This window comes from Neobacillus sp. SuZ13 (assembly GCF_030123365.1).
GTDB lineage: Bacteria > Bacillota > Bacilli > Bacillales > Cytobacillaceae > Neobacillus.
The window spans coordinates 3,650,858-3,708,528 of sequence record NZ_CP126107.1; the positions used below are offsets into that span (position 1 = coordinate 3,650,858).

At 36.3% G+C, this 57,671-nt stretch carries 48 protein-coding genes and 1 pseudogene (2 of these 49 running past the window's edge); 11 read left to right on the plus strand and 38 right to left on the minus strand.

The features are described from left to right. Positions 1 to 1,332: the 5' portion of a sigma-54 interaction domain-containing protein gene (locus tag QNH17_RS17915; protein WP_283874008.1), read on the minus strand. 36 nt of this gene lie to the left of the window's left edge; the window shows 1,332 of its 1,368 coding nt (coding positions 1-1,332); its start codon is at positions 1,330 to 1,332; its stop codon lies beyond the left edge, outside the window. Positions 1,333 to 1,750: 418 nt separating this feature from the next. Here QNH17_RS17915 and QNH17_RS17920 point away from each other — a divergent pair, with 418 nt between their 5' ends. Next, positions 1,751 to 2,515, plus strand: a complete 765-nt coding sequence (locus QNH17_RS17920; RefSeq protein ID WP_283874010.1) for a DUF3891 family protein — start codon at positions 1,751 to 1,753, stop codon at positions 2,513 to 2,515. Between the two features lie 250 nt (positions 2,516 to 2,765). Here QNH17_RS17920 and QNH17_RS17925 read toward each other — a convergent pair whose 3' ends face one another. The 4 genes from QNH17_RS17925 to QNH17_RS17940 form a co-directional block, all read right to left on the minus strand. Next, entirely contained in the window at positions 2,766 to 3,890 is a 1,125-nt protein-coding gene (locus tag QNH17_RS17925) for an NADH-dependent flavin oxidoreductase (protein WP_283874011.1), read from the minus strand. A 56-nt stretch (positions 3,891 to 3,946) separates the two neighbouring features. Further along, positions 3,947 to 4,261 carry a thioredoxin gene (gene trxA / locus QNH17_RS17930; protein WP_283874013.1) on the minus strand — a complete coding sequence of 105 codons (315 nt, stop codon included), beginning with the start codon at positions 4,259 to 4,261 and terminating at the stop codon, positions 3,947 to 3,949. 264 nt (positions 4,262 to 4,525) lie between these two features. Then, positions 4,526 to 4,915 (minus strand): IDEAL domain-containing protein, encoded by a 390-nt coding sequence (locus tag QNH17_RS17935; protein ID WP_283874014.1) that lies wholly within the window; start codon positions 4,913 to 4,915, stop codon positions 4,526 to 4,528. A gap of 125 nt (positions 4,916 to 5,040) precedes the next feature. Then, entirely contained in the window at positions 5,041 to 5,460 is a 420-nt protein-coding gene (locus QNH17_RS17940) for an RrF2 family transcriptional regulator (protein ID WP_283874016.1), read from the minus strand. Between the two features lie 527 nt (positions 5,461 to 5,987). Between QNH17_RS17940 and QNH17_RS17945 the strand changes: the two genes are divergently transcribed. Continuing rightward, a complete protein-coding gene (locus tag QNH17_RS17945; protein ID WP_283874017.1) occupies positions 5,988 to 6,857 on the plus strand; it encodes an SDR family oxidoreductase in 870 nt (289 codons plus the stop codon). 216 nt (positions 6,858 to 7,073) lie between these two features. Here QNH17_RS17945 and QNH17_RS17950 read toward each other — a convergent pair whose 3' ends face one another. Next, positions 7,074 to 7,409 (minus strand): DUF1904 family protein, encoded by a 336-nt coding sequence (locus QNH17_RS17950; RefSeq protein WP_283874018.1) that lies wholly within the window; start codon positions 7,407 to 7,409, stop codon positions 7,074 to 7,076. 189 nt (positions 7,410 to 7,598) lie between these two features. Between QNH17_RS17950 and QNH17_RS17955 the strand changes: the two genes are divergently transcribed. Continuing rightward, positions 7,599 to 8,615 (plus strand): TDT family transporter, encoded by a 1,017-nt coding sequence (locus tag QNH17_RS17955; RefSeq protein ID WP_283874020.1) that lies wholly within the window; start codon positions 7,599 to 7,601, stop codon positions 8,613 to 8,615. Between the two features lie 65 nt (positions 8,616 to 8,680). Here the strand turns inward: QNH17_RS17955 and QNH17_RS17960 are convergent, their stop codons facing one another. Together QNH17_RS17960 and QNH17_RS17965 are read right to left on the minus strand one after the other, a co-directional pair. Continuing rightward, positions 8,681 to 10,282 carry a glucose PTS transporter subunit IIA gene (locus QNH17_RS17960; protein ID WP_283874022.1) on the minus strand — a complete coding sequence of 534 codons (1,602 nt, stop codon included), beginning with the start codon at positions 10,280 to 10,282 and terminating at the stop codon, positions 8,681 to 8,683. Positions 10,283 to 10,509: 227 nt separating this feature from the next. Beyond that, a complete protein-coding gene (locus QNH17_RS17965; protein ID WP_283874024.1) occupies positions 10,510 to 11,316 on the minus strand; it encodes an RQC domain-containing protein in 807 nt (268 codons plus the stop codon). Between the two features lie 326 nt (positions 11,317 to 11,642). Here QNH17_RS17965 and QNH17_RS17970 point away from each other — a divergent pair, with 326 nt between their 5' ends. Next, complete coding sequence (locus QNH17_RS17970; protein ID WP_283874026.1) at positions 11,643 to 12,272, plus strand: class I SAM-dependent methyltransferase; 630 nt, start codon at positions 11,643 to 11,645, stop codon at positions 12,270 to 12,272. Between the two features lie 140 nt (positions 12,273 to 12,412). Here the strand turns inward: QNH17_RS17970 and QNH17_RS17975 are convergent, their stop codons facing one another. From QNH17_RS17975 to QNH17_RS18005, 7 genes are all read right to left on the minus strand, one after another. Further along, positions 12,413 to 13,543 (minus strand): Ger(x)C family spore germination protein, encoded by a 1,131-nt coding sequence (locus tag QNH17_RS17975; RefSeq protein WP_283874028.1) that lies wholly within the window; start codon positions 13,541 to 13,543, stop codon positions 12,413 to 12,415. Between the two features lie 6 nt (positions 13,544 to 13,549). Beyond that, positions 13,550 to 15,004 (minus strand): spore germination protein, encoded by a 1,455-nt coding sequence (locus QNH17_RS17980; protein ID WP_283874030.1) that lies wholly within the window; start codon positions 15,002 to 15,004, stop codon positions 13,550 to 13,552. After that, positions 15,001 to 16,068 (minus strand): endospore germination permease, encoded by a 1,068-nt coding sequence (locus QNH17_RS17985; RefSeq protein WP_283874032.1) that lies wholly within the window; start codon positions 16,066 to 16,068, stop codon positions 15,001 to 15,003. The genes QNH17_RS17980 and QNH17_RS17985 overlap by 4 nt, the downstream gene beginning before the upstream one ends. Before the next feature lie 346 nt (positions 16,069 to 16,414). Further along, a complete protein-coding gene (locus QNH17_RS17990; protein WP_283874034.1) occupies positions 16,415 to 17,896 on the minus strand; it encodes an amino acid permease in 1,482 nt (493 codons plus the stop codon). Between the two features lie 49 nt (positions 17,897 to 17,945). Next, the gene (gene hutH / locus QNH17_RS17995) at positions 17,946 to 19,463 is read right to left on the minus strand and encodes a histidine ammonia-lyase (protein WP_283874036.1); all 1,518 of its coding nucleotides are present in this window, start codon (positions 19,461 to 19,463) and stop codon (positions 17,946 to 17,948) included. A gap of 545 nt (positions 19,464 to 20,008) precedes the next feature. Continuing rightward, positions 20,009 to 20,146 (minus strand): hypothetical protein, encoded by a 138-nt coding sequence (locus QNH17_RS18000; protein ID WP_283874038.1) that lies wholly within the window; start codon positions 20,144 to 20,146, stop codon positions 20,009 to 20,011. 276 nt (positions 20,147 to 20,422) lie between these two features. Then, entirely contained in the window at positions 20,423 to 21,391 is a 969-nt protein-coding gene (locus tag QNH17_RS18005) for an MBL fold metallo-hydrolase (protein ID WP_283874040.1), read from the minus strand. Between the two features lie 252 nt (positions 21,392 to 21,643). Here QNH17_RS18005 and QNH17_RS18010 point away from each other — a divergent pair, with 252 nt between their 5' ends. After that, complete coding sequence (locus QNH17_RS18010; RefSeq protein ID WP_283874041.1) at positions 21,644 to 22,024, plus strand: MazG nucleotide pyrophosphohydrolase domain-containing protein; 381 nt, start codon at positions 21,644 to 21,646, stop codon at positions 22,022 to 22,024. A 133-nt stretch (positions 22,025 to 22,157) separates the two neighbouring features. On the opposite strand, the gene QNH17_RS18015 is transcribed toward QNH17_RS18010, so the two are convergent. Together QNH17_RS18015 and QNH17_RS18020 are read right to left on the minus strand one after the other, a co-directional pair. After that, positions 22,158 to 22,703 (minus strand): HD domain-containing protein, encoded by a 546-nt coding sequence (locus QNH17_RS18015; protein WP_283874042.1) that lies wholly within the window; start codon positions 22,701 to 22,703, stop codon positions 22,158 to 22,160. 323 nt (positions 22,704 to 23,026) lie between these two features. Next, positions 23,027 to 24,151: an NADH:flavin oxidoreductase gene (locus QNH17_RS18020; protein WP_283874044.1), complete on the minus strand. Its 1,125-nt coding sequence runs from the start codon at positions 24,149 to 24,151 to the stop codon at positions 23,027 to 23,029. Positions 24,152 to 25,155: 1,004 nt separating this feature from the next. Here QNH17_RS18020 and QNH17_RS18025 point away from each other — a divergent pair. Further along, positions 25,156 to 25,563 carry a hypothetical protein gene (locus QNH17_RS18025; protein ID WP_283874046.1) on the plus strand — a complete coding sequence of 136 codons (408 nt, stop codon included), beginning with the start codon at positions 25,156 to 25,158 and terminating at the stop codon, positions 25,561 to 25,563. A 156-nt stretch (positions 25,564 to 25,719) separates the two neighbouring features. On the opposite strand, the gene QNH17_RS18030 is transcribed toward QNH17_RS18025, so the two are convergent. The 9 genes from QNH17_RS18030 to QNH17_RS18070 form a co-directional block, all read right to left on the minus strand. Further along, a complete protein-coding gene (locus QNH17_RS18030; protein ID WP_283874048.1) occupies positions 25,720 to 26,715 on the minus strand; it encodes a hypothetical protein in 996 nt (331 codons plus the stop codon). Between the two features lie 121 nt (positions 26,716 to 26,836). Further along, positions 26,837 to 28,555 carry an AAA family ATPase gene (locus QNH17_RS18035; RefSeq protein ID WP_283874049.1) on the minus strand — a complete coding sequence of 573 codons (1,719 nt, stop codon included), beginning with the start codon at positions 28,553 to 28,555 and terminating at the stop codon, positions 26,837 to 26,839. Between the two features lie 4 nt (positions 28,556 to 28,559). Then, positions 28,560 to 30,338 (minus strand): HsdM family class I SAM-dependent methyltransferase, encoded by a 1,779-nt coding sequence (locus QNH17_RS18040; RefSeq protein ID WP_283874052.1) that lies wholly within the window; start codon positions 30,336 to 30,338, stop codon positions 28,560 to 28,562. Between the two features lie 10 nt (positions 30,339 to 30,348). After that, positions 30,349 to 31,473, minus strand: a complete 1,125-nt coding sequence (locus tag QNH17_RS18045; RefSeq protein WP_283874054.1) for a restriction endonuclease subunit S — start codon at positions 31,471 to 31,473, stop codon at positions 30,349 to 30,351. 265 nt (positions 31,474 to 31,738) lie between these two features. Continuing rightward, the gene (locus tag QNH17_RS18050; protein WP_283874057.1) at positions 31,739 to 33,946 is read right to left on the minus strand and encodes an ATP-binding protein; all 2,208 of its coding nucleotides are present in this window, start codon (positions 33,944 to 33,946) and stop codon (positions 31,739 to 31,741) included. 1,645 nt (positions 33,947 to 35,591) lie between these two features. Then, complete coding sequence (locus tag QNH17_RS18055; protein ID WP_283874060.1) at positions 35,592 to 37,439, minus strand: DUF2075 domain-containing protein; 1,848 nt, start codon at positions 37,437 to 37,439, stop codon at positions 35,592 to 35,594. Continuing rightward, a complete protein-coding gene (locus tag QNH17_RS18060) occupies positions 37,436 to 37,750 on the minus strand; it encodes a nucleotide pyrophosphohydrolase (RefSeq protein ID WP_283874062.1) in 315 nt (104 codons plus the stop codon). The genes QNH17_RS18055 and QNH17_RS18060 overlap by 4 nt, the downstream gene beginning before the upstream one ends. Before the next feature lie 802 nt (positions 37,751 to 38,552). Further along, entirely contained in the window at positions 38,553 to 39,518 is a 966-nt protein-coding gene (locus QNH17_RS18065) for a hypothetical protein (protein WP_283874064.1), read from the minus strand. A 150-nt stretch (positions 39,519 to 39,668) separates the two neighbouring features. Continuing rightward, positions 39,669 to 39,992, minus strand: a complete 324-nt coding sequence (locus tag QNH17_RS18070) for a dynamin family protein (protein WP_283874067.1) — start codon at positions 39,990 to 39,992, stop codon at positions 39,669 to 39,671. 843 nt (positions 39,993 to 40,835) lie between these two features. Between QNH17_RS18070 and QNH17_RS18075 the strand changes: the two genes are divergently transcribed. Then, a complete protein-coding gene (locus QNH17_RS18075) occupies positions 40,836 to 41,399 on the plus strand; it encodes a hypothetical protein (RefSeq protein ID WP_283874070.1) in 564 nt (187 codons plus the stop codon). A gap of 150 nt (positions 41,400 to 41,549) precedes the next feature. Here QNH17_RS18075 and QNH17_RS18080 read toward each other — a convergent pair whose 3' ends face one another. Beyond that, positions 41,550 to 41,906: a hypothetical protein gene (locus QNH17_RS18080; protein WP_283874071.1), complete on the minus strand. Its 357-nt coding sequence runs from the start codon at positions 41,904 to 41,906 to the stop codon at positions 41,550 to 41,552. A 299-nt stretch (positions 41,907 to 42,205) separates the two neighbouring features. On the opposite strand from QNH17_RS18080, the pseudogene QNH17_RS18085 reads away from it, so the two are divergent. Beyond that, a pseudogene (locus QNH17_RS18085) lies at positions 42,206 to 42,472 on the plus strand (helix-turn-helix transcriptional regulator); the annotation flags it as partial. A gap of 155 nt (positions 42,473 to 42,627) precedes the next feature. Here the strand turns inward: QNH17_RS18085 and QNH17_RS18090 are convergent. The 10 genes from QNH17_RS18090 to QNH17_RS18135 form a co-directional block, all read right to left on the minus strand. Beyond that, entirely contained in the window at positions 42,628 to 42,855 is a 228-nt protein-coding gene (locus QNH17_RS18090; protein ID WP_283874073.1) for a P-loop NTPase family protein, read from the minus strand. A 337-nt stretch (positions 42,856 to 43,192) separates the two neighbouring features. Continuing rightward, entirely contained in the window at positions 43,193 to 44,659 is a 1,467-nt protein-coding gene (locus QNH17_RS18095) for an NCS1 family nucleobase:cation symporter-1 (protein WP_283874076.1), read from the minus strand. A gap of 106 nt (positions 44,660 to 44,765) precedes the next feature. Then, entirely contained in the window at positions 44,766 to 46,010 is a 1,245-nt protein-coding gene (locus tag QNH17_RS18100) for a hydantoinase/carbamoylase family amidase (RefSeq protein WP_283874078.1), read from the minus strand. A 22-nt stretch (positions 46,011 to 46,032) separates the two neighbouring features. Next, a complete protein-coding gene (locus tag QNH17_RS18105; protein ID WP_283874080.1) occupies positions 46,033 to 47,814 on the minus strand; it encodes a hydantoinase B/oxoprolinase family protein in 1,782 nt (593 codons plus the stop codon). A gap of 2 nt (positions 47,815 to 47,816) precedes the next feature. Next, complete coding sequence (locus QNH17_RS18110; RefSeq protein WP_283874082.1) at positions 47,817 to 49,889, minus strand: hydantoinase/oxoprolinase family protein; 2,073 nt, start codon at positions 49,887 to 49,889, stop codon at positions 47,817 to 47,819. Between the two features lie 260 nt (positions 49,890 to 50,149). Continuing rightward, complete coding sequence (locus QNH17_RS18115; RefSeq protein WP_283874083.1) at positions 50,150 to 51,847, minus strand: sigma-54 interaction domain-containing protein; 1,698 nt, start codon at positions 51,845 to 51,847, stop codon at positions 50,150 to 50,152. Between the two features lie 213 nt (positions 51,848 to 52,060). Then, positions 52,061 to 52,486, minus strand: a complete 426-nt coding sequence (locus QNH17_RS18120; protein WP_283874085.1) for a hypothetical protein — start codon at positions 52,484 to 52,486, stop codon at positions 52,061 to 52,063. A 42-nt stretch (positions 52,487 to 52,528) separates the two neighbouring features. Then, positions 52,529 to 53,761: a DnaB-like helicase C-terminal domain-containing protein gene (locus tag QNH17_RS18125; RefSeq protein WP_283874087.1), complete on the minus strand. Its 1,233-nt coding sequence runs from the start codon at positions 53,759 to 53,761 to the stop codon at positions 52,529 to 52,531. 2 nt (positions 53,762 to 53,763) lie between these two features. Next, entirely contained in the window at positions 53,764 to 54,771 is a 1,008-nt protein-coding gene (locus QNH17_RS18130; protein WP_283874089.1) for a DnaD domain protein, read from the minus strand. Positions 54,772 to 55,151: 380 nt separating this feature from the next. After that, positions 55,152 to 55,538, minus strand: coding sequence for a hypothetical protein (locus QNH17_RS18135; RefSeq protein ID WP_283874091.1), 387 nt, complete (start codon positions 55,536 to 55,538; stop codon positions 55,152 to 55,154). 195 nt (positions 55,539 to 55,733) lie between these two features. Here QNH17_RS18135 and QNH17_RS18140 point away from each other — a divergent pair, with 195 nt between their 5' ends. The 3 genes from QNH17_RS18140 to QNH17_RS18150 all read left to right on the plus strand — a co-directional run bounded on the left by QNH17_RS18140 (position 55,734) and on the right by QNH17_RS18150 (position 56,557). Then, positions 55,734 to 55,934: a hypothetical protein gene (locus QNH17_RS18140; RefSeq protein WP_283874093.1), complete on the plus strand. Its 201-nt coding sequence runs from the start codon at positions 55,734 to 55,736 to the stop codon at positions 55,932 to 55,934. 102 nt (positions 55,935 to 56,036) lie between these two features. Continuing rightward, on the plus strand, positions 56,037 to 56,255 hold the full coding sequence (locus QNH17_RS18145) for a hypothetical protein (protein ID WP_283874095.1): 219 nt from the start codon (positions 56,037 to 56,039) through the stop codon (positions 56,253 to 56,255). A gap of 146 nt (positions 56,256 to 56,401) precedes the next feature. Further along, entirely contained in the window at positions 56,402 to 56,557 is a 156-nt protein-coding gene (locus tag QNH17_RS18150) for a lmo0937 family membrane protein (protein ID WP_349632546.1), read from the plus strand. A gap of 151 nt (positions 56,558 to 56,708) precedes the next feature. On the opposite strand, the gene QNH17_RS18155 is transcribed toward QNH17_RS18150, so the two are convergent. Continuing rightward, positions 56,709 to 57,671 carry the 3' portion of a glucose-1-phosphate adenylyltransferase gene (locus QNH17_RS18155; protein ID WP_283874098.1) on the minus strand. It continues 207 nt past the right edge of the window, so only the last 963 of its 1,170 coding nucleotides appear in the window; the start codon falls outside the window, past its right edge — the gene reads right to left on this strand; the stop codon is at positions 56,709 to 56,711.

Consider the following 57,671-nt stretch of genomic DNA (forward strand, 5'->3'; position numbering starts at 1 on the left):
TGCAGTAGATTGGCTGATTCCCAATATTTCTGCAAGTTTAATGCTACTGGGATATTTCTGATACATTCGTACAATATACTCCTTTTCTAGTGTTTCTATATAATCGTTTAATGGAATTTCTTTTGTTGACTGGGTTAAGGAACCCCTTTTTGTTTCCTCTTCACGCCAATCAAGATCTATTTCGTTCCCACTAGATGTGATCATCTTCTTTTCAATATAGTTTCGTAATTCTCTGACATTTCCCGGCCAATTTTGCTGGCTAAGCCAAGCAGCCATTGTTGGGGTAAAATATGTATTCAATTGATATTTACGATTCAACTGTTCAGTAATCTCGTAAATTAGTGGAATGATTTCTTCCTTTCGTTCCCTTAGCGGTGGAATCTCTACTTTTACGACATTGATTCGATAATAAAGATCTTCTCTAAATTTCCTTTCTTTGATCATCTTTTCTAAGTTCTGATTGGTAGCACAAATAATTCTGCAATTCACTTCAATTTTTTTAGTTCCCCCAATTCTCATTAAGGTTTGATTTTGCAAAACCGATAATAGTTTTACTTGTAGATTCAAGGGCAGTTCACCAATTTCATCTAGAAAAAGAGTTCCCTTTCCTGCCACTTCAAAATACCCCTTCTTACCCCCTTTTTTGGACCCGGTAAATGCTCCATCCTCGTACCCGAAAAGCTCTGATTCAAATAAAGATTCAGGTATTGCACCACAATTTACTTCAATGAAGGGTTCAGCCTTCCTTGATGACAATTGATGAATTTTATATGCTATATGGTTTTTACCAACCCCCGATTCACCCTCGAGTAATACAGTAATGTTTATATCTGCTACCTTTGACACAACTTCAAAGACTTTTTCCATTTTTTCATTACCTATGAAGAATTGCTGAGTTGCCTGTTTTCGTAATTTTTCATTTTCTTCTTGAAATTTAAGTAATGCTCTTGCTACCTGCTCATTTTCTTTGCGTAAGGACTCAAATTCAGTAATATCCCTTGAAAAACTCGTAGCACCTATTATTATTCCCGATTGATCATAAATCGGATATCCGGAGATGATTAGTTTTCTATTATGATTTGTTTCTTGAATTAGCGTTACTTCCTTGTTAGTTCTTAGCACGCTTGCAATGACTGAAGGAGAAAAAAGTCCTTGCTGTTCAAGTTCGAAAATATTATGATTAACGATTTGCTCACACGGAATACCAAAGACTGTTTCAGTAGATTGACTTGCATATAAAACCATTCCCGTTGCATCCGCAATAAAGATTTCATCGAATGAATGTTCTAAAATATGGTTTAAAAGAATCGAATCATCCATGCTTTTATTCATTTTCATCACCTAGTCATTTTTGATTTAATCATAATCAAAAATGACTAACAATTCAAACTATTTTAAATATTATTCATCATTTAAGTGGATTTTAAAATGATTGAACATATGAAGTGCCTGACCCCGATTGGAGTAACGCTTTACTCTTCGGGGGCAGGCACATTCATTTAATGTCAAAGTTCTTTACAACTAAATCAGGCCACTATAATTATTTTGGTTGATAAAATGTAAAAAAGAACCAAAACAAACAGTCATCAAACTTGCGATGGCTGTTTGTTTTGCGATTGGTACACTATATTTTGTCGGGCTAATATCAGTCAATACTAAGATTAATTGATTAAATTTGCCGGAAGAGTGGTAAATATAAAACAAGAGAAATACAAACTGGTGAAGTTTTGCAAAGAAAGGATGATCGAAAATGATTATTATGGATAGAGAACAAAGCTATGTTATGGTAACTCAGAATGATCACGCCAAAATTGCAGGGGAAATCGCCCGAAACTGTAAAGATGATTATTATTTTGATCTTACACGAACCCAAGAAGTGCAACTGGCAATCCAAGAACATGACAGAGGCTGGATAGACCTGGACAAGTCTCCTGTATGGAATGATAAAACGGAAAAGCCGTACTCTTTTATCGACTACCCAATCATGCTTAAAATATCTTTTTATAAAAACGGGTTGAATGAAGTTGAAAAGATGAGCAAGTATGCTGGACTGTTATGCAGTTTACATTATTCATCATTCATTCAGGATGCAACAGAACCCACAGTCAGGGAATTTTGGAATGAAGAAAAGCAAAGACAGGAGCAACTATTAAAGGAATTGCAAATAGTGGGAGACGAGAAAAAGAATGAAACTTTAATGTACCATTTAGATCTATTAAAATTTTGCGATTATCTTTCCCTGTATATTTGTTTAAATGAACCTGGAAATAATAACAGGATACATCCCTTTTTCAGAAATGGATTTCCACAGTTATTTCCTTTTGTTACGGACAAACCCATTGTTGCTCATTGGAAAAACCAAGAAACGGTTTCGCTCTCCTTCTCCCCTCTAAAAAGTGAATTTGAAGTAAAACTGCCTTATCGGGCTGTAAAAAAAGACCAAATAGAGGAGCACGGCATCTTACAGGCTTACAAGGACACCCCTGTTACTATTAGGAGGATAGAGTTTAAATAGGAGAAAACTAAAAAGGAGAATCTATTTTCCTCCCCTATCAACACATCCTGCCTGTTCGGCCCCCCATTTTTGACCACTTCTATGTATTTTATATTACAAGACAATGTGAAAAGCCACTAAGATCAAGACCCCGTGGCTTCATATCGTTGTATTCATGGGATTCCTTTTTTAGTGAATTTTAATCAAAATAAGAAGGAAACCCCTTCTTTTAACTGAGGGAGTTTCCTTCTTGTTAAAGTATTTAACTAATCTATTCTACTCCCGGAAACCATCCTGGCGAATGAATAATTGCCTGCCACAGGGGATCTGGAACTTCCAGTTCGTGCTGATGATTCTTGTTTATTTTGGTGACAATTTCAGATTCTCTACCTTGTTCCACTTTTTGCACCCACTCAGGATCAATGATCAGTTCACGTCCCAATGCGATTAATGGGACTCCCGTTTCCAATGCGTTTAAGGCATCATCCGCTGTATATATCGAACCGACACCGATGACTGGAACTCGGTCACCTACACGTTCCTGAATGATTTCAATACGTGAACGTGTATCCTCCACTCCTCGTTTAGGGGTTGACCGGAAATCCAGCAATGAAACATGAAGATAATCTAGGTCTTTTTCTGCAAGTGAATCTATTAGTGCTAGTGTGTCAGCCATCGTGATTCCAGGTGTTTCAGGTTCCTCCGGGGAAAAACGATACCCAACCAAGAAAGGCTCCTTCGCATATTCAGCAACCACTCTCTTTACTTCATCCACAATCGCCAATGGAAAAGTTAACCGTTTTTCAAGCGTGCCGCCCCAACGGTCATCCCGACGGTTAGAATGAGGGGAAAAGAATTGCTGAATCAGGTATCCATTGGCACCATGTATTTCAACTCCATCATAACCTGCTTCAATGGCTCGTCGAGTGGTTTCTCCAAAATCGCGAATAATAGATTCGACCTCTGTTTCAGTTAATGCGCGGGGAACGGGTTTTCCTTCACCTTCTGAAGGAACTGCACTAGCACTTACCACGTCACCATTCACTAATTCAGGTGGAACCTGACGGCCGCCATGAAAAATTTGCAAAATTGCTTTCGCACCCTGCTCTTTAATAGCTGATGCTAGTCGACTCAAACTTGGGATCATTTCATCCCGGTCTCCACCAAATTCACCCTGAAATCCTTTACCATTCCTGGTCACATAGGTACATGCTGTAATGACCATTCCCACTCCTTTTGCACGTCGTTGATAATACTTGACTTCCGCATCTGAGACAGTGTCGTCAGGATTTGATGAGAAATTGGTCATCGGTGCCATGACAATTCGGTTTTTTAAGTGAATCCCCTTTCCTATCGTAAATGACTCAAATAATGGTGCATATTTTTCATTCTTCATGTCTTTACTCCTCCTGTGTGTTCATTTAAGTTATATAGGCAAAAAAGCTATATAAATTAAGAGTGTTTTAAAATTAATTCTGTTAAAGCTTCTTTTGGTTGGAAGCCGATAACCTTATCTACTTCAACACCGTCTTTGAAAAGAATCAACGTTGGAATGCTCATAACACCATATGATCTCGTTGTTTCTGGGTTCTCATCCACATTCAGTTTGAGAATCCCAACTTTATCACCAATTTCAAAATCGATTTCCTCCAACACAGGTGCAATCATTTTACAAGGCCCGCACCATGGAGCCCAAAAATCCACTAACACCAATCCCTCTTTCATTTCTGCAGCAAAAGTTTGATCTGTTACGTGTAAAATTGCCATTATTTTTTCCTCCATTTTAATTTTTTTATTTTAGGCTGTGTTAAACTTGTCTGTTGATTTCCGTTCCAGGCACTTCGCTTTCCGCGGGCGTGCCGGGGAGCCTCCTCGTCGCTTTGCTCCTGCGGGGTCTCCCCTGCCCCGTACTCCCGCAGGAGTCTTCGTGCCTGGAACGAAGGTCAACAAAGCGCCAAAATCAAAATTGTCCTTTAACACAGGCTTATTTTTAAAAAAACTTAATTGTTCACTCTGACATATATATGAAAATTACCTTTTCATATCAAAATTCCTCATTCTGTTTCCACTGATTAGAAATTCAGATTTTTTGGTAGGCGGCACTTCATGATTTTTTTTAGTAGATACTAATTTCGCCGATAATTCCCTAAACCACTGCTCATCTTTAAATAGTAAAGCCAAATCTATTAAAGCTAAAAGCTCACTTTCATTTCTACCAGTTGTCTCGGGCAGCTTTTCAGCCCGTTTATTTGCGATCCAAATTGATTTTCCGATCGCTTTTTTATTGTCACTATCAACCACATTTATTTGTAACATTCCTTTGGTAGTGTCTACGGTTTCAACATACCCGTGGATCAGTTCTCCATCTCTGGATATACCCTGTATCCAATCCCCATTTTCAAATCGATAATTGTCGGTCATTGTCATCTACACCCCTTAAATGTTATAAAAAAAGTTACAGTTTGGTTTTTAAAAAAAGTTTATATCCAACATCTTATTATACTGTAATAAAATAATATACAGTATGAATAAAAGAAAAAACTAAATCATGGACAATGTTTAATTTTTTCTAAAACAGTACTAAGTGTAATATTCTCTAAATATTTTTCAAAATACAATTCAGCATCATTGAAAATCTGGTCCATGACCACCTGGGTATTAGACGAGATAACACATTTTTGCTCAGGATCACCTGTGCACCAGTTTGGTTTTAGGCTTCCGCGTGAAACGGTACGATAAATATCTGCCAATGATACCTCTTTAGAATTACAGTCGAGAATATAGCCTCCACCAATACCTTCTTTTGTCTTAACAAATCCATGATTGCGCAAACAGCTCATGATCTTGCGAATCCGTGCCGCATTTGTACAAACATTAGTAGCGATTGACTCACTGCTAGCCATATGATCTGGTAAATATGCTAGATAGACTAAACTATGGACGGCTATCGTAAAATCACTATTCACTTTAATGCTTCCTCCTCAAGAAGATTAATGTAATTTTATTATTTACAGTTTATAATGTCAACATAAAATAACTCAAAATTAATAATTCCACTATAGTCCATATAAATAACCACATTACTGGCCTGCTAAGGAAGGTCTCCTATATTTCTTTTGCTACTCATTGTGATGAGTTTCTCCTCTGGTTTTCCAATATGGCTAAACGAATAAGTTTCACTTTTATTTCTTTACTTAATGAAAGCCATTCAGGTTTATGGATTTTCATTTTTCATTCCCCCATTAGAGTATTGTTTTGATTTAAGAAGTTTTTAAACAACTTTTTTTGTAACAATATTCATCTGAGATGCATTTGATTTTACTAATACTTTTATCATTCCCGTTCACTCGAGCATTTTAACATTTTTCGTTTTCCATTTTATTTGAATTTTCTACATTTTTTTCAAATACAACATGGTTGTAGATTTATAGTTTATTCTCTTTGTTGAATGGGTACTGCATTATTATCCCAAATTAATTGGAGGTAATATCAAATGAACAATGAACAGTACCCAAGCAAATTACCTGCACAAGAACAAAAACAGCAACCAGGAATTGAAAAGGATATGAAGCCACTTCCGGAAACACAAAATCCGAACTACAAAGGAAGTAACAAGCTACAGGGAAAGAATGCCATTATTACCGGTGGTGACAGTGGAATTGGGCGGTCTGTATCAATAGCTTTCGCGAAGGAAGGTGCAAATGTGGCGATTGTTTATTTAAACGAGGACAATGATGCCTTAGAAACCAAACAGCTGGTTGAGGAGGAAGGTGGTAGATGCCTATTAATTGCAGGAGACATCGGTGATGAACAATTCTGTCAAGAAGCTGTACAACAAACAGTTGATGAGCTAGGGGGAATTGATATCCTTGTGAATAATGCGGCTGAACAGCATCCTCAAGAAAGCATTATGGACATTGAAACAGAACAGCTAGAAAAGACATTCCGGACAAACATTTTTTCAATGTTTCATTTAACAAGAGCCGCGTTGCCTCATCTTAAGCCTGGAAGTGCGATTATTAATTCGACGTCTATTACTGCCTATCAAGGACATCCAAAGCTGCTTGACTATTCTTCTACAAAAGGTGCGATTACAACCTTTACAAGGTCTCTTGCCTCTCAGCTTGCGGAAAAAGGAATCAGAGTAAATGGAGTCGCTCCAGGACCAATTTGGACACCACTTATCCCTTCTACTTTTACCGCAGAAGAAGTAAGTAAATTTGGACAGGACACACCGATGAAACGCCCAGGACAACCGGAAGAAGTTGCTCCTGCATATGTATACCTTGCATCAAATGCTGATTCATCTTATGTTTCTGGTCAAATTCTGCATGTAAATGGTGGAAAAGTCGTTAATGGGTAGGTAGGTTTCTTAAAGAGGTTTAATAATAGGTATACAGCCCAAGTGCCTAGTCGTATATTTGTACCTGTCCCCCATCACACTAAAGTTAAGCGCGGGGGGACAGGCTCTAAATGAAACGTTCTAAAAAAATGTCATTCAAATCAAAATCAGTTAACATAATAATATTATGTTAATCTATACAATCTGCTAATTTATTTTTTAGACAAAACTTTAGATTCACAAAGAAGCAAAACTCTTTCCGTTCAGATAATAAGCGGACTCCAGGAATGTACTGAAAGCGACTTCTACCTCTGGGATTCCGAGTGCTTGAATATGGTTTGTTACAATGTTGGCAAATTGGTCTTGAATTTCCTGACCCCGTTCGAACCATTTTACTTCAATTAATGGGTATCCAGGCACTTCATTTCCATCAAATACATAAGTTGATTGGACGATTTCTAAGGTGAAATTATCCGTTCCACATGCACATAAATCTGCCAAGTCTTTTACTAATGATGTACTAATCGTTTTTACCTGATCTACTGAAACTCCTCTAATAATTATATGTGGCATACAAATCACTCCCGTACCGAAAATTTAGTCTGAACAAATGTGCAGACCTCTGGAAATATTGATGGTATACTTGTTTATACTACTACAGTAATGGTGATAAATGTGGTTTATTTATTGATATTGATTTTCCTCATGGTTTGTATTACTTTATTTTTCACTTTCAAAAAACTTTATATTAGAACTTCAACCATGGCCATGGTTATGGCAATTGGGATTGTTACGCAAGGTGTTCTATTAAATTATTTTGGAATCCAGTTCTTCCAACACATATTCGGAAAAATTCTAAGCATTCTTAACCTATCCCTTTGGTTTGCCTTTATTCTTTCTCTGATCATTGCCAGTCTGGATGGAAGATTTAAAGACATCCATTATTCCAATCGAATCAATCGTTTTGGGATTGGCACATGGGTTGCAGGCACATCCATCAGCGGCATCTTATTTTATAAACAATTCTTCCAATGGGGCTTTATATCGGTCATTATTGCTTTTATTAACATCATCTTGTGGATTATTTATGTTGGCGTCAGTTTAAAAACTTTTATAGAAATTTTCAGGACAAAATCATATCGAAATGTCCATGGAATTCTTCTTCTTACTACTGTTAGCACACAATCGATTGTCCTTTTACTTAACACTGTTTTCAAAAAATTTCCGGACATCTTTAACCTATCCTTACTAGTCATAGGATTTTGTTTTTATCTCGTTTGTGTTTTCTTTATTTTGATTAGATACATAAAAAATACTTGGTCAATTGAATTGGATTGGAACAATACGAACTGCATTTTACATGGGGCTTTGTCTATTTCCGGGATTGCTTGTTTAGTTACAGGCATCATTAGTATTGATACCATAAGATGGATTTGGAGAGCAGCCCTTCTTATTTTCATAGCGGTTGAATCTATTGAAATTTACAGGCTTTATAAACGGGTTAAACACTTGGGCTTTAAAAATGCGATCTTTATTTATGATGTTACGCAGTGGAGTAGAGTATTTACTTTTGCCATGTTTTATACTTTTACATCCCTTATCCATACACACTTATTTATTGGATCTATCGTGATCGATACAATCTTAAATGATGGCGTATGGGTAGTCATCATTCTTCTAATGTTTGAACTAATGCTTTGTGTTAGTGATCTCATAAAAGCTAATAAACAATTATCGAGACAAATTGCTAATGAAAACGAAGTAAGCTCTCCATTTTAATTGGGGAGCTTACTTCGTTTTGCCTATTTTTTTTTGGCTGCCATTTGAGTGGCAGGCAACTAATTTTATACAATAAGCCTGATTAATTCATCAGTCGCTTGAACGCTACCAACATTAGCTGGGACAACATCTAAATACTGATTGGTATTGGTGATGACTACAGGAGTTTTTACATCATAGCCTGCAGCTTTTATGTTTTCAATGTCAAATTCAATCAGCAAGTCACCCCTTTTCACGGTATCCCATTGTTTTACATGGGAAGTGAAATATTGACCTTTCAGATTAATCGTATTCACTCCCACAATAATTAAGATTTCAGCTCCATCTTCTGATGTAATTCCAATTGCATGCTCCGTTGGAAATAAAGTTGTTACAACTCCATCAACAGGTGAAACCACTTCCCCCTTTGATGGTTCAATGGCAATTCCCTTTCCTACCGTTTCAGTTGAAAATAGAGGATCTGAAATTTTGCTTAATGGCACAACTTCCCCGCTTAATGGGCTAGAAATTGTTTCTCGTTGTACATTCACAAATCCAAATTCTTTAACCGTTTTTGCGGCAAGTGCATCGCTTTTACTTTCATATCCTAATACAAGGGTAAGAACCAACGCTAAAACTAAAGCCGTTCCTGTACCAATTAAATAGAAACCGACCGGTGTAAACACCGGAATAGACAAGAAACTTGGGAGAGCAAATCCAGTCCCCTTTATACCAAATGCCCCATTAATCGCACCGCCAATAGCCCCAGCTATGGCAACAATCAACATGGTTCGTTTGTAGCGAACTAATATACCATAAGTGATGATTTCTGTTGTACCTGCTAACGCACCCGGAACAAGCCCTGATCCAGCGAGCGTTTTCAAGTCCTTATCTCTTGTTTTGAAGAATACCCCAAGACCCATCCCAATTTGAGCAAAAGGAGCTGCAGCTACCATAGGACTAAGTGGATCCAAGCCAGACTTTGCTAGATTAGCAAGGAAAATTGGAATAACAGCCCAGTGGAGGCCTAATATCGTCAGAAATGACCATGCAGCTCCCATCACCGCACCTGTTAGGATGCCGCTTCTTGCACTTAAAAATTGAATAAAGACAGCCAATGCCTCGCCAACATAGGTGCCAAATGGACCAAAAACAAGGACGGTCAAGGGAACAATCACAATTAATGAAATAAGTGGATTGATAAACATTTGTAAGTCCTTATAAATCACTTTTTTCAAAAATTTATTTAATAAAGAATAAATGGAAACAGCAATTAAGATTGGAAAAACGGTGGAAGAATAATTCGCCAATATCACTGGAATCCCAAAGAAATCCACGTTTTGGGCTTTTGATGCCACTAAATCGGTATAATGAGGTTCTAAAAGTGCGGCCCCGATCGCCCCGCCGACATAACCATTGGCTCCGAGCTTTGTCGCCAGAGTAATCCCTAGAAAAACGGGGAAGAAGTAAAAAATAGCATGCCCGGTTGCTGCAAGAATGGCATAGGCACCACTCTCATGTGATAACCATCCAACTGTTGTTAAAATCGATAATAAAGCTGAAATTAGTCCAGATCCAGCAAGTACCCCTAGAATAGGTGCAAAGCTTCCGCTGACTGTTCCTAAAATTTTATTCATGACCGTTTCTTTTTTTTCTGTAGAAGCATCATTCGTCTGAATCGGATTCATTTTTAGTTCTCCTTGTTTGAAAAGTGTACAATGATATTCTTATCCATAATTATCGAACACATATTTTTCCTTATTTTCTTCAAAATGCCTGTCCATATACGGAAAGAAAATCATCTTTAGTAAAATACAAACAAAAAAACCCCAATCCTTAATTGGATAGGGGTGAATAGTATATAGTTCGAGAAAACCAATCTCATAGAATAATTCTGGTAATTTATCCCATCCACTTAGTCAATAACTCTTGCCACGCCATTACCACACTTTTGACATTTCCCTTCCAACACAATTCCACCAGTAAATTCTTTAACAGTATATTTCTCAATTTTAACAACATCAGAACAAGAACTGCACCAAACATTTCGTTCTAATTTTCTCCGGAATTCAACAGGAATCGAAAGCCATTTTTTATTCGCAGAAAAAGAGACCACTTCTAGAATAACTTCACTCTTCGGTTTTTCTTCTACTTTCTCCAATATATCAATAACTTCTTGGATTCTTGTCCTAACTTTTTTAAATTCAATCGTTTGCCATGCCTCCAAGATTGTGATTAAATCTTTATTGCCTGAATCTGCGATTTTCTCTAATAATAGAAGAATCAAGCTTCGGTTCCGATCTTTTAATATTTCAACAAATTCATATCTTCTATTTTCAGCAGCATCAATAAGCTTTTCCAATAATTCATTTGCATAGGTCTCGCGTTCAATGTCCCAGCCTTTGTCCGTATAGACAAGCATTGGAAGTCTACCATCATACTCGATGGCTAAATAATGATGAAGAATCAGCCAGTCTACTTTTGCGAGGATCTCTTTTTGAGAAATGCCTTTCAATGCCCCGTATACAGGGCTATAGTCCAATTCTAGTTCCAATAACTTTTTATCTTTTGATCCTGCAAGTATTTTGGCAAGCATTGCCCGGCCGCCACTCATAATCAAATCGTCTGCCCCACGCAGAATGGTTTTAATTTCACTGTCTGGCAATGACTTAATTCCGTTTGGATTTAGTGCATACCCCACTTGATTTCCTTTTTTAACCATCTTCATCCCTCTTTTATGTATAACTCAACTAATTACAAGTATAGCACCTAAAGATGGGATTAAAACCAATACTTTCGCTTAAATATAACCTTTAACAATTCAACCTTTTACATAGTTTGACAAATGGGCAGACCTCTAGTTTGATTGATGGTATATTTGAAATATCTAATATACTAATGGGGAAACTAGAAATGTTGTAAAGAAAACGAAAATCATGTTTTATAGGGAACGATTTTGATACCAGTGGCATTAAGGCCTTAATAATATCCAGCATGGTATACTATACCCCTAAACGATAATTTAGCTATTTAAAAGGAGATTGAGGTATGACAGAAATTTGGGAATCAAGTTTTATAAAAAATCAAATGATGTGGGGATTTGAACCTTCAGACTCCGCAATTATGACAACGGACTTTTTTCTTGAAAAGAAAGTTAAGGAAATATTGATTCCCGGTATTGGGTATGGAAGAAATGCAAAAATTTTTATTGACAATGGTATAAATGTAACAGGTATTGAGATTTCAAAAACAGCGATTGAATTGGCAAGGCAAAATGGGCTTAATAGTCCTATTTTTCATGGTTCAGTTACCGATATGCCTTTTGATAATAAACTCTATGATGGTATATTTTGTTATGCCCTTATTCACCTATTGAATAATCGTGAAAGAGAAAAGTTAATTGAAGATTGCTATAATCAGTTAAAACCAAACGGATATATGATCTTTACTACCATTTCAAAAGATGCTCCAATGTTTGGTAAGGGTAAACAACTGGGTAAAGACTACTTCGAGATAACCGAAGGGATAAAAATGTTTTTTTATGATGCTGACTCGATCAAACAAGAATTTGGGAAATACGGATTGATAGAATATTCGGAAATTATTGAGCCACATAAGAATATGGAAAATAAACCTCCATTTAAATTTTTAATGGTAAAATGTCAAAAGGTACTATAATTATAATGGGATAAAAATCCCCAAAACGATAATTTAGCTACAAATATTTTTAAGCAATTTTAGGATTCTGCATACTAAAAATAGCTAAAATTCTGTTTACATCAAATGCAGTTGATTAAACTAATTTAAAAGACACAGCTTTATGCCGTGTCTTTTTTGGCATTTCCATATTTGAAATTCCCCGGTTCTAATCTGATCTTGACCTGTATCTGTTTTACCGATTTCTCGTTAAATCCTCTAATTGTGTTGGTGTTCCAATGGTTCAAATAATATTTATACGATTTCTCACTAATGTTTAAGACATCTGTATTCAGCTGGTCACCTTTCTTTAAAGTCGATAAAATTTCGTTTTTTATTATTTTATTTATCTCGATTTCCACTTCTTTTAGTTGTTTATTTTTGCTATTTTGGATCAGAAGTCCCTTCCCTTTTACCACGATCTTATATGAAGGGGTTTTTCCTTTTAAAACCAAGATTTTTGTTTTAAGGTTTCTTACTCGTACTGATAGGTTTTCGTTCCCAGGCCGGATAAACATATCTTGGTTTTTTCCAGTGAACCAACGTAATCCGCTAAAGTCCTTTTTGCTCAACCAACCTGTAAACTGCTGCCTAGAAAACACATATTCTCCATTAATCTGGGCGATTGATTTTTTCTTTCCTTCCGTAAAATGGGTGTCGTCGATGATTAACGACGGGATTAAAGTCGTTCCAACCGGTCGGGAAAAACGGGAAGTAAATTGATGGTATTTAATGATCGGGAGTGAATAATTATAATGGATGATCTCTTCTGGTCTATGGATGACCGTAAACAATGGTGGATAATTAAAAAAGCTTTGAGTTTCCATTAACGATTTTAGATTCTCTCCTGTGCCAAAAAGCAAAATGTTGTACCTCAGTAATGGCGAACGACTTACTAGATCCATCACAACTTCCATTTTTTCTTTCAAGATATTTTCGCTAAGTATGATGGTTTTAACATGTCCATAATTTAAGGGCAAAGCGGTCAGTTGTTCCAATAACCCAATTGCTGCCGCGAGACTTTCTCCTTTCGCTTCCCCGATTAAAATGGGCTGCTGTTCTAAGGGACCTCCTTCTTGTTTGGCAATATTCCCAAAATTTAAACCTTGAATATATAGTTTAAATTCTCCCTCTTTATAGTCCATTCCCAAAGCGGTAACATAAGTCTCGCCTTCGATTTCTTTTGCCCCAAAACAACCTGTCAAAAGAAATATAAGGCATGTTACGATGATGAAAGAAATCAGGTTCCTCATTGACTGCTACTCCTTTTGCCTGGTTGTGTCCTTTGGTTGAAAAACAAGATTGCGTTTCTTTAACAGCTTTGGGGGTAATTTGATTATCATTTGTAAGATGTTAGCCATATTTGGAAATGCAAATATAGGGACAAAGGGCTGCCCGAAACTCTCAAGCGAAATAGCATGTGTTAGGATGATGAAAAAGGAAAGAAAGAATCCATACATTCCAAAAAGGGATGATAGGGTAAGAACGAAATAGCGAATCATAAGCAAATTTCCCCCTAAGTTTTGGTTGATCAATGTATACCCTGAAATTACGGTAATCGAGATCACCACCAGCATGGCCGGAGACGTTAACCCGGCACGGATTGCCGCATCTCCGATGATCAACCCGCCTAAAACAGCGACAGTTTGTCCAACAGCTTTTGGAAGCCTGAGTCCGGCCTCCTTAAATAGTTCAAATAATGTTAGCATGATAAACGCTTCCATAGAGCCTGATAAAGGAAGTCCCGATCTTGACGCGGCAAGGGTGGCAAGCAAGTTATAAGGTATCTGCTCGGTTTGATGCGTGATTAAGGCAATATAAAAGCCCGGCAGTAAAACAGTCGTGACTATAGCGGATAACCTTAGTAAACGAACGAAACTAGTATAAAAAAAACTGTTGTGCACATCTTCCGGCGAATACGATAATTGAATTAGAGCTGTCGGGCCAATTAAACAGCTAGGATTTCCATCCACCAAAATGGCAAATCTCCCTTGATTCAAAGCGTCTACAATTAAATCGGGTCTACCGGCATAATCCATTAACGGAAAAATGGAAAATGAGTTGTCATAGAGCATTTCTTCCAATTGATTGCTGCTGTTTAAAACATCGATGGTAAACGATTTTAATCGACCTTGTACATCATCCAAAATAGAGGGATTGATGATATCCTCTATATAAAGTAGTAAAATTTTCGTTTTGCTTCTTTCTCCAATCGTATAATCCACGCTTTTTAAGGTAGATGTTTTCAATCGTTGACGGATCAGCGCCATATTATCTGAGATATTTTCAACAAAGCCGTCTCTTGGCCCCCGTACAGAAGATTCCAAATTGGTTTCTTCCGGGCTTCTCTTTGGTGCATTGGAGACAGGAATGAAAAATACATCGTTTGTTTCCTCATTAAGAATGACTAATTCTCCAGAAAAAAGCCTTTGTTCTATTTCATACTTGATATTTCCATCATTAGAAAGCTTGGATACCCCAAGTAGAAAGTTTATGTGTTCAATCCTCAGCGTTCGCTCTTTTTCCATCGCTTCATTTATGTTAGGGAGAATATTTTCGTTGATCACCTTTGTGTCCACTAAATTGGGGCAAAACAAAAAGGCGAGAGAATGGGTAAGAATCCTGCTAGGATAGAATTTGGTTTGCACAACAATATCGGAAGAATCGTTGAACCACTCTTTCAATTTGAGTATCGTCAGGTTACTTCTTTTCACGGAGAATCCCCCTTTATCCGGCTAAGAATGAACAACAGCCCAAATATAAAAAGCAGAAAGACCAGGCTTGCAGGAAAATAAACGGAATATAAAATTGAAAAAAAGGAACCGAAATCCCATGGAATTAACACACTGATAATGAGCATCGTATAAAGAATAGGAAGAATCCAACTCTTTTTTTGGCCGCGATTCAATAGTTGGTTTACGAGAAACATACTTAAACTGATCCGGATGAATGCCCCTGAGCGCCACTGAAAAATTGACAAAAAATCAAGGCGTTCGATATTGACTCCAATTGATAGCAATTTCCATTGTTCATAGGCAGGAACCTTCATCTTTACTGCCTCCTCCGCACCATAAATAGCGATTCCTCCCATCAAGGGCCCTAACGATAGGAAGAAGATGCCGATGCTAACAAGCATAAGCGGCTTGATTTTGATCCGGTCTCTTATAAAGGGAGTGATAAACATAAAATAAATAATTTCAAATGAACTGGAGCATGCATACATAATTCCGAAAAAGAAATCTTTATATCCACGTTCAAAAACGGGGAACAGCATGCTATAATCCTTATATTTTATATTTCCAATTCCCACTAGAAACCCTAACATCACAACCAAAGGCAAAAAGAAAACTGCTAAGGACCCAATAGTTCTAATTCCTTTCAGTGACGCATAATAGCAAAGGGATGCAAAGGAAACGACGGCCAAGAAATCAGGAATGTCAGCCGTGTAATTTAACTTTGCCCAAAAGCCTGTATACTTGAATGTGATAAAGGCTGTAAGAAAAAAATATATACCTAACAAAATACGAATCGAATAGGAAATGATGGGATGCAATGAAAATAACAAAGATAACATATTTTTTTTCTCAAACTTTTTATTTAGATAATAAATCATGACCGTCCAAAAGATTAATGGAGCAACGCTGCCGATTACAGAGAGCCACGAGTCCCGATTAGATGCGGTTAAAATCACAGGGAGCAGCAAGACATGGACCATAAATCCGGTGGACATGATGAGCAGAAAATATATATGTGTAGAATGAATCACCTTTTGGTTCAACCCAATTTCCCTCTTTTCATGCAGCGGTAAAAGTCTGTTCAAACAACGGTTTTCAATTTTTGGTAGTTTACCCCTGTTGGAAAATATTATTAAATTTTGTTATTAAAGGAAACCTACCATTCGCAATATAATACCCAGGCTTTTCAAAGTTACGTTTGGAACCAAAGCTAAAAAGGTCACTTCGATATTTGGCAGAAAAAACAATCCCAAAAAATCTGTATGTCAATATGAATGGCGCTATACAGTACTAATCATTTTTATCTGATCAACTGAAACTCCTCAACTTTAAATAGCAAAAACACCTTGAAGTCTCAAGGTGTTTTTGCTAAAGATGAATAATATACAATTAATCTCTGCTGAAATCGGCCTTTTTTAATGGCACAATTTTTGTTTTGTTAATACTTTTATAGCCTAAATAACCAATTAAGAATAGAGGTAGTCCAATATAAGAAACCAATACACCATACCAGTCAACCTTAGAACCAATAAATGCCCCGTAATTTGTTCCAAGCATTGCGATTAAACATAATACTGTCGCCAAAATAGGACCTAATGGGAACCACTTTGCTTTATAGGGCAGGTCTTTGAAATCTCTTCCCTGTGCAACATAAGCTTTCCGGAATCGATAATGGGTAACCGAAATACTTAACCAAGAGATATACCCAGCTAAGCCAGCAGCGTTCAATAGCCAAGAATAAACAGTTCCATCACCAAAAAGGGAGGTAAGGAAGCACAGCATACCAACAAGGGTTGATATGTATAATGCGTTAATCGGAACACCACCTTTATTGACTTTTTTCAAGAATGACGGAGCTTTTCCTTCTTCCGCCAATACCCAAAGGACGCGCGAAGCAGCGTATAAAGTGGAATTTCCTGCTGACAGAACTGAAGTAAGGATGACTGCATTCATGGCAGCCGCCGCAAAGGCAAGACCTGCATTTTCAAATACTAAAGTAAATGGACTCACTGCAATATTCTCTAAATCTGAGCTTAATAATTTTGGGTCGCTATAGCTGATTAAACATCCAATAATAAAAATCGCTAAAACATAAAACAATAATATTCTCCAGAAGATCTGTTTTACTGCCTTAGGTAAATTTTTCGCAGGATTTTCACTTTCACCAGCTGTAATCCCGACGAGTTCCGTGCCTTGAAAGGCAAATCCCACCACCATAAATACACTAAATATGGATAACATGCCGCCTTTAAATGGGGCTTCTCCTTTTGTGAAATTTTCAAATCCGCCACTATGGCCCTTCATAATTCCAAAAATCATGAGTAACCCAACAACAATAAATAATAAAATTGTTGCAACTTTAATCAGTGAAAACCAAAATTCTGATTCACCATAACCCTTAACGGATAAAAAGTTAAGACCAAATATTAGTACAAGGAAACTGGCGCTCCAAATAATACCTGGGACATCAGGAAACCAATATTTCATGATCAATGACGATGCTGATAATTCCAAAGCAAAAATAATCGCATTATTGTACCAATAGTTCCAGCCAACGGCAAAACCCAATGCAGGGTCGACAAACCTTGAGGTATAGGTACTAAAAGAACCTGAAATCGGAATAAAAGCCGCCATTTCTCCTAAACTGCCCATGATAAAATATACCATGATTCCTGCGATAATATAGGCAGCTAAAGCTCCACCAGGACCAGCATCATGAATCGTGGTTCCACTGGCTAAAAATAACCCTGTTCCAATTGTTCCCCCGATAGCAATCATAGTAAGATGCCGTGTTTTAAGCTTTCTTTCTAAATGTTCGCCAAACTCGTGTTCATGTACTGTTTCTTGGGCTTTAAGTGCCGTATTTTGCATATAACACCTCTTTTTATAATATTTAATTTTATTATTTGTTAGGTAAAATTTATTTCACACTTTCCACTTGCTCAAGTAATTTTGATAGATTCATTGTTTTCAAACCTTCAGCAGATTTTTCAATATCTTTTGAGAAAATGCGATCCTTTTTAATAGAAGGAACAAGTTCTCTTCCCTTCTCATAAAGCCGTTTTGTTTGGCTTGCCATTTTTTCAACTCCACGGTATTCAACCGCCTGCATTGCACAAATAAGCTCAATTGCGAGGACTCTTCTTGTATTCTGAATAATTTGATGAGCATGCCTTGATGCGATTGTTCCCATACTTACATGATCCTCTTGATTTGCTGAAGAAGGAATCGAATCTACACTTGCTGGATGTGCCAGCGTTTTGTTTTCTGATACAAGAGATGCGGCAACATATTGCATGATCATAGCACCAGATTGTAGTCCTGGTTCAGGGCTTAAAAATGGCGGTAAATCATTTAACTGTGGATTGATTAACCGTTCAATTCGTCTCTCAGATATATTTGCCATTTCCGCAACAGCAATTTTCATAAAATCCATTGCAAAAGCAATTGGCTGACCATGGAAGTTACCACCAGAAATGACTTTTTCACCATCATCAAAAATTAGTGGATTATCTGTTGCTGCATTCATCTCGATTTCTAATTTTTCTTTTACATAATCAAGTGCTTGCCAGGTGGCACCATGAACTTGCGGAATACAGCGAAGTGAATAAGCATCCTGTACTCTCAATTCGCCCTGTGTCGTCGTCAATAAGCTATCATTTAAGTAACCTCGGATTCGTGCTGCGGTATCAATTTGCTGTTGATAACCCCTTGCGATATGAACCTCTTCAGCAAAGGCATCAATAATCCCTTGTAATCCTTCAATGGTCATAGACGAAATTAACTCACTTTGGTAGGCGAGTTGTTCTGCTTCTAGATAGCCGACCACTCCCATTGCAGTCATTGCTTGGGTTCCATTGATAAGAGCAAGGCCTTCTTTTGCCTCCAGTGTTACTGGGAAAATTCCTTCTTGCTGTAAGGCTTCAAGGGAATCCATTCGATTTCCTTTATAAAATACTTCTCCTTCCCCGATTAGCACTAAAGCTAAATGTGAAAGCGGTGCCAAATCTCCGCTCGCTCCAAGGGAACCTTGCTGCGGAATCACAGGGATAATATTCTTGTTTACTAAATCTAATAACCTTTCAATAACAAGCGGCCTAATTCCAGAATAGCCCTTTAATAGAGCGTTAGCACGAAGAAGTACCATTGCTTTTGCGACAACCTCTGGGAATGGCTCACCTACGCCGCAAGCATGTGAACGAATTAAATTAAGCTGAAGATCTTGAACATGATCTTTATCAATAAGGACGTCACTAAATTTTCCAAACCCTGTTGTAATCCCATAGACTACTTTTGATTCTGAAACAATTCTTTCTACGGCTTCCCGACTCTTTCTAGCAGCCTCCATACTCAATTCTGAAGCGCTTACCTTTTGATTACCGAATAAAATCTCCTTCATTTGTTTCAATGTTAAATTTTGACCTGTTAATGTTATCATTACTTCCACTCCTCTATCACTTTAGTATAATAAAGAAAGAGGCTGGATTCCGATTCCTATTAGAATTGGAGTCCAGCCTCTTTTATTCCCATTTTTGAAGATGTAACAATTTTTATACGCTGCCTCATGCGTTTCCCATCCCTTCTTCATAATCTATTATTCTATTACCATGTTAATTATAGGTGATGTAAATTATAATAGTCAACACAAAAGTTCCAGATTTTACCACGATAATACTTTAGCACAATAGTTAATGAAAGGAACTAACCATAAAATTAAACGGGGGACTGACCTCAAAATCTGTCATTTAGGTATTTTCAAGGCTTTTCATGAGTTCAAGTCGTGTATAATAAACAAGAATAGAGTAGCCCCAGCGAGAGCTACTCTATTTTCGATCGCGATATATAGTTTTTAAAAGACACTTGCTGCTGAACCTCTGCATCTGAATTTCTTTTCACTTTTTATAAATATCATAGTGACTAGTCGTGTAAACCATCATTCTATGTATATTAAAAAGGACCGTTCAACTAAATAGAGATTCTCTCTTACTGTTTTTTAATAGGCGTAACTACCGCAAATAAATTTTCACTTGGATCCGAGACCTTGATCTCAACAATTTTGTATCCATTCTCTCCATTTTTGCAGTCGTTTTCCCTTGATGTTTTGAATTGAATGTTATTCATTGTTCCGACTTCCTTCCTAGAAAAATTTCTCACAGAAGTTACTATATGCTGTATGTTTTAAATATGTGCATGAATTTTTTCAAAGTGCTTTTGTTTTTCATTAATTTAAATTAGATTTTTTCCATTCAAAGATAGTTTTCTTCACAACAAAAAAAGCTGCCTCTTTAAGACAGCCAATCTTCTAGAAAGGATCCCTCAAACGAGTAATTGATTCCGTCTCTATCTATATTCAGATTATTTTAAAAAGCTTAATGAATAATTGCCATGGTATGCCACTTAAATCCTCCACCACTGCTTAGTTGGAAAATCTTTTGAAGTAATCACGACTGTTTCCCCTATTTTAGGTGTTGAAATATTGACCTGGTGTCTTAATGCCGCTTCTGTTACTCTTTCCACCGGATCTGTCCACGCATGAAAGGCAAGTGTAAACGCACCCCAATGAACGGGAATTAACAGCTGTCCACCAAGATCCAAATGAGCTTGTACCGTCTCTTCCGGCATCATATGAATACTGGACCATCGCTCGTCGTATTGCCCGCATTCTAACAACGTTAAATCAAACGGGCCATACTTTTCGCCAATTTCTTTAAAGTGAGGACCATATCCGCTGTCTCCACTAAAGTAAATCTTCGTCTCCCGGCCTGCAATGACCCAAGAGCACCACATGGTAGAATCACGGTCAAATAATCCCCTTCCTGAGAAATGTCTTGCCGGTGTACAAGCCAGTGTGAGTCCTTTGAAATCCAACTCCTCCCACCAAGCATGTTCGGTAATTTTTTCTGAAGGAACGCCCCATTTGATTAAACGCTGACGAACACCGAGCGGTACTAAAAACCGCGATGCTTTATCCTTTAATTTACGAATGGATTGGTAATCTAGATGATCATAATGATCGTGGGAAATAATGATTGCATCGAGTGTCGGAAAATCCTCCAGTTGCACAAAAAGATTATTTTTGTATCTCTTGGTACCTGCCCACGAAACAGGGGATGGACGAGGACCGAACATGGGATCAAATAAAAGTCTCTTGCCTTCTATTTCGAGAAAAAAAGCCGAGTGGCCAAACCAGGTGACCCGTGGAGCATCAGAGATTGAAAGAGTCTCAGTGGGAAGGAATGTTTCCGCATCGATTACAGCCTTGGGTCTCCGATTCGCAGCCCGTGTGAGAGAATCTCTCAGCATGCTGATCATCGACTTCCATCCCATCGTCATTGTTGTCGGTAATTGATTTTCGTATTTTTTCATTTATTGGGCTTCACCTGCTTATAGAGTAAATCTTACATCCATTAATTATATTATATGTGTTTACTTTTTGTATCTAAATTACTCCACGATCATTTAGGATTTAACCGGGTTCTTTAATAATAACTTCCTGTAATAAAAAAATGACAGAAGTCATCTATTTCGAAAGATTTCTAATTTGACCAACTCATAATTATTAATATAACTTAGTACTTAGGAAATTTTAAGATAATAAACATTTAAAGAGGTGCAGCAGTGAAAGAATTACAGAAATTCGCAAAAGGATATCATGAAGAAATGAACTGGGAAATTAATAAAGATAATTATGAGAGAACTCGTGCTTCCCTTTTAAATAACTATATGCTGTTAACAACAGAAGTAGCGGAAGTTGCTGAAGAACTTCGAAAAGCTTTTAATTTGACAAATAGTCACATATCAAAAGGCAAGGATGAAAAAGCGGCATTTAATTTAGCTAAAGAATCTATCAAGGAGGATTTAGGTAAAGAATTTGCTGATTGCTTAGCCTATATTATTAAAATGGCAAATTACTTTGAAATTGATTTAGAGGAAAGCTTTTATTCAAAAATGGATGAAGTAAAGAACCGAAAAAATAAAGATGTCGGGTTAGTAAGGTAAGGATTTAGCTTGATTACAAATAATCACCAATATTGAAACAAAAAAATGACCGAAAGAGACTTCTTTCGGTTAAAGATAGGATAATCCTCAGTTCACTTAGTAGAATGTGCGTATTTTAATCATGTGATGGGAACTATAGAGACCCGAACACATGGCATACTTCCAACTCCAATTCCCGTATCAGTGTAAATTCTTCTTTTCTAGGTGCTAATTCTTTTACAATACTGTCATAATACCAATGCTGATCTTTCATGCCATGGTTAAAACGCTCCCATACCATCTCGCCAATCGTTTTACGGTCTTCCTTAATGGATTGCAGATTATGTAATTTATCAGCAGTGATGACTTGTATTTCTTCTATAGATAGATGTTTTAACATATCAATGGTATGTTGTTTTCTTACACGCCATGGGAGGGTTTTATCAGGTTCTGAAGCAGCTCTGACCAAATTCGCAATATGCTCACCAAATTGCTCTGCTAATGTTTCATAACTAGTATCGGTATCTTCAAGGGTATCATGAAGAATACCTGCAGCGATGACAGAATCCGAACATTTCTCCTTTTGTAACAGCATCCCCACGGCAAAAGGATGAGAGATATATGGGATATTTGTTGCTTTTCTCGTCTGATTTCGATGGGCTACTGCTGCAAAATTAATTGCTTTTTGAACGATATTCATCTGGATTTCCTCCTTGTGATTTCCACTTTTATTAAGTTTTATTTTATATTGATTCGGCATATGCTAGCTAATTTAAGCTTTAGAAAATTACTTGGAAATGCAGCAAATCTTCCAATGTCTGCATTTATAATTTTAGGATGTCCCTTTTCGTTAAAAATCTCATAGTACCGTTGAAGGTGTTTGGTAATAGCTGATTGCTATCCAGTTCCGTTCAGCTTGCTAGGTACAGCAACAAAAAAAATAATCCCCCATCTTCCTTGATTCGGAACAAACGAGGGATCATTTACTTATATTGTTTACTATTCTAAAAAAGCTATATGTAATTAAATCAAGTATTTCTCAGATTCCTTCGTATAATGCACAACTTGATTAAGATGACCATTTTTGAGTTTTACTGCCCATTCTGAATCAGCTAGTATGGCACGACCAACGGCTACATAGTCAAATTCGCTTGCTTTGATTTTTTCATCTAAAATTTTGAGATTGTCTTCAATTGTTACATGATCATTATCCTGATTGCTCAAAAAGGCACGGTTAATTCCGACAGAACCGACCGCAATCGTTGGTTTATTGGTAATTCGTTTCGTCCAGCCGGCTAAGGTTAATGAAGGATCTTCATCTTTAAATTCAGGTTCCCATATACGTCTTGTTGAGCAGTGGAAAATATCTACACCAGCTTCAACTAATGGGGTGAGCAATTGTTCAAGCTCATTAGAGTTCTTAGCTAATTTAGCTTGATAATCGGTTCCTTTCCATTGTGAATAACGAAAGACAATTGGAAAATCAGGCCCAACTTCTTTCCGGCAAGCCCGAACAATATCTGCTGCGAATTTTGTTCGCTCTCCTAAATCCCCGCCATAATCATCTGTACGCTTGTTCGTTAGTTCCCAAAAAAATTGATCAATTAAGTATCCGTGTGCTCCATGCAACTCAATTCCGTCAAAGCCGATGCGCTTCGCATTTGCAGCCGCTTCGGCGTATGCATCAATCATTTCAGCAACTTCTTCTTTCGTTAAAGCCTTTATTTTCTCATTTCTCTGGCCTCTTAAAGTTAATCCAGACGGACTAACAGTAGGTGCGTCAATATTTGGTTCACTGCCTGCTTTTCGGGCAGCACCTACATGCCATAATTGTGGAATAATTTTGCCGCCGGCTTGGTGGACTTCATTCACTACATTTGCCCAGCCATTTAAAGCTTCCTCACCATAAAAACGGGGAATATCAGGGCTCATTACTGCAGCTGGGTGATTAATCGCTGTCCCTTCAGTTATGATAAGCCCAATTCCATTCTCTGCACGTTTGCGGTAATATTGTGCAACATTTTTTCCCGGGATTCCTTCTGGCGAAAACATGCGTGTCATTGGGGCCATCACTAACCGGCTAGCTAACATTTCATTTCCAAATGGTACAGATTGTAACAAAGTATGACCTGCGAACTTTTGATCCAAGGCGAGCACTTCCTTTTTTATTCGTTTTATCCTGCTCCCTTTATTGTATAATTTCACTATTTAAATATAAACTGATACGTTCTATGTTTATACTAATATTAATAAACATAGGCGATTTAGCAGGTTATTTATAAAACAGCAAGTAAATTTGTTGCGGTTTTCAGATTAAGGTGCAGTTCGGGGCAACCTTTAACAACTTGAACAACTTGGGTCAGTCCCCCGGTGAAGTAAAACTTTAATACACTGGAGGACTGAACCTTATATTTCATCTCCTTTTTGTCCTTGGTACAATTGAAAATTCTTGTCTACAGTGCCTGGTTTTATTGGCTTTTCCAAGTATTGATTACAGCCACAAGAATGTACCACTTCTGCCATGTTTAGTACCATCAGTTGCCATGGAATTTACCACTCGCTGTCAACGCATTTACCAATAAAAAATTTAGAGATATTGAATTGAAAAAGCCAAATCTTCCTATTTTTACCGAGGAATTAGGCTTTTGTTAAGCTTTCCGCAATAGCGTCAGAAAGTGTCTACCAACTTTTATTGCACAGTATCGTTGTACTGTGCAACAATTAGACCTCTTGTTTTTTACCTTACTTATTGAACATTAGCTCCCTAAATAACATAGACAAGGTATGAGATAAACACACCGAATTGTTGTACAATTATTCATTTCCCTTACCTAGGATGCATCACGCCAATGAATCCAATATAGTTTTTACCTGAAAATAATAATGTTTGTTTCTTGAACTCTCCTTACACATACTGAACCTATTGTTAAAGACCTATATTAGTGAAGAAGATTTTATTAAGATGTTGTGAAAATATTAAAAAAGTTCCTGATCCACCTGCAATATGGTGTTACCATGTTTTTGGGGATAGGAACTTCATTTTTATTTATTACAATGTAATTAAACACAAGTTTACAGTTTCAAATACTAAGTTTCTTTATATCATTCTTAACATACACAATGATTTCATCGATAGTATTTAATTCTAACTAATGTTTGATTTATTAAAATTAACACTTAATAAGGAAATACTAAATTGGAATGGTAATGTAACAAAGAGTATATCTCTTAGTTCAGAAATAAAAGGATTAGATGATTATAAGGAAAGCGTTCAAAAGAAAATAGGTTTTTCTCCGAAAGATTATTTATATAAAACTATAGACGCATTAGATAGTGAAGCAGCTGAGGAAGTTGATAATATAAAAATAAAAGAATATGATTTAGAATACATAAAGAAAAATAATAATATAGATATAAAAGGCATACCATTCTTTTATGGTGAGTCAACTGATTATACAATACTAATAATCAGAAGTGACTTATATAAATACAGTATACGTTATTCTACAGTCATTGAATTTAAATGGATTACAAAAATTGATAACCGTGGATATTGGTAATTATGAATTGATAGTTTCCTATCCTGATAACTTAAATTATAAATTGGAATTGGACTTCTTATAAAAAAAGGTGAACTTGTATGCAAATTTATATATTCTTCAGAGTGAACAGCACCTCCAATTGTAGTCGTGTCCAACAATTGGGGTCCAGTTCATTCAGAATTTGGTCCCATCCTTATAAAAAATAATTGTTTCTAGCTCGAGTTTAATTTCCTCCTTGAATTCCTTATAAAATCCAACGAAAACATCACGATTTACTTTTAGTATATAAATATATTGAGCTAGTAAGTATTTATCGGGAACAGTAGTACAGGAACGCATTGCCGCATAGTACATCTTTTTTAGCTTTTTCTGAACTAATTCTTCAGTTATAAGCTCTTCTTCACCTATAAATTCGCTAATTACTTCACTCATGACCGTTTCATACAGACTGGAATTTATTTTTCCGGACCAACGTTCATTTAAATTGAATAGTTCTTCAAAATTAGCCACCCTTATATTGTCGGATTCCTTCCCTTTCTTGGTACCAATAATAAATCTTTCATCTAGTTCATTTTGGTCGATTTCTACCGCAATCGAATTGATACCTGGACGATGATAAGGAAAAAATATATTAAAAAGTCCACCAACTCCAGGATAATTTTCCAATGGGTCTTTAGCACCTTTGATATTCTCATTACAAATTTTACAAAGTGGGATTAAATTATCCGGTGAAATAGAAAGAAAGGGATAAATTGACTTTGTTAAATAGTGGTCCAAATCCGCATAACCATCTTCTTCTGTAACTTCAATCTGACCCAAGCATGCTGGGCATACCGGATTAAAAGAACCATCACGTTTTTGATTTACCTCGAAATAACCCCTTCTTACATGCCCACGTCTTAATCGAGGTATTGAAAGTCCTTCCATTCTAAATCCAGTTGAACCACCCAAAATCTTATCGTATAATGCTTCAAAAAATGGTTTTGCCACTTTCTTCACGCAATTTGGAAGATCAAGATATTTTAGACGATAATCCGTTTGGTTTAAATGTGAAACAAAATCAATATCTTCTTGGAAAGCTAGATGGAGTGCTATACGATATTCTTGCTTTAGTCGGCACATATTTGTAATACCTTCTCTAACTGCTTGGTAATCAATAAACCAATCCACTCCTTGACCGCGAAAGATTTTTTTAAAATCACTTACATCAAATGTTGGGGTCTTTGAATCAGCTATATATCCAAGGACTTTTTCAATAAACTGGTTTACCAAGCGTAGGTCATTTTCTAGATTAGTCTTTTTCGTCAGGAGTAATATTTTTATTTCCTCCTTCCTTATTTTCTTCAGATTGGTGCAATTTCTCCATTTGAGTGTGGATTCGGAAACGATAATAACCCGGCCCAACTTTATTCAAAAGCTCAAGTAACTCTTCTTCTTTATCAGAGTTGAACTTTTCCTTTAATAATCTCATAGAATATTGACCAATAGGTGAATTGACGCCGAATATACGTTTCGATATATCTGCACGATTAGCAGCAAAAGTCGAGATTGTCAATGGTGCAACATGAATGGCCCCTATTTTAGACCTTTCTAACAAATAAAGTTGATCAGGATCAGCATCCGTTAGTAACAGTGTGGAATGGGTAGCGATTATGAACTCATGCTTCGTTTTTCCATCATCATTCTTGGACATTTGATGAAGTAGTTCCACAAATTGTTCGTTCCATGATTCATTTAAATGGACATCAGGTTCATCAAATAAAAAAAGTACATCTCCATTATCATAACTACGGGAAAGTAACACAAGGCCTAGGCGCCCCAACCAAAGATACTCTCCGTCACTCAAGGAGATTTCATGAAAGAGTTGATCTGTTCGTTTATTTTTAAACATCAGGTGTGCATCAACAAGAAAGCCTTCACGTTTAGCAACTAATAGTATGGTTAGAAGATCAAATGGGTTAATATCAGGCCCTAGCCCGTAACAGCGATATTCGTCATTTTCATGTCCTAGAATAGGAAAAAAAGCTATTCTCTCTTTCTTTGTACTTTTAGTTAAGACATGGCTCGCTATTTCATTCTTATCTCGAGAAATATTCCAAGCATGGCAAATTTGTTGATTTTCGGGTAATTCTTTTTGTGTACTCATCCACTTTATTAACAATTGAAACCTTGGCGGTACTTGCTCCGTTTCAATTAACTCTTTTAACTTTTCTTCATCAACCACGAAGGTAATCCCAATTGGTATTACCCCACCGATCATATCTAGTAGCTTATTTCGAAGACTAATATATCTTTTATCGAGTTGAGGTTCTTTTTCAGAGTACAAAGAAGGTATAGCTGCACTTAAACAAATTAGAACAAATTTCGATGTTTCACCATTTATATATAAATACGAGGCATCATCGTAAAGTCGTTTCAAATTAATCAGGGAATGTTCAATCTCGAACATTTGCAAATCATAGTCTTGATCTTTTTGATCCCTGTATCGAGCATCATAAATATCACTTTTTATGGATTCCTCCGGTGAATGAAACAAAACATCTTCAAATATGTTAGTAGGACCTGAGGCATATCCAATGATTCGTCGAGGATGATACTCTTTCCATTCACTGAAGGGACGTTTGCGCAGATCAAGGCGTGTTCTTATCCCTTTTGAATCCACCACATGAACTTGTAATCGTGACTCCAAATCTATGTCCTGGCTATTACCAGTAAAATCCTGCTGAATCGATCGTATATTATCAACATTAGGCTCTACTTCAATTGTAATTTGTTCTCGATCATACTCTATTGAGTACACCAGTTCAAAATGAAATCCTGGAATTTCATCTTGCAAAATACGAGTAAAAATCAAACCAATCGCTTCAAGGAGTGACGTTTTACCGACACCATTGCGACCAATTAAAAATCGAAAAGGATCTTTCCCCACACTCCTTTCAATATTTTTGAAGTTAATCATAAATTCACTCAATTGCTTATATTTTTTTATGTAAATCTTTTGTAATCTCATATAATTAATCCCTCCGCAAGTTTGTCGCCCTCTTCCACAAAACAATTTTTAGAGGGTCCTGGAAATTTATTATACGATTGCTTTCATTGGAGGATTGTTTTGGATATAGCATTTCACTAGAAGAAACAGATTCAATTAAGCCGAGGGCATTCAATAATTCCGTAATTTGCTTAGCTTCTTGCACACCCAATTTCGTACTCTTATTCAAATTGTTATTCACAAGTTTTGCAGCCTCGTGGATGGCTAGTGGCTCTTTTGCATCCATAAATATATTGAATAATGCCTTTTGTTTTTCTGATAAATGTTCCCCTATTACATTCTTTACAGTCTTTAAATCTGCTTCAGCAGTGGTTGTTACAACTTCTTTGAAATCAGTCTCTACTCGGAAATTTTCAGACTGTTCCTTAAAGTGCATTCTATAAAGTTCATCCATCTCGTCCTTTATTCCCCACTCAAGCTCCCTTATTTCATTTATTAAACGATTAGGATCAAAATATTTCCTATTGACCAAACGCTTTCTATAGGCGGACGCAGCCAATTGAAATTGCTTCTTTTCAATTTCCGAGTAGGAGGTAATCCAAACATGATCTTGGTTGGCATCCGGAATTTGTTCAAATTCAACATAAGCTCTCCATAAGTCAGTTAAGTCATCCCACAACCTCTCATCATTCCGTACCTGATTCGGTTTTTGATCAAACTCGTAAAACCATATTTGCCTATTAAGACTTCTTCTATTGGAAATAAGTAGAATTGAAGTCTTCATTCCAGTTCCAGGAAGAATACCAGCTGGTAGAGAAACGATTCCGTCGATTTGAAAGTTTAATAGTAAATTAGATCTAAAATCTACATCATATCGTATGTTGCTAGATAACATACCTTCAGGAACAATAATTGCACAACGACCTTCTCTTTTTAATAATGAAAGTGCCAACTCAATAAACTCATAACTTCGTGTACCATTTTTGGAATAATGATTTCCCATCGAATACCACATTGGGATATCCATATCACCATATCTTTTAGTGATAGGCGGATTAGTAATGACATAATCAAATTTTTCACGATGCTGTAGCTCTGGCAAAGCTAAACTATCCTCATTATGTATCTCCATATAAGGCAGCCCTCGAAGAAACAAATTTAGTTGAGCTAACCTTGAAAGACCGGTATTTATTTCAAATCCTACAAAGCTCGAAGATTGCTGAAACTGTACATCGCTTGAATATCTTTGGTAGAGTACATGAAACTGTTCAACGAACGAGACAAGTAATGTCCCTGTTCCACATGCTGGATCACAAATTGTAATATTTTCATATGGTACTTTTCTATGATCAATAAGAAGTTTGGCCATAGATTTAGCAAGGAGCCGTGGAGTCAAAATAAACCCAAAATTTTGGCTATATGCTTTTTCCACTAGGAGTTCAAAAACATCTCCCAACCGAAACTCAAAATTATTATCAAAATACTTGTCCAATATAAAGACTATTCGCTCAAATACATTAGGACTAAAAGGGTATAAGGACCATTTCAAATCAAATCCAAATTGCCACTCTATAGTACGTTTCAATTCTTCTTGATAAAATTGACCGGCCCGGCCAGCCCCTTCATCCTTAAGAATGTTAAGCAAACCATTCCATAAGTTATCGTTTCGTTGAGTGCTTACTTTGAAATATAGCAAGTATAACAGATGCTCTAAAACTGCACTAGGATCGGATGATTTGCGATCCTGGCTTGCTACTTTCCATAACTCTTCTGTTACTCTCCGAAAATCATATTTTTCATTCATTTATCTTGACTCACTCCATCCTTAAAGCTTCCCTGACTAGAAATTCATCAAAATATGTCTCATACAATAATTGCATTTTCTCTATAGCTATTCTACTGTCGGCTATAATTTTGCTCGCCTTCACTGTTATTGAAGAAAATATTTGTTGATTTTGTATGCTAGGTATTTTAATCGATAGATCTGAAAGAATATCAATTATTTCTTTTCTACTTTTATTTTGAAAAATAAATTTAGAATGATGATAATTCACTTCCAAATATTTCGCTAAAAATTCATTGGAAATCTTCTGTAAAGGTTTGAGGCGTATCCACTCGTTTGAAATAGCAACTGGCATTTCCCACCTGTGAATTCTTACTGGCTTGAATGTTTGCTCATCACTATATCGATACCATAATAAATCATCTTTATGAGCTATCACGTTTGGATATAATGACCCTCCATTCCCTTGTTTAACTTCTAATAAACAGTTTTCGAAATATTTCTTCGGCTTCCCTTTCAAAACAAAAGTACCACTTTGAAGAAGATTGGGTTGAACTTTTCTCCCAATTTCAATTTTTTCTACGAATTGCCCAAGAGTACTTATTGGTTCTGAATGAAGTCCCTTTTCTATAATTTCTCCATACTGAGCAAGAGTGTATTGGGACGCCAAAAGAATGAGGTTTTCATGTTTTCTTTTTATTGAGTCAATTTTTGACATCAAATTAATTATATATTTTTGCTTCATTTTCGGTGGAAGAGTAATTATTAAATTACTTAGCCATCTCTGATTCCAGCGCTCCTTATGTTTCATTTGATGCCATCTCAAGACATGAAACAAATACTCCGGTAAAACATACTCCGAATTAACATATACGGCACAAACACTTTTTTCCACATAAGCCTCAATTTCTAGCAGTCCAATTCCATGACTGAAACGGCCTAGTGAAACGAGAATCGTTCCACTAGGATATAAATTATATTGTTTTTGCGGATCACTTTTCTCATTTATTTGGGACTCCGATGAAATTACTGGATACTTTGATAATGTACGGTGATTTACAACCTGGATCTTTTCAAAATATTCATTTCTACTTAAACTGCATTTTATTCCGATTTTAGCTATGTCTTGAAGAGGCACTTGTTGCCAATATTCCATAAACATCAATCCTCATCCATTATAAGGTGTTTGTATATACCTCAATCGTTTGTACTATGATAAAAAATCTATAAAGGATCCTTAATTTTATTAAAAGCATTAAATGATGATAATTTAAGATCTGAAATAATTTCTAGCTACTTTGATTAAACTTCAAAAACGAAAAGCATGACTAAATTGGAAGTTTGTAATACATCTATTTTTATTTATTAAACTCCAAAAAGGTTCTCTAACTACTATAGTTTTTCAAAAAGTATATGACATTCTATGATTTTACTAGTGCATCTATTTTAAGTTTTTCTAAATAACTAATTATCGCTACTCTTTCTTTTTCTAATGCTTTATCTGTAATATCCAATGCAGGATAAAAAATACTAAGATTCCCATCAAAGTGGTTGAATTCATTCAATAATGTTTTTTTAGAAGCAAAAAATGCTCTATGTTTAATATTTTCCGTAACTTGTTTGCTCGAGAAAGCTTTAAAAATAATGCTACTCAGCATGTCGTATTTTTTTGTATTAATACCATACAAGTCCACTAAATCTTTTTCAACATTTAGCCTTAAATATAAATAATTTAATGTATGATATAGAGCTCTATTCAACATCTTATAATTATTATTATCCTTTAAAATTTTTGCACTAGTTACATTAAATGAAATAATATCTTGAGCACTTATTTCAACAGTCTTACTAAAAACTTTTGTAGGATTGATTAATCTTGAATAAATATCTGTTATATTTACCTTTTCAGTGTTATATCCATGCATTAACTGCGTTAATTTATTTTTAGACTCGTTATCTAACACTATTTGCGAATAACCCCTCAAAAAAGGTACTAAGGAAATTAAAAATGCATCTTCATCCTCTACATCGTTAAAAATTTTTGTTTGTAACACTTCTAAAAGTTTAGGTATGGATAATAAAATTTCTTTCTCTTCCTGACCTACGGGAATTATTCCATTTACTTCACCTTCAGTATTATTAAGTAAATACAAATTGAAAACATCCTTCTTCTGATGTTCTAATAATCGAATTAAATCCACATTATGACTCAATATAATTTGATTTTTATATTCTAAAAATCTAATTAATGCATATGCAATTTTATTTTTGAATATAGAATCAAAACTTGAAATTGGATCATCAATCATGATAAATTCTTTATCCGTATTTTTCGCTTTTAACAATTCAAATGTAAGTGAAATAAAATTTTGCTCTCCATTACTTAAGTGTAGTTCCGATCTATCCTTATTTAGTAATTGTTCATTTTCCATTAATATAGTTATTTTATTATCTTGATTTTTTTCCACTTTAAGCTCTTTGTCAATACTTTCGCTAATTATGTTCTGAATAAACAACATATCCTCTGCAACTAGTTCTAATTGTTCACTGATTACGTTCTTATATTCATCAAAAATCTCTTGCAATTCTTTATCTAAGGCACTTTGTATAAAAGAATTTTTAACTTCAACAGTATACATATTGATATAATCTTTAATTTCATCGGTTAATTTATCTAAGGATTGTAAATCTACGTCACTTAAAATATTATAAAGAATTTTTCTAACCATAAAAGGATCTTTATCGATAAGCTTTCTCAAAACATTTTCTATTAATTTTTTTGATTCTTCATCCATATGTTCAAATATTTCTTTACTACTCTGAACTTTTTTATTTTTCAAATTCTCAATATCAATATTATGTGTTTCACAAACAATACAATCTGTTATGTAGTTAAATCTATTCAGTACTTCAACAGCAGTAGTGTTTTCTTCAATTTTTAATATATTTTGTGGTACGACTGAATCAAACTTTTTTTGTAAATCTAAGATTGTATTTATAAGTGAGGATTCGCCATCTAAATTATTAATTACGAAATCCATCTTCTCGCTATCAAACTCTTGTTTCTCACCATTAGTTTTATTTTCAGTAATATACTTTAGAATATCTTCATACTTAAGATTTTGCCCTTTACTTTTTTGATTAACTATATCTTTTAAAAAACTTTTTAATACCTCATCTTCGAAATAGCCAAAAATATTGCTTGTAACTTTCTTTAAACTATAATCATTCTTTAAAATTTTATTTAGGTCATTAAAGAAATCACTAAAATTATTATCTAGTTTTTCTTTTAATTCGAATTCTTTTTTTATGTTATCTCCAACAAGAAAATCTGTTTCATTGCCCTGAATAATATTCCTTCCATTTTGATCACATATTATGTGAAATATATTTTGATTCTCATGAGTAAACTTGTCTCCATTATATATAACTTCATATTCTGTTCTATCATCTCGTGAAAATACTTTAGTTAGACTCGTTTTACCTGTACCATTAGGACCATAAAGCACTGCTATTTTATGATTTCTATCAAATTCTATTAAATTATTTTTATCAAGCGACTTAAAATCCGAGCAAAAAATATTTTCCTTAACTAACTTTTTTATTTTTAAACTATCTTTCTCATTCATTATTACATCTCCTAACAACATCACTTTAAATCTAAAATATATTTTTTCTAATTTTACAAAAACATAAGAACCTCTTGTTCTTCAATACTACTAGCCTCTAAATTTTCTAATATCTTACTTTCTTTTGAATCTTAATTAAACTTCCATTTGTAACTTCAAAGAATGATAAGTAAATTATCAACATATCGTGATTACCCCATATTTTGAAGAGTTATAACGACTGTACTCCATGTTCCATATTTCAAAAAGTTCCCCCAGTTGCTGCCAGCGCCATCTTCTCCATATATTTATAGGCAATCAAATCATGATATCAATTTAAATAAATAAATAAATAAATAAATTAGTCCAATATACCTTAATTCAATTATACTACTTTTTGTTTATTATATTGGAAATTTTAGTATTTATTAGAAATCTATCATGGTAATGGAAACTTAGACAGTTACAGCAAAACTATTCCCGCAATTCAATTGGTAAATTCTACATTTCTTAAAGATTAACCACAAGAAACTATCTTAAAAGAATTTTCTGATTTTTAATACAGTTACCTATTACATAAAAGGACACTCTAGGTCACCAAAACTTTGAGTGTCTTTTTTTTGCATTTTTTAAGACATCTTGTGACGTTAGTTCGCCCCTTCAAAACCAGATTCTTTATATATTTGATACATATGTTCTCCCAAATATCCCTTTAGCTGGTTACGAAAGATGTCATCTTCCAGGACTTTTCCGAAAAATCCTTGTTTTTTTTCGAATCCTTCCACCACATAACACGTGAATTTTTTCCGGAATCCCAATATAAAGTCATCAAAAAAATTATGCTGCTCTTGAGTCCGCATTGTTTTGCTGTATCAATGATTTGCAGAGAATTGAAGAATACGAAACAACTACAAAATTGAACTCTACGTATTTTATTATTGCCCCCCATTTGCTTTAATAAATTTTTATTATAGTTAACTTTTACACCTTCCTCATATCTACGTATGTGACATCTGTGTGTAAAATGAGAATCCTTTGTTAAAGCAGCATGGGTCGCATTTCTTGTTCTAACCCCCTTACCAAGAGCTGTCTTGGCCAGGGGGTAATATCCTTTCGAGTTAAAGATTCTACCCCCGATCGCGTAGCCTTTTCGCTACGTCTGCTTCAGAATCAAGCCAGTTGACATCGCTATCATAAGACTCAGCAATGTCCTCGAGAATAGATCCGACATAGGGGTAGTAAAAGTGCAAACTCTCCGCCTTAGCACGGTATTCAGCTGCGAGTTTGCGCTCCTGTTCAGCCCCTTCGCCTCGCCAGTGGTCACGGCGAGAATTACGCACCCCTACGAAAAAACCCCTTCCAATATCTAGAGATGCTATTCTTCGAGTACACTTAACGTGTGAGCATGGCGTACCGACATTAATCTTATACGACCACATTTCTTTTGACACCATTTGAATGATTTTTTGTAAAAAACCCCTCTATTTGAGGACACTGCAAAACACTTACATTTTTTAGAAGAAACGTTATTTTTCTCGGCAATTTTTTATTGATATATGGTCTCTGTAATCGGGACTACGTGGGAATCGAACCCACCAGACCTGGCACGCAGGTCTCAAGCAGTTTTGAAGACTGTGGTGGGGAACACAGAACATTGCTTTTTTAACTACGTATGTGCTCTGATATATCTTTCCAACCCTTTATCACAACAATAAACATAACACCCCTTCATCCCTCTAGTCATTAACGTTTTATATGTATTCCGAACAAGTTCTACCAGTGGGTCGGGTTGTCCCTTTTTTGGTTTGGCTGGTTTTGCTCCTTTATCCTTAAACTCTTCTCTTCTAACAATGAGCTTTTTCGTTTCTTCATCATAGCCCAAGTCTTTTCCAATAATCACACCCACATAATCCATTTCTAGACCTTGGACTGTGTGAATACAACCTATTTGGTTTGCACATTCTGGATGGATGGCCCAGTCAATTCTATTGGGATCATTCCACGGCAAGGCAAAGTTATGTTCGTCAATGACAACATCATCAATAAGCTTTCCATCTACAATATTTTTAGTCCAATCCCAAGCGTAACCTCCTAGTAGTCTGCCGCCGCGTTTATCAACAATTTCCTCTTTCAACTGTTGAGGACTGGAGACAATTTTAAAATCAAAATCCCCTTCAAGATTAAATGGTTCTTGATCATTATTCAGTATGCTGTCCAGCCAGGTGATGTAATTTCCTGATCCTGAGCACCGGTATTGCGATTCAAGTTCAACCGTATGTATATCCGCACCAAACCTTGCTGCTTCTTTTTCTACCTCCTTTACACTTCCAATATCCTTTTTAGAAATCTTCTGCAAATCATCAACAAAAAACACACTTATCAGTGATGATCTAATAATTTGCGTAACCTGGTTTTCCCCTTCTATCTTCTTTTTCATATGTCCTTGCTCTTTTAATCGATGTGCTTCGTCACAAATTAGGACATCAAAGTAATTTTCAGGTGTTTGTACATATGATGCAGATCCTTTAAACAAATCTCTTACTTCCACATGACCTGAAGAACCAATTAATTTTTTACGAAGAACTTCCCTGAAAGCTTGATTCGGAGTTATATACTCAACATAAGCTTGTGATTTTAGCATATAGCTCATTAAATTTAATCCAATGACCGATTTACCTGTTCCAGGTCCACCTTTAATAATAATGACATGCTTTTGGTCGGTTTGTGCCTTGAATTGATTATATTTACTTACTACTTTTTCATATGCAACTTTTTGTTCATCTAGTAACACAAACTCTTCGTTGCCTTCAATTAGCGATCCCACTGTTTCAACCAATTTTTTTGAAGGTCGAATTTTGCCATTTTCAATGGTATCTGCTATCTCTTTCCCTTTCCCTTTTGCTACCAACTTTCTAATATTCTTTGCCAAATCACGATCATTGAATTGGAAGTACACGGGGGATTCCTTTAAATAACTGCTGTAGCGCTTGTCCAGAAGTGGTTCCCCTACACTAGCCATAATATAATTATGTAAATAGGCACAAGAGTGAAGTTGAATCGAAGTCGAATCACTGTACAGAGATTCATTGAAATTTTGCAAATATCTCTTATATGAAGATGCTTGATAGGCAGGGTGAACTGTTTCCCGTTCCCTTCCTCCTAAAAAAGTCCGGACAATGCCATCTCCTTCAGATACCTTTGCTTTCTGCCACTGTTTCAACTCAATGATTACTGCATTTTGTTTACCCTGTTCGTCTTGACCCGCTACAAGAAAGTCGATTCTTTTTTCAGATGAAGGCAGCTTATATTCTAATAAAACGTGTGTATCCTCTTTTAAGTCCGCATCCCTAAGTACCTTTGCCATTTGGGGAAGTGAGTTCTCCCAAGACCTCAATTCACTGCCGGATACTACTTTATTCATTTTAGATAAGACGTTTTTCTTTAGAACGTATCCAATTTTATTTTCATAGATATGGTTTAAAAAGTTTGAAGAGGTCTCATTATAAATAATCATTTAACTTTTTCCTCGCTTTTGTTCACTGGATATTTAATAGCGTTTTTAAGCAGTTTGTTTGAGACTTCCTCTTCCAGATTAATATCCATCTTATCTGCTAGTTGAACAAGATAAATTAGGATATCAGCCATTTCCTCTTTAATATTTTGTTTTGATTCAGCTATCGCTTCTTCACTAGTTCGCCACTGGAAATTTTCAAGCAATTCATTTGCCTCAAGTGAAATTGAAATGGCCAAATCTTTTTCATTATGATACTTTTTCCAGTCTCTTTCATCACGGAATTCTAATACTTTCTGTATTATTTCTATCATTTGTTTCTCTCCTATGATCCACTTTGCGGTCAGTACTATTTTCCTATTACCTTATTTTAACACTTGATGTTTTATAAATGCACAAAAATGTTACACTTATACTATTAAAGACAATAGCTAATTTCGCCAGATGCTCCACTATTTTTAATGTAAGTGATAATTAAATCTTAAGTTTATTATCCTAAATAAAAAAACACTCACAAAAGGTTGATTTACCTTATTTGTGAGTGATTGAAGAGAATAGATAAGTCTGCATAATAGAGAGGAAAAAAGGGTTAGTCCTCCGGTGAAGTAAAGTTTTTATGCACCGGGGGACTAGCCTAGCAGTTGTATTAGGTATTGCAATAGAAAAAAATAGATGTTGACGAATAAAGCAAGGAAATGGAAGGAAGAGTCCCAGAACCAGTCCCATAGATAAATTATCGGGTGTTGGAGTTTATTAGGAGTATGCGGATTGGTTCGGTACAAACAGCGCTGATGAAAATGATCGAAAGGAACGTAATGATGTATGCAGGGTGTTTTCCTAAAAAGGATTGCAAAAAGGGTTTTGATAATTCTTCTCAAAAGATGTACAAACTAACCTGACATTGGGGTCAGTGCCTCGGAAAAGTAACGCTTTAACGAAACTGGGGACTGACCCTAAAATTTCTTGAAAATTTTTAGGCGATTACTGTAAAAAAGCGCTTCTAGTTATGATACAGTTCACCGTAAAGGTTGTAACAGCGAAAATTCAAGCATTAAATTTAATTTTTAGATACGCCCTCTGGTTATTCATATATTAATAATATAGATACATGAATAATTATTTCTTAGAAAGAATTTCATTAAATGCACTGATAACCTCGGTCTCCGATTGTATCTTTAGAATATACTTATAATCTAACTTCATCCTATTTTCTATTTCTTCGGGAGCTTTTTCTATATTTTTTTTATTTTCCTTTAACTGTTCCAATGTATTTTCTTCCTCTGAAGTCTCCCTTTTTGAATTGTCCCATATATTAACCTTATCAATCGCATCAGAAGCGACCTTTCTAATGTTTTGTTGTTGATAAATTAATGTAGAGAATGTATCAAAAGTATCTATCGATTCATTAGTTAATTTCTCTAAGTCCCCAATTAAATATATATAGTTTGTAGTTAACTCTTTATTGATTTCTTGAAGAACTACTATATCTTTTGTTTTATCGTATTCCTCACGTAAAGTTTTAATTTTGTTTATTGAACTGTTTATTGCCTTATTTAATTCCAAAAATTCATGTAATTTTTTTATGTTGATTATGATTTCACTAATAGTTTCTGAAAGATCTCCTATAGGACTAACTCTGGAAACCTTTTTTAGCATATCTAGCTTACTTAAATGCTTTGACATATCTGTAATATTTTTAATTCCTTCAATATCTTCATAATATGGAACTATTTTTTCATTAATCCAATTCGTTTGTTCGAGTAAAAGTTCAGAAGTATCCTGGTAGTATGCATAGTTTCCTGCTAACTTATCAAGTTCCAATTCTATAACTCTAATAGATTCTTTTTGCTTGTTAAACAGCTCTTCTTGAGATACCTCATTTGTTAGTTTATTTGTTTTCCCCTTAGTTTCAATTGTCGTCCCTAGTAATAATAAAGTTACTAGGCAGATTGGCAAATATGTAAACAATATTTTTTTCCTTGTTTTCTCCCCCCACATTAATGTCCATTTAGGTTTAATTAAACCGCTTATACCTAACACAATAGCAAGTATAGACACAATCGCTAGTATATTTTTTATCACTTTTTCTTTCCTCCTAAAATAAACACAGCTGCAGAATAGAATGTTTATAGTAATAATTTATTTCAACAAGCTTATTCGCTTTTGGTTTAAGGTGCGGATGTTCATCAAGAAAGACTTGAATAGTAAGCTGTTTTGCCTCCATCCACGATATTACTTCAGATGCCCGTCTTCAAATTCTAGAACTGCTTCAGCCTGCTGGTCGGAATTCCGGTACCGAATGCGGATGCGTTTTGCAGTGTCAGGACGATCTTCCCCGCTCAACCGTGCATCCCCCATCGGACCAAGCAAACTATTAATAACTGTGGACTTCCCAGAATTGAACATGCCAACAAAAGCTATCGTGTATTCCTCCTTAGAGGTATCAAGTTGTCTTTCAATATCTCTTATGTATCGTTGATAGCTGGCAGTCCCCATATCCATGCCTGCACTGTATTCTTTAATAACATCTAACTTTTCAGTTAACTCAGCAAGCAATCCTTGATAAACGGAGATAATCCATTTATTCTAGCCATCCCTGTCCTCCAAACTTTCCTAATATATAGTTCCTATTACATATTTTACACCTTTTATTAGAATATTGGATATAAAAAACTATATCAATAAACCCATATAGCCAAATACTATACATCTATCTTTTGTCACACCTAATTTAAGTTAGCATATGAAAAACGACCGGATGCGAAAAAATATGATAATATGACACATACACCCATGTGTTACCAACTATGCAAAAAGAAGCTGCCCATCAATTTGAGCAGCTCATCAAATAACCTATGTAAATGATAAAAAATTCCATGTTACCAAAATGTAACAAAAAATAATCTTTCAGATGTTAGCCAACAACTTTACCTTTCAATCACTTTTAGCAAAAACCAAATAAACCCTTTTAAATCAAGGTTGGCGGGACCGCGTGGGAATCGAACCCACCTGACCTGGCACGCAGGTCACAGACGGTTTTGAAGACTGTGGGAAAAAACTTCAACCTTTTAACCCCTTCAAATCACCGTCAAATCAACGTTTAATAGAATTATATACTTGTATTTACTTGAAAAATCACTAGTATTTTACGTTAAATCCTACAGTATGTTATACAGTAATATTAATAGTTTTCAATACAAACCTTTACAATATCTAACAGTAAAACTGACTTCTATGGTTTTAATTGTGTCCCTTAAGTAGACTTCTGAATGTTATATATTGACACTTAAATAATAAATATGTAGATTAATAGTGTTTTATATCAAAATATAGGTATAAATAGAAAAATTTTCACCTATAATAATACTATAAAAATAAAATAATTTGGGGGAGTTTCAATTGAAGTTTGTTAAGAGCTTATTAAGCAGAATTGTTATATCCATCATCATGAACCTACTAAACCCAGTTATAACAGTTATTGTTTCACGAATTAAAACCGGGGAATGGTTTGAATGGTTAAGTAGCCCTTACTTTATTATAAGCACCTCTCTACTAATAGTATGGTTAATTGCATCTTTGATTTATAGAAGGGTAGTGGTGATGAAAAGAAGAAATGATAGGTTCTTTACTTCTTTTCAATCACCAACATATGGTTGGGAGAAAATTGCAAAAGTCCCATTCCGTGACGTAATCTGGATCATACAAAATCCTATTTACAGTATAAGAAGCTATGGTGAAAGAAATATTAATATTGACTCACTTGAAGCTTTAACTCCAGCTAGATGCCCAAAATGTGAAACTGAACTAGAAGAAAAAGTAAATTTTTTCGGAAGGTATAAATGGACTTGTATTAAATGTGGGTATAACAAAACTAACAAAGAAAGCATGTTTGTGGAATCTGAAAGGGCTGTTAGATTGGTAAAGAGAGAATTTGAAAAGGAAAGAGAGAATATTAGTAGTTAGCTTATAGTATTTTTTTAGCCCACTGTTCATGAAGTGGGCTTTTTTTGATTTATTTGATTTTGTAAATATTTAGTTAAAACATTTTTCCTTTTTCAGTTAATTTTCAAGACTCCTTTTTTCTTTTTCTTCAGTTATCACTTTGTTTAATCGTTAAGGTATCTTTCCATACCACAAAGCAGCTTGTACTTCTTTTTGGTCAATCCTTAGGGGTTCATAACCAGCACCAACTGAAACCATGTTCAAAGTTTCAAAAGCATTACCAATATAAGAGTTTTTCTTGATACCCATTTTAATTTTCAAAGCATCAAGCTTTCTTTCAGGTGCCACCAGTTCATCATATTTTGCCTTTGCTTCCACCATCTTTTTCAGATAGGATTGCTTACTTTCAAGCAGTTCCATTTGTAGTTTTTTAAATTCGTCTTGATGCTTTACAAAAGCTTTTGATTTTTCAGCATCCAATTCTTCAATCACTGCTTTAATATCTTCAGTCTGGTACACTTCTATCATGTGCAGTTTCTTCCGTACTTACTGAACCTTCTCCTGAAGTGATTCAAATCAGTTTTCCGTTGCAAGGAGTGTATACAATCAAAACTGCCCGGGAATTACCTTTTTATTAGATGAAATCAATTCTCTATCAAAACGAAGAGAAGCAGCCATTGCCTTTAAGAAAAAAATCTTATTCCAAGAACTCTTGTTAACATTTATCCCATGACTTTCATTCGCAAACCATTTCTAAAGACACCAAACAGGTAATTGAAGAAACGATTGACTACATAAGTCATCACTAACATCGGGCGTTCACTCTCACAGATTTGGCCAAAATGGCTGGTCTAAGCAATAGCCATTACTCGAGGCTCTTTAAGAAAAATATTGGTTATAGCCCAATCGAATATTTAACACATTTGCGTCTGGATCGGGCTAGAGAACTTCTCGCTCATTCGGATGAACGAATCAAAGAGGTAAATCAAAATTTTGGTTATGAGGATGAACTCTATTTCAGCCGCATTTTTAAAAAAATTGTCGGGGTCTCCCCTACTAAGTTTAGTGATGAACAAAAGCTGAAAGAGAAATAAAAAGTAGTAAATTACTAGGATTACGAACATTTAAACTTTCTCCCTCACGACTTTTTCTTTGTTTTGATTTACACACAATTGATAATAAGAGGAGCGATTTTCTATTAGCTGCTGATGATTTCCTATTTCTACAAATCTTCCTTTATCCAAGACGATTATTTTATCCGCATCTGGATGGTTGAAAGCCGATGAGCAATGATAATCGTTGTTCGGTCCTTTGACATTTCCATTAAAATATCTTGGACAGCTTGCTCTGTTTCTGTATCGATGTTCGCTATCGCTTCATCAAGAATAAGGACATCATTATTATCAATCATGGCTCTTAAAAAAGACCGCAGTTGCATTTGACCAGCCGACAATACGGTCCCTTCCTCGCCAAGCATCGTTCATATCCCCGCGGCAGCATTCGAAAAAAGGCATGAATATTTAATGATTTTGCTGCTTTAATGATTTCATCCTGTAACATGATGATGATTTAAGCGGATGTTATCAAAAACTGTTCCTGAAAACACAAATGGATCTTGTTGAATAATACCAATGTGCTTCCTGAGATCGTGAAGGGCTACTTTATGGCCATATACAAATTCGCTTATACTGACTAAAATTTGCGGGTCAAAAGTAGGGTCAAGATGAAACCGCCGTTGCTATGAACGGCGGTTTTTTGGCTTTGGAGCCAGCACCTTTTTTGCGAAGACTTTTATTTTTATAAGTCAGAGAAATCTATTTAATTGAAACCTTTTCCTCCACAAGCCGCAACACATTCTGTTTATGTTTTGAATTCATTAAGATTAGATAAGAAATTCCCCCTACTGCTATCCCTAAAAACCAGTTATAGGTATAAAGAGTTTGGAGACTAGGAACTACCAAGCCTATTAAGGCAACAATTACGCCTATTCCCATTGCAACAAATGCTCTTAGGTTCCAGCCGTTTCGGTAAGTATATTGTCCTTCCTTGACGAAGAAACTATTAAGATCATATTGACTGCGCCGAATTAAGAAGTAATCAACTATCATGATTCCTGACACCGGTCCTAATGTTCCCCCGATTGCCCCCACAATATTAAATATCGTTGCAGCATTGTTAAACCAAAGCCATGGAGCAAAAAATACACCAATTACGATGGAAATGATACCTGCTTTCACGAAATTAAGTTTACTAGGAAGCAAATTTATAAGATCATATGCCGGTGACACAACGTTCGCTACAACGTTAACAGACAGTGTAGCAATTAATAAGGCAAATGCACCTATTAGTACTACAATAGGCTGGTCCTTGAATTGAAGTAATAGTTCAACTGGATCAGTGATTGGCTTGCCGAAAGCGATAATTGTTCCGGCAGTTATCATAATGCTCATAAAGGCAAAAAATGTCATCATAATCGGTAGACCTACTGCCTGGCCTATGACTTGATCTTTTTGGCTTTTTGAAAAACGGGTTAGGTCAGGGATGTTTAACACTAAGGTAGCCAATACACCTATCATTCCTGTAACAGAGAGGAAAAAGCTTTTCCAAAACTCCCCGCCAGACAACTTAGACTCTATTGAAAAAAGAGGAGCGAAGCCATCGGCCACATTAACTGCCCAATAAACTAACCCCAATCCCAACACAATAACCAATGGTCCGGCCCACATTTCAAACCGTCTTACACGTTCCATTCCGTGAGAAATGACCCATGCATGAAGCAACCAGAACGTCCCAAAGGAGATCCAATCATTTAGACCCATTCCCAAGAAAGTGTGTGCACCAAGTGAAACCCATTTAGGATATATGACTGTTATTACAGCTCCTACCGCTTTACTACCCGCATAGGCCTGAACTGCAAACCAAAAAATAGCCACAAATGCTCGAATTAGAACCGGGACATGTGCTCCTTTATAGCCAAATGAAGCTCTAATCAAAACGGGGAAAGGTAATCCATACTTCGCACCACCAGCACTATTCAGCCAAATGGCAATGATCAATGCAATATTTGAAAGGATAACAGCTCCCAATGCCTGCCATACACTCATACCCATCGCTATTAGGCTTCCGGCAAGCTCGTAGGAGACAATATTATGAATCATTCCCATCCAGATCATGGAATAGGAACCCCACCCCCATGTTCTCTTTTCATTTGGAATAGGCGCAAGATCTTCATTATATAATGAAGGGTCTGGATTGCTAATAGTGATAGTTTTTGAACTCAAAAGGATCACTTCTCCTCTAATGGTTTCTGAAAATATAAAATATTCCGAAATATTATCTTGTACAACTCCCTTACATGGCAGTCTACATGGACTGCCATACTGAGAGTTAGATATGCTTCAATACAGTTTCATAGAGTAGTTTTGTTCCTGTGAAAATATCATCAATTTCTGCCCACTCTTTTGGGTTATGGCTTATTCCATTCCTGCACCGGACAAAGACCATGCCTATTTCGGTAATTTCTGCCAGAAACATCGCATCGTGTCCTGCTCCGCTTACCATTACGGGGGCTTCGATTCCAAGTTCCATGCTTGTTTCTATTAAGGATTGAATAAGACTCTCTGAACACATTACTGGTGCAGCAGCCATGTTCTTTTCAAATTCATATCCCAATCCTCTGGTCCTGCATACCTGAATAATCTTCTCTTCTATTTTTCCAATCACATGGTTCCTTCTATCCAGATCGATATCCCGAATATCAAGGGTAAATTCGATAGATTCTGGAATAATATTGGTGCCACCAGGAAAAGCGGAAATGATTCCTACTGTACCAACAGTAGGTGCCTCAGGGTCATTCATACAAAGTTTTTCTACCTCTTGAATGATTTCTGCTGTACCCACCATCGGGTCTCGACGGAGACTCATTGGAACGGTTCCTGCATGACCTGCTTCACCAATAATCCTTACTTTGCACCAAGAAGGCCCGGCAATTCCACTGACAATCCCTATCGGGTAATTTTTGTTTTCTAAATAGGGCCCCTGTTCAATATGCAGTTCGTAATATTGCTTAACTTCGCCTTTATTTCTTACTGATTGCTCGATTAGATCAGGATTAATGCCAAAGCCGAAGTTCTTAAGTGCATCATATCTTGTTACTTGGTTATCATCCACTTTTTGCAAATCTTGATTCTTTATTTTACCGACCATCCCTCTACTACCAAACAATCCATCATTAAACCTTGAACCCTCTTCTTCACAGAAAGCTACCACTTCAATTGGATGATTATGAACAATATTTTGCTCCGATATGGTGTGGACAATCTCAATCCCAGCAAGGACCCCAATCACCCCATCAAACTTTCCGCCATTTCTCACGGAGTCAATGTGGGAACCTATCATAATAGGCGGGAGGCAGGGATTCTGCCCCTCTTTTCGCCCAATTAAGTTACCAAAATGATCATGTCTTACCGTGAGCCCGGCTTCTCTCATCCATTCAGAAACGAGAATAGTCGCTTCTCTATCTTCGTTAGACAATGCCAGACGTTGGACGCCATTATCAGCGGTCTTTCCAATCTCGCCTAACTGCTCAATATGAAGCTTTATTCGTTCTTTACTGATCGTAACTGTTTTCATCGCCATCCTCCACTAAGTTAAACTAACGGTTCCTCAATTCACTTGTTTTCCGATAATCTATTGATTCATCCTCACCGATGAAAACTCCATATTCCCTTATAGCCTGTTTTTTTGTGATAAACCCATCCAGGTAATCGGAAAGAACCTTCTCTGGCTCTCTTTCGAGTGGATTTCCATATCCACCGCCACATGGACCTACAAGTTGAATCGTACTGCCTTGTATTGCCTGTCTATTTGGTAGTTTAGAAGGAAGTTTTGTTACTTCTTTGGTCTCTCCGTCTTGAATGGACAAACTGCCGACTGAACCCGATTTTCCTTCATTAAATCCCCAAGGTGCAAATTTATACCCATCCGCTTCTACTGAGAAACTGCCATCAGCCAAGAACGTGACCTCACGGATCGAACCAATTCCACCACGCCACTTGCCTGGAGCACTCTCGTTATCTCTTAGCTCGTAACGGTTTACTCGTAAAGGATAGTGGGATTCAATATCTTCAATTGGGTTATTTCGTGTGTTCGCGTATAAGGTATCAACCGCATCCATGCCATCTTTTCCATAGCGTCCGCCGTAGCTGCCCTCCATGATATCCATGTACACCCAGTAATTTTCATCCTCATTTTTTCCGCTAAATGCCACAACTTGAAGGTTTCCTACACCAGCACTGACCTGATGTGGAACTACTTGGGCTAATGCTTTCATTAATGTATCGGCGACAATATTTCCAGAGTTAAACCGTGCGATGGTCGGTGCCGGAAAAATTGGATTACATAATGTTCCTTTAGGAGCGACAATTTTAATCGGTCTAATTAAGCCGGAATTTTGCGGGAAATTTCCGTATACAGTTGAATCTAATAAAATGGATCGTAAAGTCAGATAAATGGCAATATCGACGGTTCCAATTAATGGCATATTAATTGGTTTATCTGTCACCTGAGGGGCAGTCCCTGTCAAGTCAACCGTTAAATCGCTGCCATCAACCTTTACGGTTACCTTAATTCTTAAATCCTTTTTCGCCGGGTCTTCACTATCTAAATATCCATCCAAAAAGCCTTCGGCTGTGTATTCTCCATTCGGCAGCTTTTTAATCGCATCTCTCATCATCTTTTCCGAGTAATTCATCAATTCTTCACTTGCTGCTTGAACGGTATCTAACCCATATTTTTCAATGATTTCTATATATCTTTGTGCCCCAATTTTAGCTGCGGCAATTTGGGCTTCCATATCACCAACGACCAATTTGGGTGCCCGAATGTTATCGTATAAAATATCCCAAATATATCGGTTTTTGACGCCTTTTTCATACACCTTAATCGCCTTAAATTGAAGACCTTCAGCATAGGCATCTACAGCGTCCACAATACCGCAGCTTCCTGGTGTGGATGCACCAATATCAAGATGGTGAGCGGTTGTAACTGAAAATCCAATTAACTCATCTTGATAGAATACGGGAATACAAAATCCAACATCCGGACCGTGGGAGGCACCATGATACGGTGAATTATGCATAATGACATCACCAGGATTAAACGTATCATTGCGCTCCGCCATAATCTGACGGATTCCATTTACATACCCTGGAATCGGACCTGATTGAAGCGGAGTGCTATGTGATGACTCGCATAACTGCTGCCCTTTAATATCAACAAGAGCACAGCCAAAATCTTCTGATTCTCGAATAATACTAGAATAAGACATCCGGGCAAGCTTGTGCCCCATTTCGACTGCAACATTTTCTAAAGCACCAAGGACGACTTGGACTGTGATCGGATCGATTTTTTTGGTTTCAGTACTGATTTGTGACATAACTATACACCTACCTTGATAATCATATTTCCGAATTCCTCAATAAAAGCCGTGCAGTTAGGAGGAATAACAGTGGTTGTATCTTTTTGCAGAACAATACATGGACCATAAAATTCTTGACCAACAGGCAACTTTTCTCTTTGATAAAATTTTGTCTCTACTTTTTCAAGACTTCCATTCACATTAAAAGTTGTTTCACCCGTTTTTAATAATGCATCCTCTAATTCAAAGTCATGATGAATGGCTTGCTTTTCAATTTTTGGCATGTAGCCCATACCAGTCACACGTATGTTAACAAACTCAATCGGGCTTTCAAGGAAGTTGTGTCCATACTCCCCTTTATGACTTTCGTGGAAATTATCCAATGCTTCAACAATTGTTTCTTGGTCAAGCAATCCATTCGGCAAATCAACCCGCAGTTCATATCCCTGTCCGGCGTATCGGCAATCAGCACTGCGAAGAATCTGAATATCTTTTTCAGACACTCCATCCTCTTTCAATTGTTGAATCAGTTGGTTTTCCAAAGCAATAAAATCTTCATTCAGACTATTGAAATCCAAATTCGTACTAATCATAAATTCAGTTTTGATGACGTCATACTTTAAATCGGTTGTTAATAGACCAGTGGCAGAATTAATTCCTGGATATAACGGGATGATTACTTCTGGGATATTTAAGATTTGGGCCACGTCTACAGCGTGCAACGGACCTGCACCACCAAATGCCACCAATGAAAACTCCCTAGGGTCCTCCCCTTTTTGAATGGTTTTTTCACGAATCGCATTTGCCATGTTGTTATTCATGATTTGAAGAATACCTTCAGCCGTTCTTTCTCTGCTTAAATCTAATTTCTCAGCTAATTCGTCAATTACCTTGTAAGCAGCATTTGTATAGATTTTCATTTCTCCGCCAAGGAAGTTGTGCTCATCAATTCTTCCTAATACAACATTCGCGTCACTTACTGTCGGTTTTAAACCTCCGTGACCATAGCAAGCTGGTCCCGGACGAGATCCTGCGCTCCTAGGTCCTACTTTGAAGGCTCCCCCTCCATCGATGTGGGCAATACTGCCTCCGCCTGCTCCAATCGTATGAATATCAATCATCGGCACCATGACAGGATATCCAGCAATCCAAGTGTCACGAGCAGAAGATTCACTATAACCGCTATCAGTAATGATACCGATGTCGGCACTTGTTCCTCCAACGTCAAAGGTGATTAATTTTTCGCGATTTGTTAATTCACCGGCCCATGCTCCGCCTAATATTCCTGCGGCAGGACCTGATAGAAGTGTATTTACAGGCTTTTCTGAAACAGTTTTCGGTGTGGCCACTCCACCGTTTGAGCACATGATATGAAGTTCAGCGGGAATTCCAGAATCCTTCAACCGCTGTTCAAGGTTTTGAATGTAACTTTTAACTTTCGGTCCAACAAAACCATTAATAGAAGCAGTGGTAAAGCGTTCAAATTCACGGAATTGTGGTGAAACATCAGACGATACGGTAATAAATGCTTCTGGGTAATCTTCTTCAATAATTTCCTTCACTCGTTGTTCATGTGCAGGATTAATATATGAAAATAGGAAGTTGACAATAATCGAATCGACTCCCTTTTCCTTTAATGCAGCTACAGCTTGACGTACTTGATCTTCATCTAAGGGAGTAATAACCTGATCCTTTGCTGGACCCATTCTTTCAGCGACGGCCACCCGATTCCTTCGTTGCACAAGAGGTCGATCCTGCCAAGGGATTTCCTGCATAATCGAATAATTTTGCGGACGTTGATGGCGTCCGATATGTATGATGTCCCTATATCCTTCTGTGGTGATCATACCTGTTTTAGCCCCATCATATTCAAGGATTGCATTTGTAGCAATGGTCGTTCCATGGAATACGTGATCAATTTCTGTTTTATTAATATTCTGTCGTTCACACAATTCAAGAATTCCATTAACAACACCTGTGGATGGATCTTCTAATGTGGTTGGCACTTTATGAATAGCTGTTATCCTACTTTCCGTATCACTGTAGATGACATCTGTGAAAGTGCCCCCTACATCAACGCCAAATAATTTCATAATGCTTTTCCTCCTTTTTATTTACTTATACTTAATAATGCAAGAACTGTGCCAAAGTGAAAATGTTAATAAAATAGCTTTCCTGGTGTAGAGCTTTTATCAAAATTGCAAAAATGCAATTTAATCTTCAAAGATTCGACACCTTCATTCTAAAAATTCCTAATTTTTAGTCAAATTAAAAGAGTAAAAAATCATACCAAATACCGTAATTCACAATTCTTAAAATTCCTAATAGTTTGATAGAAAGGTAAATTGCAAAATTACAATTGATATTGCGATTTTGCAATTTTAATATTGTACTTTTGCACTTTTCGAGTAATAGTTGCTGGATCTACCCCAAGTTTTTTACTTGCTTCCTTCATAGTGAGAGACGATTCTAATGCTTGAAGAATCATCTTTTTTTCAAACATCTCCATTTCATGCTTTAAATTCCCATGAATATACTCATCCGTTTTAGTCGTTGATTTTACAAATTTATCTGGTAAAGCCTTTAGCTCAATATGTTGTGATGGAGATGTGAGGACAAGCCTTTCAATTGTATTTTGTAATTCTCTCACATTCCCCTTCCATTCGTAATCGATAAAAAACTGCACCACTTCTTTATCGATTGTTTTATAGAGTTGGTATTTTTGATTAAATGTATCTAAGAAATGGCTAATCATAAAGGGAATATCCTCTTTTCGTTCAGCCAATGGGGGGATGATAATAGGAATTACAAACAAACGATAATATAAGTCTTCACGGAATGTTCCTTCTTTGACCATATCCTCCAAATTGCGATTTGTTGCCGTAATAAAACGGACATCCACTTGTACTGGTTTTGTTTCTCCAAGTGGCGTAAACTGCTTTTCTTGTAATAATTGAAGTAATTTCGCCTGTAAATTAAGCGGTAATTCTCCGACCTCATCTAAAAATAAAGTACCTTTATCAGCGGCTAAAGCTAACCCCTTTTTACCTTCTTTATTTCCGCCAGTAAATGTACCTTTTGCATAACCAAACAGTTCTGATTCCATAATACTCTCAGGAATGGCACCACAATTTATCTTAATAAAAGGAGCATCTTTTCTATTACTCAAATGATGAATCGTTCTAGCTAAAACTTCCTTTCCTACACCTGTTTCTCCGTGCAGAAAAATGGTAGCATCTACATCCGCTACTCTGCAGGCAAGCTCATAAACCTCTTCCATTGCCTTTGATTTAAACACAAAACTTTGCTCTTGCTTTTGAAATATATTTAGTTGCTGTTGATAGTAATCGAGTACAGCTTTTGTTTCTTCTAATTTTTTTTGCAGGTTAGCAATCTCTGTTACATCCTTTGAAATATTAATTACCTTGCTCAACGTCCCATCAGCATGGAATATTGGATGTCCTTCAACCATCAATCGTCGCCCGGATTTCGTTACTTGGTGCATCGTTACTCTACGTTTATTCCGAATGACATGTAGGGTTGAGGACGTATCAATGACGCCATTCTTTTCTAATGCCGATGCCACTTTACCTACTAATTCAAATTCCTTAACACCTAGGATTTGCTCACAAGTATTATTCACACGCAATACTTTTCCATTGGCATCCGTAATCGTAACCAATTCACCGCTCAAATTCATAATTGCTTCTAATTCCTGCTTTAAGTCTATTACTCTAGAAGAATGGTCGATAAAATCATGATAGGTATGATCATCTAAAAAAAGAATCCCTCCCAGTTTTCCTGGAACTAAGGAAATATTCATTAGACACAGATTGATATTAGTTGTATACTCGGTAATCTCAAAATTCCCGTCTTTAATGACTTTTATTATGCTGCTCCCTGGCAATACCTCTTGAATAAATTTCATATAGGGCTTTTTTATCTTTAGAATATCCTCACATACGGGGTTAGCATATTGGATTTCACCTTTAAAATCTACTAATAGCAAGCCAAAAGGAAAGTTGACACCTAGTTCATGTAATGGAAACATATTTTGTTCCTCCAGACTCCTTGGTATTTTAAGATTATAAAATATATTATAAATTAGATTTGTTTATTTTTCCTTCTAATTATTAGACAATTGCTACTATTTAAACTTGAAAGACAACATTAAAGTGCCACACCAGCCAATTACAATAGTAGGTGTTTGGCATTGTTTCGGTTTGATAGATACCAGCAACTAAAACACGCTTAAATAATTACCTTACCTTTCCCTCTCACAAAATCCTGCGATCGCTGGAAAACTCTCGAATTCCTTCCTCATGTCACGAAACGAAATCACACCATTTCCTCTATCGAGCTGGTAATCTAGCGAATACTCGTGACAATTCAATGGGTTTTGATGAAATGTGTTGGTATAAAATTGGATGACATCCTGATCGTTGGCTGCAAAGATAAAAACAAAATCCTTCTGGTTCATTTTCAGTGAGAAGATGCTCACTTTATGAAAGCCTAATACATTGTTTTGAATCAATTCCTTTACTTTCTGATGGTCCGCTTGATCTAAGTCTTTGATGGAAAAGTCGTCCTCTAATGAAATTTTCTTCTCTGCTAGTAAATGGTAGATGTAATGGGCCAATGATGATTCTTCATAACGGAAACAATCCATATATAGTTCTTTCACAATCATGTGATCACACCTCGATATACGATTTTTTTTACGAAATAGAGATTATTTGTCCTCAATTCTTCCTGTATGCTCGTTGTAATCTACAGGTACAATTCCAACAGGACCATTTCTGTTTTTCGAGACAATGATTTCAAGGGAATGATTGTCCGTTTTCTTGTCGTAATACGCTTCACGATATAAGAACAATATGACGTCAGCGTCCTGTTCGACACTGCCCGATTCTCGGATATCAGACATCATCGGCCGTTTATCGGCTCTAGATTCCACTGAACGATTAAGCTGAGCCAAACATATCACGGGACAATCAAAATCCTTCGCTATCGTTTTCAGAGATTTGGATATTTCCGTTACTTGCAAATGGGAATTCCCTCCGTGAAATTGACTAGATTGGATTAATGTTAAGTAATCGATAAAAAGGATGGGTTTCCTGTATGGAAATTGGCTCATCATCTTTCGGGTTTTGGCTCTCATTTCAGCAATGGTTTGTCCTGCCCCATCAAAGATTTGCATATGGGTTTCAGTGAGATCACCTATCACATCCGACCATTTTTTCTTTTGATTTTCATTTAGCATTCTTTTTGGATCACGCATTTTTGAACGATTAAAGCCCCCAGTCGAAGCCATTAATCGAGCGGTGATCAACCGCTCAGGCATTTCCAAAGAAAAGACGAGTGGCAAAAATCCTGCCCAACCGGCCATTTTGGCAAAATGAAGCATCATATCGGTTTTTCCCATCGAGGGTCTTGCGGCCAGAATCGTCACTTCGCCATTCTGGAAACCACCCGTTACTTCGTCAAGCTCTTTGATGCCTGTTGTTACACTGTTCAACGATACTTGATCTTCCCATGGTGCCTCATAAATATCTGCCAACGCATCCTGTAAGGACGTGTGATCCTCCATCTTCATTTGGTTAATTTTATCCAATTCAGCAATGACTCTAGCAATCTCCCAATCATTCATGGCTGCAAGCGTCAAGATATTTCTCTTTTCCCGTTCCTTCCACATGTCCAGAATGAGCTTCTCCGTACAGTCGAATTTCTCAGAATCCGCGTGCGATAGCAGCTCGGATAGGTACGACATTCCACCGAATGATTCGAGGTCTGGTAAGGTGGTAAATGAGATTAAATCAATATTCTTACCCGCCCGGTTTAATTCCACCATTCTTCGCATGATTTCTTTATGACGTGTACTTTCCAGCTGTTCCGGTTGGATCACGGTATCATTAAGCAAATACTCCGCCTTCATCAAACTGCCTAAAAATGCTTTTTCGGCCATGCTCATTCCTCTTCACCTGCTGTCAGGTCAAGTTTAAATCTGCCTGGAATTGCTCTTCCAGCAGGAAACGATTCGGATGATTTCCTATGCTTTTGTGCGCAATTTTGACTCTGATAAAAAGAATCAATTTCTTCTACGGTCTTTAAGGAGTCATTATTCCAGTTTTTCAAAATCCCAACCACATAACTCAGACTTCGCTTGTTATTGGCACTCGCAATATTCATCGCTTTTAAAATTACCTCTTTCGGTTGCAAAAAGATAGAATCATCTAACCAAGATAGCAACTGTTGTTTAGCATTCACGTTCGAAAAACCAAAGCCATTGTTGTCCCAAAACTCAACAATTTCTTTCACATCACTTTGATCATTCTGTAACGGATTCTCGATATCTGGATTTTCCTCTATATTTGGATGAAAAGGTTCTTTTTGTTGTTTTTTAATTACATTAAAATTTTTAATACCTTTTTCTTTTTGTCCCCGTATCGTATCACGCTGCGTGAACGGACTATCTAACTCTTCAAAATCTGTATGGACATATGTATTTTTTTCATCTTCATCACTCATATCATTGCTTTTAAACATATCTTCTGGTTCACAAAAGGATTCAAATAAGCTGAGTATTTCCTGTTTAACAATGGATTCCGAAACATAAAGGATGAGAGAGAGATCCTCGACATCTTTTAATTCGGAATAAATACAATCCATCACCGGTTTCCCACCTTTATGCAGGTTGTATTTCCCCCAATTTTTAATCGCGAGTTCTCTCGTTTCAGGATTGTAACGAATGACCTTATGGTGTTCGATGAATCGATCCATTAACGAATGAACAGCCTCGATTGAATACCCTAAGTCAAAAGCCATTTGTTTTTTGGTAATCTTATAGATTCCAATTTGAGTCGTATGTGGATTCGTAAGAAGATATAAATAGAAGTATTTGTCCTCCGGAGTCATCTCCTCAGAAACAACTGGATTCTTCCAAAAATCAGTACGTACCATTCGATACTTTACCATCATCAACCACTGCCTTTCTTTTAATAAATTTCCTTCATATTTCATATAGAAAGAAATGAAGAAAAAGGTCATATGTTTTTCACTAGAATAAGAATTTTTTATGACACCTTTTCATCACCATGTCCTTAGCGAGGGTTTTAAGTGTAAGCCCTTACTTCGGTACTTCTACAATATCGAGATTGGCAAGGTAAAGCGAACTACCAAATTTCAAATTTGAGGCCATTTTTAGTGCTTAAACATCAAAAAACGCCTCCAAATTTGATTTTTGGAGGCGTTTTTTGCAATTTCAGTCACTTTTGAGCTTATTTTTCATACGAAGCTATTTATACTGTTTTAGGAGAACAATATGATACTATTCGCATGGACATGAATGGGTGTTTCTACAATGGAACATTTTTCCCCATCTCTGATTCGGGAAGTCTGTTTAATTGATTAAACTTTAATCCCGATACGATAAATCCCGCTCCTGTGAAAAGAGCGCCTATGAGTTCAATCATCTTCTGGGCGTCTCCGGAGACACTTGCCGCAGCAAACACGATGGTGCCGATCAATAAAAGATAGCCTGAAATTTGATGAAATACCTTCCCTCTAATCATCGAGATTCCAAATAATATCATCCCTATGACAAACAGGAGAGGTCCAAACGTATAAATGGGCTCAGTAAAAGTAGTAGTAAAAACTTGATCGACTGTTTCCCCTGAAGCTTGTGCCATTTCTACAAAAACAATCGCTGTGACAATGATGTTTCCCACATTTCCTATAATCATAGCAAAAAGACCCAACCAATATCAAAGAACTAATACATGAGATTTGAAACTTTTGAGTGAGGCCCTGTTTCTTAGTGATCTTCCAGATGAATGTCACAATTAATTTTCTTTAGTAAAGCTTAATTATAAATAGGATGTTTAAATCCATAGTTTTGTGGGTATTGTAATGTAACTAGATTAATAGGAGTTGAGAAAATGGAAAAACAAGACCTATTAAATCAAATCACAAATAGTGACGGTAATGTGAAAATATCGTCTATTTCATCCACAGAAGAAGGAGAACATCTAATTAATTTGGCTAAAACTTTAGAACATGAAGGAAAAATCGTATTGTTGGAATATTGTATGGAACAGGAACCAGTTTCAGTCTCTTTGAAGACTAAGCTAATTAAATGATTTAAATTGCCCACTAGGATTTTTCCTAGTGGTTTTTTTTATTATACTGTTATTTTTTTGTAAGCAGGGGTAAACAGTAGAAAATGAACTAGGAGTGGTAGGATGAAAAATGTAGAGAGCAGCAAATCACATATAACTAATAAAATGGATCATCCTGAACAATATGAAACATCCAATGAAAGCTTGTTTGATAAATTTGAAAGTGAGAGAACTGTAGACCCAATACCTATGGAAGACCTAACCGAGGAAAAACAAGAAGAAAAGCATCCGCATGATACAAAAGATACCTCCTCCAGCGTAAAAAAATATCGTGGGTTGTAATTTTCATCTGTTAGTCAATGAACCGCTCGTTCATTGACAGTGAGAAATGCTTTTGAATAGATCCCATTAAAAGAAAATATGATAAAAGTCAATTTATTTTGGGTAATATACAAATATCCAGCTAATTTTCCAAGAAAGAAGGGATTATGTTGATTTGGACAATTGTAGGTTTATTATTATTATTTTGGGTCATTGGTCTTATATTTCATATTGCCGGAGGACTTATTCATCTCCTACTTGTAGTTGCTGCCGTGGTAATAATTTACAAACTAATTTCAGGTAAGACGAAAAATAAAGCCTAAACACGGCCCTATTTAATACAGGTTGAGCTCAACAGGAATAGTGAGGCAACAACATAAAAATGCCAGAAACCTTCATTTAATCGGAGGGTTTCTGGCATTTTATATGACTATATTCAAACTTTTTTCGAACTATTTTTTTATAAAACATAAACTACTTTCCTTTTATTTTTTCCATTTTAGTTTTGGAAATTGTTTGGTTGTTCCCAATTAAAGTAATCTCACTAAATGGATTTGCATCTCCCAGTTTAACACCCGATTCAATGAAAGTATCACTACCCACAATTGTGCGATTAATCATTGCATTCTCACCTATAAACGTATTTGGTAAAATAACGGAATCCTTTATTACAGCACCTTTACTCACTATGACTCCGTGATAAAGAACTGAATTCTCCACCTTACCAAATACCTTAGAGCCGTCAGATACTAATGATTGGTAAAGATAAGCTTTTCCGTCCAAATAAAATGGTTGTTGAGAGGTTTCATTTGTATAGATCCCCCACTCTTCATGTTGTAAGATGGGATTGGTTTTATAGTAAAGCAAATCCATATTTGCTTCCCACAGGCTTTGAATTGTTCCAACATCCTTCCAATAACCGTTAAAACGATAAGCATACACCTGATGGTTATCATTAATCATCGCTGGGATAATATCCTTACCAAAATCCTTTGAAGAAAATGGATTTTCTTCCTCCATTTCTAAATATTTTTTTAATATATTCCAATTAAAAATATAGATTCCCATCGAGGCCAAATTGGATTTCGGTTGGTGTGGTTTTTCTTCAAAATTCAGAATTCTTTTTGTGTCAATATTTATGTTCAAAATGCCAAACCGACTAGCTTCATTCCATGGAACACTAATGACAGAAATAGTGGCGTCGGCTTTTGTTACTTGGTGCTGTTCAAGCATTTTTCTGTAATCCATTTTATAAATGTGGTCACCTGCAATAACGAGAACATACTCTGGGTTATAACTTTCAATATAGCTTAGGTTTTGGTATAAAGCATGGGCCGTTCCTTCATACCACCTTCCACCGTTTTCACTTTGGAAAGGTGGAAGAATCGTGACGCCGCCTTCTTTTCGAGCTAAGTCCCAGTGCTTTCCATCTCCGAT

Excerpts from the sequence above, each read along its gene's own strand:
- QNH17_RS17920 (WP_283874010.1), top strand. The coding sequence starts at position 1,751 with ATGATTATTATGGATAGAGAACAAAGCTATGTTATGGTAACTCAGAAT.
- QNH17_RS17925 (WP_283874011.1), bottom strand. The coding sequence starts at position 3,890 with ATGAAGAATGAAAAATATGCACCATTATTTGAGTCATTTACGATAGGA.
- trxA (WP_283874013.1), bottom strand. The coding sequence starts at position 4,261 with ATGGCAATTTTACACGTAACAGATCAAACTTTTGCTGCAGAAATGAAA.
- QNH17_RS17935 (WP_283874014.1), bottom strand. The coding sequence starts at position 4,915 with ATGACCGACAATTATCGATTTGAAAATGGGGATTGGATACAGGGTATA.
- QNH17_RS17945 (WP_283874017.1), top strand. The coding sequence starts at position 5,988 with ATGAACAATGAACAGTACCCAAGCAAATTACCTGCACAAGAACAAAAA.
- QNH17_RS17950 (WP_283874018.1), bottom strand. The coding sequence starts at position 7,409 with ATGCCACATATAATTATTAGAGGAGTTTCAGTAGATCAGGTAAAAACG.
- QNH17_RS17955 (WP_283874020.1), top strand. The coding sequence starts at position 7,599 with ATGGCCATGGTTATGGCAATTGGGATTGTTACGCAAGGTGTTCTATTA.
- QNH17_RS17960 (WP_283874022.1), bottom strand. The coding sequence starts at position 10,282 with ATGAATCCGATTCAGACGAATGATGCTTCTACAGAAAAAAAAGAAACG.
- QNH17_RS17965 (WP_283874024.1), bottom strand. The coding sequence starts at position 11,316 with ATGGTTAAAAAAGGAAATCAAGTGGGGTATGCACTAAATCCAAACGGA.
- QNH17_RS17970 (WP_283874026.1), top strand. The coding sequence starts at position 11,643 with ATGACAGAAATTTGGGAATCAAGTTTTATAAAAAATCAAATGATGTGG.
- QNH17_RS17975 (WP_283874028.1), bottom strand. The coding sequence starts at position 13,543 with ATGAGGAACCTGATTTCTTTCATCATCGTAACATGCCTTATATTTCTT.
- QNH17_RS17990 (WP_283874034.1), bottom strand. The coding sequence starts at position 17,896 with ATGCAAAATACGGCACTTAAAGCCCAAGAAACAGTACATGAACACGAG.
- hutH (WP_283874036.1), bottom strand. The coding sequence starts at position 19,463 with ATGATAACATTAACAGGTCAAAATTTAACATTGAAACAAATGAAGGAG.
- QNH17_RS18000 (WP_283874038.1), bottom strand. The coding sequence starts at position 20,146 with ATGAATAACATTCAATTCAAAACATCAAGGGAAAACGACTGCAAAAAT.
- QNH17_RS18005 (WP_283874040.1), bottom strand. The coding sequence starts at position 21,391 with ATGAAAAAATACGAAAATCAATTACCGACAACAATGACGATGGGATGG.
- QNH17_RS18015 (WP_283874042.1), bottom strand. The coding sequence starts at position 22,703 with ATGAATATCGTTCAAAAAGCAATTAATTTTGCAGCAGTAGCCCATCGA.
- QNH17_RS18025 (WP_283874046.1), top strand. The coding sequence starts at position 25,156 with ATGTTTGATTTATTAAAATTAACACTTAATAAGGAAATACTAAATTGG.
- QNH17_RS18035 (WP_283874049.1), bottom strand. The coding sequence starts at position 28,555 with ATGAGATTACAAAAGATTTACATAAAAAAATATAAGCAATTGAGTGAA.
- QNH17_RS18040 (WP_283874052.1), bottom strand. The coding sequence starts at position 30,338 with ATGAATGAAAAATATGATTTTCGGAGAGTAACAGAAGAGTTATGGAAA.
- QNH17_RS18045 (WP_283874054.1), bottom strand. The coding sequence starts at position 31,473 with ATGGAATATTGGCAACAAGTGCCTCTTCAAGACATAGCTAAAATCGGA.
- QNH17_RS18050 (WP_283874057.1), bottom strand. The coding sequence starts at position 33,946 with ATGAATGAGAAAGATAGTTTAAAAATAAAAAAGTTAGTTAAGGAAAAT.
- QNH17_RS18055 (WP_283874060.1), bottom strand. The coding sequence starts at position 37,439 with ATGATTATTTATAATGAGACCTCTTCAAACTTTTTAAACCATATCTAT.
- QNH17_RS18060 (WP_283874062.1), bottom strand. The coding sequence starts at position 37,750 with ATGATAGAAATAATACAGAAAGTATTAGAATTCCGTGATGAAAGAGAC.
- QNH17_RS18080 (WP_283874071.1), bottom strand. The coding sequence starts at position 41,906 with ATGATAGAAGTGTACCAGACTGAAGATATTAAAGCAGTGATTGAAGAA.
- QNH17_RS18090 (WP_283874073.1), bottom strand. The coding sequence starts at position 42,855 with ATGCTTGGCGAGGAAGGGACCGTATTGTCGGCTGGTCAAATGCAACTG.
- QNH17_RS18100 (WP_283874078.1), bottom strand. The coding sequence starts at position 46,010 with ATGAAAACAGTTACGATCAGTAAAGAACGAATAAAGCTTCATATTGAG.
- QNH17_RS18105 (WP_283874080.1), bottom strand. The coding sequence starts at position 47,814 with ATGTCACAAATCAGTACTGAAACCAAAAAAATCGATCCGATCACAGTC.
- QNH17_RS18110 (WP_283874082.1), bottom strand. The coding sequence starts at position 49,889 with ATGAAATTATTTGGCGTTGATGTAGGGGGCACTTTCACAGATGTCATC.
- QNH17_RS18115 (WP_283874083.1), bottom strand. The coding sequence starts at position 51,847 with ATGTTTCCATTACATGAACTAGGTGTCAACTTTCCTTTTGGCTTGCTA.
- QNH17_RS18120 (WP_283874085.1), bottom strand. The coding sequence starts at position 52,486 with ATGATTGTGAAAGAACTATATATGGATTGTTTCCGTTATGAAGAATCA.
- QNH17_RS18125 (WP_283874087.1), bottom strand. The coding sequence starts at position 53,761 with ATGGCCGAAAAAGCATTTTTAGGCAGTTTGATGAAGGCGGAGTATTTG.
- QNH17_RS18130 (WP_283874089.1), bottom strand. The coding sequence starts at position 54,771 with ATGGTAAAGTATCGAATGGTACGTACTGATTTTTGGAAGAATCCAGTT.
- QNH17_RS18135 (WP_283874091.1), bottom strand. The coding sequence starts at position 55,538 with ATGATTATAGGAAATGTGGGAAACATCATTGTCACAGCGATTGTTTTT.
- QNH17_RS18140 (WP_283874093.1), top strand. The coding sequence starts at position 55,734 with ATGGAAAAACAAGACCTATTAAATCAAATCACAAATAGTGACGGTAAT.
- QNH17_RS18145 (WP_283874095.1), top strand. The coding sequence starts at position 56,037 with ATGAAAAATGTAGAGAGCAGCAAATCACATATAACTAATAAAATGGAT.
- QNH17_RS18150 (WP_349632546.1), top strand. The coding sequence starts at position 56,402 with ATGTTGATTTGGACAATTGTAGGTTTATTATTATTATTTTGGGTCATT.